At 61.1% G+C, this 54,625-nt stretch carries 59 protein-coding genes, 1 tRNA gene and 3 pseudogenes (1 of these 63 cut by a window edge); 23 read left to right on the top strand and 40 right to left on the bottom strand.

Translation table 11 applies throughout. From position 1 onward, the window contains the following. Positions 1–960, top strand: partial view of an alpha-L-rhamnosidase gene (locus tag A0U87_RS12200; protein ID WP_048938937.1) — the 3' portion only. The gene continues 609 nt to the left of window position 1, outside the view; only the last 960 of its 1,569 coding nucleotides appear in the window; the start codon falls outside the window, past its left edge; it ends in the stop codon at positions 958–960. Continuing rightward, on the top strand, positions 957–2,078 hold the full coding sequence (locus A0U87_RS12195; RefSeq protein ID WP_048938938.1) for an endo-1,4-beta-xylanase: 1,122 nt from the start codon (positions 957–959) through the stop codon (positions 2,076–2,078). Before A0U87_RS12200 ends, A0U87_RS12195 begins: the two co-directional genes overlap by 4 nt. Here A0U87_RS12195 and A0U87_RS12190 read toward each other — a convergent pair. Both A0U87_RS12190 and A0U87_RS12185 read right to left on the bottom strand, forming a co-directional pair. Next, entirely contained in the window at positions 2,075–3,664 is a 1,590-nt protein-coding gene (locus A0U87_RS12190; protein ID WP_048938971.1) for a glycoside hydrolase family 28 protein, read from the bottom strand. The two genes, A0U87_RS12195 and A0U87_RS12190, sit on opposite strands and share 4 nt — an antisense overlap. 65 nt (positions 3,665–3,729) lie before the next feature. Further along, on the bottom strand, positions 3,730–6,828 hold the full coding sequence (locus tag A0U87_RS12185) for a TonB-dependent receptor (RefSeq protein ID WP_206366601.1): 3,099 nt from the start codon (positions 6,826–6,828) through the stop codon (positions 3,730–3,732). A gap of 193 nt (positions 6,829–7,021) precedes the next feature. Here A0U87_RS12185 and A0U87_RS12180 point away from each other — a divergent pair, with 193 nt between their 5' ends. Beyond that, entirely contained in the window at positions 7,022–8,086 is a 1,065-nt protein-coding gene (locus A0U87_RS12180) for a LacI family DNA-binding transcriptional regulator (RefSeq protein ID WP_048938940.1), read from the top strand. A gap of 33 nt (positions 8,087–8,119) precedes the next feature. Here the strand turns inward: A0U87_RS12180 and arsH are convergent, their stop codons facing one another. From arsH to A0U87_RS12155, 5 genes are read right to left on the bottom strand one after another with little or no spacing between them, the layout of a single operon-like run. Continuing rightward, positions 8,120–8,869 (bottom strand): arsenical resistance protein ArsH, encoded by a 750-nt coding sequence (gene arsH / locus A0U87_RS12175; protein WP_048938941.1) that lies wholly within the window; start codon positions 8,867–8,869, stop codon positions 8,120–8,122. After that, complete coding sequence (gene arsB / locus A0U87_RS12170; protein WP_048938942.1) at positions 8,866–9,894, bottom strand: ACR3 family arsenite efflux transporter; 1,029 nt, start codon at positions 9,892–9,894, stop codon at positions 8,866–8,868. Before arsB ends, arsH begins: the two co-directional genes overlap by 4 nt. 5 nt (positions 9,895–9,899) lie before the next feature. Then, positions 9,900–10,436, bottom strand: a complete 537-nt coding sequence (locus tag A0U87_RS12165) for a GNAT family N-acetyltransferase (RefSeq protein ID WP_048938943.1) — start codon at positions 10,434–10,436, stop codon at positions 9,900–9,902. Next, on the bottom strand, positions 10,433–10,846 hold the full coding sequence (gene arsC, locus A0U87_RS12160; RefSeq protein ID WP_048938944.1) for an arsenate reductase (glutaredoxin): 414 nt from the start codon (positions 10,844–10,846) through the stop codon (positions 10,433–10,435). Before arsC ends, A0U87_RS12165 begins: the two co-directional genes overlap by 4 nt. A gap of 10 nt (positions 10,847–10,856) precedes the next feature. Continuing rightward, positions 10,857–11,186 (bottom strand): metalloregulator ArsR/SmtB family transcription factor, encoded by a 330-nt coding sequence (locus A0U87_RS12155; RefSeq protein WP_048938945.1) that lies wholly within the window; start codon positions 11,184–11,186, stop codon positions 10,857–10,859. 474 nt (positions 11,187–11,660) lie between these two features. On the opposite strand from A0U87_RS12155, the gene A0U87_RS12150 reads away from it, so the two are divergent. Then, complete coding sequence (locus A0U87_RS12150; RefSeq protein ID WP_137405598.1) at positions 11,661–13,841, top strand: hypothetical protein; 2,181 nt, start codon at positions 11,661–11,663, stop codon at positions 13,839–13,841. A gap of 475 nt (positions 13,842–14,316) precedes the next feature. On the opposite strand, the gene A0U87_RS12145 is transcribed toward A0U87_RS12150, so the two are convergent. Next, positions 14,317–14,766 (bottom strand): DoxX family protein, encoded by a 450-nt coding sequence (locus tag A0U87_RS12145; protein ID WP_048938959.1) that lies wholly within the window; start codon positions 14,764–14,766, stop codon positions 14,317–14,319. A 53-nt stretch (positions 14,767–14,819) separates the two neighbouring features. Continuing rightward, positions 14,820–15,095, bottom strand: coding sequence for a DUF2282 domain-containing protein (locus A0U87_RS12140; protein ID WP_048938960.1), 276 nt, complete (start codon positions 15,093–15,095; stop codon positions 14,820–14,822). Between the two features lie 208 nt (positions 15,096–15,303). Between A0U87_RS12140 and A0U87_RS12135 the strand changes: the two genes are divergently transcribed. The 10 genes and pseudogenes from A0U87_RS12135 (at position 15,304) to A0U87_RS12095 (ending at position 23,698) form a co-directional block, all read left to right on the top strand. Continuing rightward, positions 15,304–15,843, top strand: coding sequence for a sigma-70 family RNA polymerase sigma factor (locus tag A0U87_RS12135; RefSeq protein ID WP_048938961.1), 540 nt, complete (start codon positions 15,304–15,306; stop codon positions 15,841–15,843). After that, entirely contained in the window at positions 15,840–16,481 is a 642-nt protein-coding gene (locus A0U87_RS12130; protein ID WP_048938962.1) for a DUF1109 domain-containing protein, read from the top strand. Before A0U87_RS12135 ends, A0U87_RS12130 begins: the two co-directional genes overlap by 4 nt. 129 nt (positions 16,482–16,610) lie before the next feature. Beyond that, a complete protein-coding gene (locus A0U87_RS12125) occupies positions 16,611–16,880 on the top strand; it encodes a hypothetical protein (protein WP_004208798.1) in 270 nt (89 codons plus the stop codon). A 61-nt stretch (positions 16,881–16,941) separates the two neighbouring features. Continuing rightward, positions 16,942–17,772 carry a DUF692 domain-containing protein gene (locus A0U87_RS12120; protein ID WP_048938963.1) on the top strand — a complete coding sequence of 277 codons (831 nt, stop codon included), beginning with the start codon at positions 16,942–16,944 and terminating at the stop codon, positions 17,770–17,772. Next, the gene (locus A0U87_RS12115; RefSeq protein WP_048938964.1) at positions 17,769–18,545 is read left to right on the top strand and encodes a DNA-binding domain-containing protein; all 777 of its coding nucleotides are present in this window, start codon (positions 17,769–17,771) and stop codon (positions 18,543–18,545) included. Before A0U87_RS12120 ends, A0U87_RS12115 begins: the two co-directional genes overlap by 4 nt. A gap of 206 nt (positions 18,546–18,751) precedes the next feature. After that, positions 18,752–19,055, top strand: a pseudogene (locus A0U87_RS12110) (IS110 family transposase); the annotation flags it as partial. A gap of 144 nt (positions 19,056–19,199) precedes the next feature. Then, entirely contained in the window at positions 19,200–20,087 is an 888-nt protein-coding gene (locus tag A0U87_RS12105; protein WP_004208795.1) for an iron-containing redox enzyme family protein, read from the top strand. Positions 20,088–20,090: 3 nt separating this feature from the next. Beyond that, a complete protein-coding gene (locus A0U87_RS12100) occupies positions 20,091–20,438 on the top strand; it encodes a response regulator transcription factor (protein WP_004208794.1) in 348 nt (115 codons plus the stop codon). 113 nt (positions 20,439–20,551) lie between these two features. After that, positions 20,552–20,778 (top strand): annotated as a pseudogene (locus A0U87_RS26730) (IS630 family transposase); the annotation flags it as partial. Between the two features lie 319 nt (positions 20,779–21,097). Then, positions 21,098–23,698, top strand: a complete 2,601-nt coding sequence (locus A0U87_RS12095) for a PAS domain-containing protein (protein ID WP_048938966.1) — start codon at positions 21,098–21,100, stop codon at positions 23,696–23,698. 66 nt (positions 23,699–23,764) lie between these two features. Here A0U87_RS12095 and A0U87_RS26450 read toward each other — a convergent pair whose 3' ends face one another. After that, the gene (locus A0U87_RS26450) at positions 23,765–24,121 is read right to left on the bottom strand and encodes a hypothetical protein (RefSeq protein ID WP_199909694.1); all 357 of its coding nucleotides are present in this window, start codon (positions 24,119–24,121) and stop codon (positions 23,765–23,767) included. Between the two features lie 76 nt (positions 24,122–24,197). Further along, on the bottom strand, positions 24,198–24,614 hold the full coding sequence (locus A0U87_RS12085; protein WP_080993684.1) for a hemerythrin domain-containing protein: 417 nt from the start codon (positions 24,612–24,614) through the stop codon (positions 24,198–24,200). A gap of 150 nt (positions 24,615–24,764) precedes the next feature. Here A0U87_RS12085 and A0U87_RS12080 point away from each other — a divergent pair, with 150 nt between their 5' ends. The 3 genes from A0U87_RS12080 to A0U87_RS27115 are packed head-to-tail and all read left to right on the top strand — an operon-like array spanning position 24,765 to position 25,446. Then, on the top strand, positions 24,765–25,046 hold the full coding sequence (locus A0U87_RS12080; RefSeq protein ID WP_080993687.1) for a DUF2171 domain-containing protein: 282 nt from the start codon (positions 24,765–24,767) through the stop codon (positions 25,044–25,046). Next, positions 25,021–25,242 carry a hypothetical protein gene (locus A0U87_RS12075; protein WP_235654594.1) on the top strand — a complete coding sequence of 74 codons (222 nt, stop codon included), beginning with the start codon at positions 25,021–25,023 and terminating at the stop codon, positions 25,240–25,242. The genes A0U87_RS12080 and A0U87_RS12075 overlap by 26 nt, the downstream gene beginning before the upstream one ends. A gap of 33 nt (positions 25,243–25,275) precedes the next feature. Next, a complete protein-coding gene (locus A0U87_RS27115; protein WP_080993685.1) occupies positions 25,276–25,446 on the top strand; it encodes an HVA1 family protein in 171 nt (56 codons plus the stop codon). 336 nt (positions 25,447–25,782) lie between these two features. Here A0U87_RS27115 and A0U87_RS12065 read toward each other — a convergent pair whose 3' ends face one another. Then, positions 25,783–25,968, bottom strand: coding sequence for a hypothetical protein (locus A0U87_RS12065; protein ID WP_048938969.1), 186 nt, complete (start codon positions 25,966–25,968; stop codon positions 25,783–25,785). Between the two features lie 225 nt (positions 25,969–26,193). Here A0U87_RS12065 and A0U87_RS12060 point away from each other — a divergent pair, with 225 nt between their 5' ends. After that, positions 26,194–26,490: a plasmid stabilization protein gene (locus tag A0U87_RS12060; protein WP_107917549.1), complete on the top strand. Its 297-nt coding sequence runs from the start codon at positions 26,194–26,196 to the stop codon at positions 26,488–26,490. 557 nt (positions 26,491–27,047) lie between these two features. Here A0U87_RS12060 and A0U87_RS12050 read toward each other — a convergent pair. From A0U87_RS12050 to A0U87_RS12035, 4 genes and pseudogenes are all read right to left on the bottom strand, one after another. Next, entirely contained in the window at positions 27,048–27,569 is a 522-nt protein-coding gene (locus A0U87_RS12050; RefSeq protein WP_122928838.1) for an Hsp20/alpha crystallin family protein, read from the bottom strand. Positions 27,570–27,650: 81 nt separating this feature from the next. Then, a complete protein-coding gene (locus A0U87_RS12045; RefSeq protein ID WP_063141738.1) occupies positions 27,651–28,127 on the bottom strand; it encodes an Hsp20 family protein in 477 nt (158 codons plus the stop codon). 683 nt (positions 28,128–28,810) lie between these two features. Then, positions 28,811–29,377: a hypothetical protein gene (locus tag A0U87_RS12040; protein ID WP_122928373.1), complete on the bottom strand. Its 567-nt coding sequence runs from the start codon at positions 29,375–29,377 to the stop codon at positions 28,811–28,813. 160 nt (positions 29,378–29,537) lie between these two features. Further along, positions 29,538–30,298: pseudogene (locus tag A0U87_RS12035) on the bottom strand (IS5 family transposase). A gap of 286 nt (positions 30,299–30,584) precedes the next feature. Between A0U87_RS12035 and A0U87_RS12030 the strand changes: the two are divergent. Next, positions 30,585–31,214: a methyltransferase gene (locus tag A0U87_RS12030; RefSeq protein WP_240626741.1), complete on the top strand. Its 630-nt coding sequence runs from the start codon at positions 30,585–30,587 to the stop codon at positions 31,212–31,214. Between the two features lie 45 nt (positions 31,215–31,259). On the opposite strand, the gene A0U87_RS12025 is transcribed toward A0U87_RS12030, so the two are convergent. The 19 genes from A0U87_RS12025 to A0U87_RS11935 all read right to left on the bottom strand — a co-directional run bounded on the left by A0U87_RS12025 (position 31,260) and on the right by A0U87_RS11935 (position 48,481). Next, the gene (locus A0U87_RS12025; RefSeq protein ID WP_004208783.1) at positions 31,260–31,457 is read right to left on the bottom strand and encodes a hypothetical protein; all 198 of its coding nucleotides are present in this window, start codon (positions 31,455–31,457) and stop codon (positions 31,260–31,262) included. Further along, on the bottom strand, positions 31,457–31,900 hold the full coding sequence (locus tag A0U87_RS12020; RefSeq protein ID WP_122928371.1) for a pyridoxamine 5'-phosphate oxidase family protein: 444 nt from the start codon (positions 31,898–31,900) through the stop codon (positions 31,457–31,459). The genes A0U87_RS12025 and A0U87_RS12020 overlap by 1 nt, the downstream gene beginning before the upstream one ends. Positions 31,901–31,962: 62 nt before the next feature. Further along, positions 31,963–32,760 carry an alpha/beta fold hydrolase gene (locus A0U87_RS12015; RefSeq protein ID WP_048939675.1) on the bottom strand — a complete coding sequence of 266 codons (798 nt, stop codon included), beginning with the start codon at positions 32,758–32,760 and terminating at the stop codon, positions 31,963–31,965. Next, positions 32,757–33,875, bottom strand: a complete 1,119-nt coding sequence (locus tag A0U87_RS12010) for a DUF3182 family protein (protein ID WP_048939677.1) — start codon at positions 33,873–33,875, stop codon at positions 32,757–32,759. Before A0U87_RS12010 ends, A0U87_RS12015 begins: the two co-directional genes overlap by 4 nt. A 231-nt stretch (positions 33,876–34,106) precedes the next feature. Beyond that, positions 34,107–35,081 carry a TIGR03557 family F420-dependent LLM class oxidoreductase gene (locus tag A0U87_RS12005; RefSeq protein ID WP_137405596.1) on the bottom strand — a complete coding sequence of 325 codons (975 nt, stop codon included), beginning with the start codon at positions 35,079–35,081 and terminating at the stop codon, positions 34,107–34,109. A gap of 107 nt (positions 35,082–35,188) precedes the next feature. Continuing rightward, positions 35,189–35,701: a hemerythrin domain-containing protein gene (locus A0U87_RS12000; protein WP_004208777.1), complete on the bottom strand. Its 513-nt coding sequence runs from the start codon at positions 35,699–35,701 to the stop codon at positions 35,189–35,191. A gap of 699 nt (positions 35,702–36,400) precedes the next feature. Next, positions 36,401–37,684, bottom strand: coding sequence for an integrase arm-type DNA-binding domain-containing protein (locus A0U87_RS11995; RefSeq protein WP_048939424.1), 1,284 nt, complete (start codon positions 37,682–37,684; stop codon positions 36,401–36,403). Positions 37,685–37,850: 166 nt separating this feature from the next. Then, positions 37,851–37,926: transfer RNA gene (locus tag A0U87_RS11990), tRNA-Phe, on the bottom strand. A 49-nt stretch (positions 37,927–37,975) separates the two neighbouring features. After that, positions 37,976–38,170 carry a DNA gyrase inhibitor YacG gene (gene yacG, locus A0U87_RS11985; protein WP_010339540.1) on the bottom strand — a complete coding sequence of 65 codons (195 nt, stop codon included), beginning with the start codon at positions 38,168–38,170 and terminating at the stop codon, positions 37,976–37,978. After that, positions 38,160–39,149: a hypothetical protein gene (locus tag A0U87_RS11980; protein ID WP_048939423.1), complete on the bottom strand. Its 990-nt coding sequence runs from the start codon at positions 39,147–39,149 to the stop codon at positions 38,160–38,162. The genes yacG and A0U87_RS11980 overlap by 11 nt, the downstream gene beginning before the upstream one ends. Before the next feature lie 49 nt (positions 39,150–39,198). Next, complete coding sequence (locus A0U87_RS11975; protein ID WP_029547990.1) at positions 39,199–39,786, bottom strand: nucleoside triphosphate pyrophosphatase; 588 nt, start codon at positions 39,784–39,786, stop codon at positions 39,199–39,201. A gap of 12 nt (positions 39,787–39,798) precedes the next feature. After that, a complete protein-coding gene (gene infA, locus A0U87_RS11970) occupies positions 39,799–40,017 on the bottom strand; it encodes a translation initiation factor IF-1 (protein WP_003049127.1) in 219 nt (72 codons plus the stop codon). Positions 40,018–40,074: 57 nt separating this feature from the next. After that, positions 40,075–41,364 (bottom strand): adenosylmethionine--8-amino-7-oxononanoate transaminase, encoded by a 1,290-nt coding sequence (locus A0U87_RS11965; protein ID WP_010339537.1) that lies wholly within the window; start codon positions 41,362–41,364, stop codon positions 40,075–40,077. A 32-nt stretch (positions 41,365–41,396) separates the two neighbouring features. Beyond that, positions 41,397–42,020, bottom strand: coding sequence for an OmpA family protein (locus A0U87_RS11960; RefSeq protein WP_010339536.1), 624 nt, complete (start codon positions 42,018–42,020; stop codon positions 41,397–41,399). Beyond that, entirely contained in the window at positions 42,017–43,849 is a 1,833-nt protein-coding gene (locus A0U87_RS11955; RefSeq protein ID WP_010339535.1) for a sodium:proton antiporter, read from the bottom strand. Before A0U87_RS11955 ends, A0U87_RS11960 begins: the two co-directional genes overlap by 4 nt. A gap of 113 nt (positions 43,850–43,962) precedes the next feature. Next, positions 43,963–44,373: a DUF4168 domain-containing protein gene (locus A0U87_RS11950; protein WP_004208769.1), complete on the bottom strand. Its 411-nt coding sequence runs from the start codon at positions 44,371–44,373 to the stop codon at positions 43,963–43,965. Between the two features lie 204 nt (positions 44,374–44,577). Further along, entirely contained in the window at positions 44,578–46,620 is a 2,043-nt protein-coding gene (locus A0U87_RS11945; RefSeq protein ID WP_048939422.1) for a M13-type metalloendopeptidase, read from the bottom strand. Between the two features lie 107 nt (positions 46,621–46,727). Then, the gene (gene bioD, locus A0U87_RS11940; RefSeq protein WP_010339533.1) at positions 46,728–47,360 is read right to left on the bottom strand and encodes a dethiobiotin synthase; all 633 of its coding nucleotides are present in this window, start codon (positions 47,358–47,360) and stop codon (positions 46,728–46,730) included. Further along, positions 47,357–48,481, bottom strand: coding sequence for an 8-amino-7-oxononanoate synthase (locus A0U87_RS11935; RefSeq protein ID WP_017499660.1), 1,125 nt, complete (start codon positions 48,479–48,481; stop codon positions 47,357–47,359). The genes bioD and A0U87_RS11935 overlap by 4 nt, the downstream gene beginning before the upstream one ends. Before the next feature lie 271 nt (positions 48,482–48,752). Here A0U87_RS11935 and A0U87_RS11930 point away from each other — a divergent pair, with 271 nt between their 5' ends. Further along, complete coding sequence (locus tag A0U87_RS11930) at positions 48,753–49,427, top strand: peptidylprolyl isomerase (RefSeq protein ID WP_048939421.1); 675 nt, start codon at positions 48,753–48,755, stop codon at positions 49,425–49,427. A gap of 4 nt (positions 49,428–49,431) precedes the next feature. On the opposite strand, the gene A0U87_RS11925 is transcribed toward A0U87_RS11930, so the two are convergent. Then, positions 49,432–49,668: a DUF2061 domain-containing protein gene (locus A0U87_RS11925; RefSeq protein WP_017499658.1), complete on the bottom strand. Its 237-nt coding sequence runs from the start codon at positions 49,666–49,668 to the stop codon at positions 49,432–49,434. 120 nt (positions 49,669–49,788) lie between these two features. On the opposite strand from A0U87_RS11925, the gene A0U87_RS11920 reads away from it, so the two are divergent. Beyond that, a complete protein-coding gene (locus A0U87_RS11920; RefSeq protein ID WP_048939420.1) occupies positions 49,789–50,538 on the top strand; it encodes a DUF72 domain-containing protein in 750 nt (249 codons plus the stop codon). Positions 50,539–50,856: 318 nt separating this feature from the next. On the opposite strand, the gene A0U87_RS11915 is transcribed toward A0U87_RS11920, so the two are convergent. Next, positions 50,857–51,042 (bottom strand): PspC domain-containing protein, encoded by a 186-nt coding sequence (locus A0U87_RS11915; RefSeq protein ID WP_004208760.1) that lies wholly within the window; start codon positions 51,040–51,042, stop codon positions 50,857–50,859. On the opposite strand from A0U87_RS11915, the gene A0U87_RS26195 reads away from it, so the two are divergent. Together A0U87_RS26195 and A0U87_RS11910 are read left to right on the top strand one after the other, a co-directional pair. After that, positions 51,035–51,385, top strand: coding sequence for a hypothetical protein (locus tag A0U87_RS26195; RefSeq protein WP_170978393.1), 351 nt, complete (start codon positions 51,035–51,037; stop codon positions 51,383–51,385). The genes A0U87_RS11915 and A0U87_RS26195 overlap by 8 nt on opposite strands. Positions 51,386–51,388: 3 nt before the next feature. Beyond that, complete coding sequence (locus A0U87_RS11910) at positions 51,389–51,781, top strand: gamma-glutamylcyclotransferase family protein (RefSeq protein WP_048939419.1); 393 nt, start codon at positions 51,389–51,391, stop codon at positions 51,779–51,781. A gap of 102 nt (positions 51,782–51,883) precedes the next feature. On the opposite strand, the gene A0U87_RS11905 is transcribed toward A0U87_RS11910, so the two are convergent. The 3 genes from A0U87_RS11905 to A0U87_RS11895 form a co-directional block, all read right to left on the bottom strand. After that, positions 51,884–52,447, bottom strand: a complete 564-nt coding sequence (locus tag A0U87_RS11905) for a porin family protein (RefSeq protein ID WP_048939418.1) — start codon at positions 52,445–52,447, stop codon at positions 51,884–51,886. A gap of 138 nt (positions 52,448–52,585) precedes the next feature. Then, entirely contained in the window at positions 52,586–54,301 is a 1,716-nt protein-coding gene (locus A0U87_RS11900; protein ID WP_048939417.1) for a flotillin domain-containing protein, read from the bottom strand. Between the two features lie 9 nt (positions 54,302–54,310). Beyond that, positions 54,311–54,625: OB-fold-containig protein (locus A0U87_RS11895; protein WP_137405595.1), on the bottom strand; the 315-nt coding region annotated here is incomplete at its 5' end.

Genomic DNA, 54,625 nt, shown 5'->3' with positions numbered 1-54,625 from the left:
GCCCGCACCCATCACCCCATCGCTACCCTGCCCCGCCTGTGCCCGGACCTGTCCGCAACCGTTTATGGCGGGCGCAGGGCCTTGGTCGAAATGGCATCGGCTCTTGGCAAGACCAGCGAGGCCGACCGCTGGGCCGCGCAGGCCGATCATATTCGCGGCCTGATCCTCTCCAAACTCTATGTGCCGGAAGATGCGGCCTTCTACGATCTCGACGCGAAGGGCGATTTCGTGCGCGTTCGTTCCGATATTCTTTCGCGCGTCTGCGGCGAACATGTGCCCGATCAGGCGCTGTTCGACACGCTCTGGACCCGGCAACTGCATAATCCGGCCGCCTTCTGGGCGCCCTATCCGCTGACGTCGGTGGCGATGGATGACCCTGCCTTTGTCGGATCGATACCGGCCAATAGCTGGGGCGGCGCCACCCAGGCGCTGACGGCGCTGCGCGCAGGCCGCTGGTTCGACCATTATGGCCGCACCGCCGAGTTCAGCCAGATGATGACACCCTGGTGCGCAGCGCTGATCCGCGACATGACCTTCCGCCAGCAGATGGACCCGCGCACCGGTGCCTTCACCCATGCCGAGGCCGCCGGCTATTCCCCCGCCGCGCTGGTGATGGTCGATTATAGCTGGCGGCTCGTCGGCGTCTGCGAGGAAGCTGATGACCTGCACTGGAATGTCCGCCCTGGCCATGAGGCTGCGCAGGCCACCCATCTGTCGATGCCGACCGATGCGGGACGCAGCGCCACCATGGTCTATCTCGCCGGGGGCGCCGACCTCAGCCTTGCGGGCGCACCAATCGGCCGGATCGAGGGTGGGGCCGCGCGCCTCGTCACCGACAAGCAGGGCAAGCCACGCCATCTGATCGGTATCGAGCCGCAGGCCCAGACGGTCCGCCTGCGCCTGACGGGACAGCCCGTCCGCCAACTGACCCTGCACGCCAATGAACGGGTGACGCTGTGAACCGGGTGATCGACCGCCGCAGCCTGATCGCGGGCGCCGCGACCCTGGCCCTGCCGGTTCCTGCCTGGGCAAGATCAGTAAACTCCCTCGCCACGCTGGGCTCCGCCAAGGGCATCCGCTTCGGCAGCACGGTCGGCAAGGATAATTTCGCCGATCCCCGCTATCGCGCGCTCAATGCCGCACAATGCGCACTGGTCGTGCCGGAAAATGAAATGAAATGGTCGATCACGCGTCCCGATCCGCAGCACTTCGACTTTCGCGCGGCCGACCGGATCGTGGATTGGGCAGGAGCCAACGGCCTTGGCGTGCGCGGTCACACCTTGTTGTGGCACAGCGAGCGATGGGTGCCGCAATGGGTGGCGGAGCATGATTATGGGCCCAATCCCAGGGCGGAGGCGGAACGGCTGCTGACCGATCATGTCGCCACGGTCGCCGGCCGCTATGCCGACCGGATCGACAGTTTCGATGTCGTCAACGAAGCGATCGATTCCGAAACCGGGGCGCTGCGCGACACCGCTTTGTCCCGGCATATCGGGGCGTTCGAGACAATCGACATCGCCTTTCGCACCGCGCGCGCGGCAGCGCCAAAGGCCCAGTTGGTCTATAATGACTATATGGGCTGGCGCGCCGACGAGGGCGTGCATCGGGATGCGGTGCTGCGCCTGCTGGAACAGATGCGCAAGCGTGGCACGCCCATCGATGCCCTTGGCATACAGAGTCACCTCGGCAGCAAGTTCAGCGATACGCCGACAGGGCTGGGATCATTGGATGAACCCGCCTTCCGCCGCTTCCTGGATCAGGTCACCGGCATGGGCCTTGACCTGCTGGTCACGGAAATGGACGTGCATGACAATCCGCTACCCGGCGCCATCGGTCCGCGCGACGCGCAGGTCGCCGCCCATGCCAAGGCCTATCTCGACCTGATGCTATCCTATCCCCAAACGAAGACGGTGATGTGCTGGGGCCTGTCCGACCGCTATAGCTGGCTCAGCGGCATGCGGCTGCGGCCTGACGGCATGGCCAAGCGGCCCTGCCCCTTCGATGCCGATTTTCGCCCCAAACCCTTTCGCGATGCGATCGCGGCGGCCTTCGCCGCCGCACCAGACCGCAGGGGCTAAAAGTCACCGGACAGCGGGCCGTCGCTCCGGCGGTCCGCGATCCAGCGCGCCCCACTGCTGCGAAAGCCGGTGACCCGGTCAAGCGACCAGGTCGTGCCGCGTGGCGCGCGCAGGCCGACAAAGTCGGCGTCCTGCACATCCTCCAGCCGGAAGGCTGCACGCGGATCGGGCGCGGCCACCGCCACCTCGACATTGCTGAAGCGGATATTGCGCGCGTGGCGGACGAAGAAACCGGTGGCGGGCAGATCGCCAAACATCGTCGCCTCGGGATAAGCCAGTTCGGCCTCGGGCGGACGCACCTTGGCCATCGCCGTCGGCGCACCACCGACATGCTGGAAATGACAGTCGGCAATGGAGACATCCTCGATCGGATGATCGACCAGCCCCGCAATCACCGATGGCAGCATATTGGCGCCCGAACTCACCACATTCTGGATCAGGATGCGCTTCATCGTGCCGATCGGTACGCCCGCAGGCCCGCGCATCCGCTTGCCCAGCCGCAGGAACAGCGGCGCGTCGATAATGCCCCGCATGGTGATATTGCTGACCGTCACATCCTCGACCACTGCGCCATCGACCGTCTCGAACGCCAGCCCCCGGCTATCCTCGAAGATGCAGTTGCTGATGGTGATGTTGCGGAAGCCACCATTGGATTCGGTGCCGAACTTGATGCGTCCGTGGATCTTGGGCGCAAAGGACGGCGGCATCTTGCGCCAGCTACCATCCAGCACCGACCCGACTTCATAATTGCCGGTGACGAAACAGTCGGAAATAGTGAGATTTTCGGTGATGCGAGGATGGCCCAGCGCATAGCTGCTCTTGGGGCAGATGCCGTCGTCCCAGGGCGAATTGACGGTGCAATTGCTGATCCGCACATTGCGGCAGCAGTCAATGTCGAAGCCGTCGCGATTGGTGTCCACCAGCACATTGTCGATGGTAAGATTATCGACCCCGGTGGCGAGCAGTGCGAACCAGCCGCCCTCCAATATCCTGATGTCGCGCAACAGGACGTTGCGGCAATTTTTGAGCGCGATCGCCTTGTTGCCGGTGCCGGGACCGGTCGGATCCTTGAGCCAATTATCCTTGCCGTCGCCCCGGCCCAGCCCCTTGCCCCAGATCAGCCCCGGACCAAGGATGGCGATGTCGTTCAGCCCCTCGCCCCAGATCAGGCTGTTGCGCCAATGGCTATGCCCGAAATCTTGATAAGCACCCCACTCCCCGATCGGTTCGGCATGGTCATAGCCATGCGCGCCGGTTGGCGCGGCGGCCAGCAGGACAGCGCCATCCGCCAGGAACAGCGTGACCCGGCTCTTCATCCGGATCGTGTAGCTGGCATAGGAACCGGCCGGGAAATAGACGGTGCCGCCGCCCAGCCCGGCGACATGATCGATCGCCTTGTTGATCGCGCCGCTATCGATCGCCGTGCCGTCGCCCTTGGCGCCGAACCGGCGGACATCGACGATCCCGCCAACGGCCCCGGCAGCCGATCCCAGGCTCGCACCGGAGGCCGCAAAAGCCGGTTGCGCGATCCCGGCCATGCCTGCCCATGCACCGCCTTGCAGGAAGCTTCGCCGGTCAAAACCCATCATCCATCCCCTTGTCATGATGAAGGCGGGAACAGCCTAGCTGCCCCCGCCCTCCTGTCTCGTCCTCAGAATTTCAGCGATGCGCCGATGAAGAACTCGGTCCCCAGCACGTCATAGGTCGCCGAGAAGGTGTTGGCATTCGGCCCCTGGGTGGTGACCGGTGGCTTGTTGTTGAACATGTTGTTCGCACCGCCGAAAATCTCCATCCCCTCGCGCAGCTTGTAGTTGAACGACAGGTCGAAATAATTCTGATCGTTCAGCACCGGGTAGGCGAAGCTGTCGAGGCTGGGCGCGTTCGCCGCCCCCTGACGATGCGGCACGACATAGCGGTCGGTCGTGACCTTGCCGATATAGCGATGACGCAGGCTGAGGCTCAGATCCTCGACATTCCAGGTGATGCGCGACGTCGCCCGCCAGCGCGGCAGCGGCTGGCCGCAGGTCGGGCCATAGGCTCCGGCACATTCATTCTTGATGTCGGGCAACGCCGCGACCGGCGTGGACGTGAATTCGTCCAGATAGGTCAGGTTGCTGCTGATATCGAACGAGCTGGTGCTGCCCAGCCCTGGGAAGCCGAAACCGACGTCGAAGGAATAGCGCATCGCAAAGTCGATGCCCGAGGTCTTGAGCTTGCCGGTATTGGCGTTGCGGATCTGCGCCACATAGGGATCGTTGATCTCACCCGTATTGGGATTGCGCACGATCGCCCGGCAGAACTCGCTATTGGCGTCCTGAATGACGGTATAGCAGAGATTGAGCGTGTTCTGCAGGCCACCGCCCAGCGACGAGATCGCGCCGTCCAGCGAGATGTTGAAATAATCGACGCTGAAATAGAGCTTGGGCGCGAAGCTGGGCGTGAACACGGCGCCGACGGTGAACGTGTCGGACTTTTCCGCACCCAGATTGACGTTGCCGCCAAAGTCCGCCGGCATGATGTTGTTGGGCTGGACCGCATCGGTGAAGACCGCGCCGGCTGGAACGCCCGTCGCGATGCAGACCGCGCGGACGGAATCGGTCCGCTGCGCCGCCGAAGCGCGCGAGGAGCAAGGATCGGTCGCGACACCGACGACACGGGTCACACCGCCGTAAAGGTCGTTCACATTGGGTGCGCGAATCGCCCGCTGATACTGTCCACGGAAGGCAAGATCGCGGTTCACCCGCCAGTCGAGCCCGCCCAGATAGGTCCACTGGCCGCCAATGCCGGACAGGCTATAGTCGGAATAGCGGAAGCCGCCATTGGCAACCAGGCTCTCCATGAACGGTGTGTCGTGGATCAACGGCACGCGCAATTCGCCGAAAATCTCGTTGACCGAAACGTCGCCCTTGGTCGGCAGGCCGGGATTGAAACCGGCGACGTCGCCCGAGGCCAGGAAGGAGTCCGGCGTGAAGGTTGCGCTGGTCTTGCGCCACTCATAGCCGCTGGAGAAACCCACCGGACCGGCAGGCAGCTGGAACAGGGTGCCGGTGACGCTCGCCTGTGCGACCTGCTGGGTGGCGATGGTCGAGTTGGTGGCGTTGATGCGGATCGCGCTGGCGCAGGCTTCGGAGATATTCTGGCCAAAGATGTTGCAGACCGGTGCCGCGCCATTGACCGACAACAAGGCCGCCTGCAGCCGGCTACGCGAAATCGCGTTCTGCAGCAGCAACGTGTCTTCACTGCGGGCATAGGTGTAATAGGCGTCGAACTTGAGATCGGTCAGGACATTGTCCGACACGCTGCCCAGATTGCCTTTGAAGCCCCAGGCGCCACGGAAGACATTACGCCGTTCGCTGGCCAATCGCGGCCCCACTTCCCGATAGCGGCGTCCCGCGGTCAGAACCGCCAGCCCGTCCCCTGCGGTCGTCGTCCGCGTCGCGGTACCGCTGGTGACGGTGGTCGTCCCGGTTTCGGCCAGATCAAGCTGGCGGAGCACTTCCTGCAACTGCGGCGTCAGATAGGGATTATTGACATCGAACAAGGTGGGCGACCCGACATTGGTCGGCGCCAGTCGGGCATTCACCACATTGCTGCTATAGTGAAGCTCCATATAGCCGGTGATGTCATCGGTGAAATCATAATGGCCAAAGCTGTTGATCATCCAGCGCTTCTGCGGCTGGATCAGATAGTTGTCGGGGCCCAGATTAAAATCATCCTGCGGCGTGATCTGTGGCCGGGCAACCGTGCCTTCATCGTTGAAGGTGAAGCCGCGCGACGTCATCGCCGACAGGCCGGCATTGGCATAGGCGGCATTGAGCGCCGCGTTGGAGCCGCCCGCCGCCGGAATACCGGAAAAGCGTCCATTGGGAATGTCACCGCTGCCACCGGCAACGAAGCCAAGCTCACCGCCACCCGCGACGCAGCCCAGGCCAGAGGCCGGCGTGAAGGGCGTGCCGGCCCGGTCATGGCCGCCGCTGCCCGGCACGATGCATCCGTCGTTGAGCGAGTCATAGGCAAAGCTGCCGCGCTGCCCGCGCGTGATCGAGTTGCGCTTGAGATAATTGCCCGACACGACCAGATTGCCACGACCGTCGGCAAAATTACCGCCCATCGTCAGGTCGACGGTATAGACGGGCGTCCCGGTGGGACGATCCATATTGAGCTGGGCGCGCGCTTCCACGCCTTCGAAATCGTCGCGCATGATGAAGTTGACGACGCCGGTGATGGCATCGGACCCGTAGACGGCCGACGAACCACCCGTCACGATTTCCGTGCGCGCAATCAGGCTCGACGGAATCGTGTTGAGATCGGTAACCTGCTCCGGACCATAAATGGCATAGCGCCGCCCATTGACCAGCACCAGGTTGCGGGTCGAACCAAAGCCGCGCAGGTTGACGTCGGCAAAGCCGCCGGGAACAGTATTCGAGGTCGCGCTACCCAATTGTGAACCGACCACCTGCGGCAGCTGCGCCAGCGTCTTTTCGACGTTCACATTGCCCGAGAGCTTGATGTCCTCGGAGCCGACCACGCTGACCGGGGTCGAGGCGTCGAAGCCATTGCGCGCGATGCGCGATCCGGTGACGACGATGTCTGCGGTTGCGCTATCCGAGCCGCCCTGCGCCTGCTCGGCAGCAGTGACAGCTGGCGTTTCGGTGGAAGTTTGGGCCTGTGCCAGCGCTGGCACGACCGGACAAAAAATAAGCGCGGCTCCCGTCAGGAAATGCACGCGCAACGATTGCATCTGCTTCATTCGATCCTCCCCTTCTTTCTTGCAATGACCAGTTGGAGCCTTGACCTGCTCCGCCGTAAATTGCTCGACACGCCTTAGTTAGCGCTATCATTGATGGCCGTGAATTATGCTTCTCCAACCCGCGCGTCAAGTCAAATAGATAGGCATGATGGTAGCGCGTGACAGAAGCGATCTGGCAGCATAGCGTCCGACCATGAATAGCAATGCTTCGTTCAACAATGGCCATGAGCCGACCATTTCTGACGTGGCGGATCGCGCCGGCGTTTCGATCCGCACGGTTTCGCGCGTCCTCAACAATTCGCCGCGCGTCAGCGACGACACCCGCGAGCGCATCGAGCAGGCTATTTCCGCCTTGAATTTCAGGCCAAGCCTGCGCGCAAGGGCGTTGGCCAAGGGTCGATCCTTCCTGATCGGCATCGTCCATAATGATCGCAACGCTCTGGTTCTCGACACCGTGCAACGGGGCGTTGGACGAGAAGCGACACGGCGCGGCTATGAGGTCATCTGCCATTCGACGCCACTGGAAGAAGAAGGCGCGATCGAGGATGTGCTTGCCTTTGCCCGCAGGTCTCGCATCGATGGCCTGATCGTGCTGCCCCCCGTGTCCGGGATCATCGGCTTGCCTCAGGCCCTGCAAGCCGAACAGGTTGCCGCCGTGGCGCTCTCGGCCGTGCCGATCGATGGCTATGGCAGCGTCATATTGTCCCGCGAAGCCGATGCGGCCGGTGCGGTCGCGGATTATCTGGTTGCACTCGGCCACCAGCGAATCGCGATGGTCACCGGCCCCCAGTCGATGATATCCGCCATCGAACGACGTCGTGGTTTTATCGAAGCGCTCGACCGGAACAGAGTTGCCTTGCTTCATGAAATCGAGGGGAATTACAGCCTCGCCTCCGGCGTCGCAGCCGCCGAGCAGCTTCTATCCCTTTCGCCGCTGCCCACAGCCATTTTTGCCGCCAACGACATCATGGCAGCGGGCGTGCTGAAGGTCGCTTCGGAACTTCGCATCGCCGTACCAAGCCCGCTTTCCGTCGTCGGGTTTGACGGCAGTCTGGTTGCCGAATTGCTAACCCCCGCGCTGACCACCGTAGCGCGACCATTTGGCGAAATGGCCGAGATCGCAACCCACCAACTGATCGATCTTGTCGAAGGTCTACCTTTGCCGCAGGTAGCACCGCCCCCACTCCGATTAGTGATCGCTCAGTCAACTACTGCCGCTCTAATAGGAGACCGTCAGCAGTTCGGAATGACAAATTAGAAGCAGAGCGTCCACAAAGGGTCGACCGCGGAATCAGGGCTGGCCCGCTATCGCTATAGCTGAAAGGTCCGCAGTGGTGGCGTCGATAGGCACACCAGCCTCCTTCCGTTCGGAGTATCGGTCAACGAGCTGCGACGCATGCGGCCGCATCAGCACGGTGAAGCGGACCAGTTCCTCCATCACATCGACGATGCGCTCGTAGTAGCTCGATGCCCGCATCCGGCCGTCTTCGTCGAACTCCTTGTAGGCCATCGCCACTGACGACTGATTAGGAATCGTGAACATCCGCATCCAGCGGCCCAGCAAGCGCAGCGAATTGACGGCATTGAACGATTGCGAACCGCCGGACATCTGCATGACCGCAAGCGTTCTTCCCTGCGTCGGCCGCATCCCGCGGATCTGGAGCGGCAGATGATCGATCTGGGTTTTCATGATGCCGCTGATCTGACCGTGCCGCTCCGGGCTGCACCAGACCATGCCTTCCGACCACAGCGCATGCTCACGCAGCTCGTGCACCGCCGGGTGATCGTCTCCCGCCACCTGATCGGGCAGCGGCAGATCGCTGGGATCGAAGATCCGCGTCTCGGCGCCAAAGAACTCTAGCAGGCGCGCCGCCTCTTCCACCGCGAGGCGCGAAAACGAGCGTTCCCGCAGAGAGCCGTAGAGCAGCAGAATACGCGGAGGCGGTTGATCCGGGCCAAGGCCAGCGGCAGGACGAGCCAACGCGAAGGCCTTGTCCAGAGCAGGAAGATGATCGGGGGCTGCGAGTTCGCGCAGTCTCATGCGGAAATACCTTTCTCGTACCAGGGACGGGTCCGCTTCACCAAGGCGACGATCGATAGCATCACCGGCACTTCGACCAGCACGCCCACGACCGTTGCCAGCGCGGCGCCGGAACTGAGGCCAAAGAGGCTAATCGCGGCGGCCACAGCCAGTTCAAAGAAATTGGAGGCGCCGATCAGCGCCGACGGGCCGGCGACGCACCATGCCACACCGAAGCGGCGGCTGAGCCAATAGGCGATGCCGGCGTTGAGATAGACCTGAAACAGGATCGGCACGGCAATCAGCGCAATCACCAGCGGTTGCCGGAAGATCTGCTCGCCCTGAAAGCCGAACAGTAGCACCAGTGTCAGCAGCAGGCTGGCAAGGCTGATCGGGCCGGTGGCGGACAAGAAATGCTGGAGCCGCTTCTCGCCCCCGCGAAGTAGGACTCGGCGGAGCAGTTGCGAGATGACCACTGGGACGACGATGTAGAGTCCCACCGACAGCGCCAACGTGCTCCACGGCACGGTAATCGATGCCACGCCCAGCAGCAGTCCTACGAGCGGCGCGAACGCAAAGGCCATGATCAGGTCGTTCAGTGCCACCTGGCTCAAGGTGTAGTTCGGCTCACCATCGACGAGGCTGGACCAGACGAAGACCATCGCCGTGCAAGGCGCTGCAGCCAGCAGGATTAGCCCGGCAATGTAGGACGACGATACGCCTTCAGGCAGCATCGGCGCGAACAGGTGGCCCAGGAAGAAGGTGCCGAGCAATGCCATGGAGAATGGCTTGATCGCCCAGTTCACTACGATGGTAATGCCGATACCACGCCAGTGCTGCCGAAGGCTATGGAAGGCGCCGAAATCGACCCGTAGCAGCATCGGGATGATCATGAGCCAGATCAGGCCCGCCACCACGAGGTTGACGTTGGCGATCTCCAGCGCTGCGATCGCCTCGAAGGCGCCGGGAAGCAAATGGCCGAGACCGATCCCGACTACGATGCACAGGGCCACCCACAGCGAGAGATAGCGTTCGAACAGCGACATGATCGTCAGTCCTTCCCGGAAGCGATAGGCGCGGTCGCCGTGCCGCCGCCCAAGGCGATCTGCATGTAAACTGTGTCGAGCCAGCGGCCGGCCTTCCAGCCCATGCCGGTCAGGCAGCCGACCTGCTCAAAGCCGCAAGAGCCGTGTAGTGCGACCGAGGCCGGTTCGCCGCCACCGATGACAGCGACCATCTGCCGGAAGCCATAGGCATCGGCGGCCTCCAGCAAGGCCTTGAGCAACAGCTTGCCGATGCCGCCACCGCGCCGGTCGTGCGCTACGTAGATGCTGTTCTCGCAAGCATAGGCGTAGGCCGGTCTGTCCCGGAACTGCGTGGCGTAGGCATAGCCCACCACCTCAGATCCATCGCAGGCAACCAGGAATGGCCAACTACGTCCGGTCACCGTCAAGATCTTCTCGACGGTCTCGTCCCCGGTCGGTGGCACAACTTCGTAGGTCGCGGTGCCATTCAGGACGTGATGCGCATAGATTGCGGCGATAGCTTCCGCGTCGTCGACATTCACCCTACGAACCGAAAGGCTCATCGCCGGGTCGCTTCCACGACTTCCCCGTTTTCCTTGACGAATGTGCTGCGCTGGTGAGCTGGCAGCAGGTCCAGCACTGCTTCGGAAGGCCGGCAGAGCTTCACGCCCAGTGGCGACACGACCAGAGGCCGGTTGATGAGGATAGGATGCTCCATCATCGCGTCGACGAGGGCCTCGTCCGTCAAGGTCTCGTCGCGGAGGCCCAGTTCGGCATAAGGCGTCCCCTTCTCGCGCAGCAGAGCGCGCGGGGTGATGCCGGCGCGGTCGATGAGTTCCAGGAGCAGCGCGCGGCTCGGCGGCGTCTTCAGGTACTCGATAACATGAGGTTCGATGCCGGCATTGCGGATCATGGCCAGGGCATTTCGAGAGGTCCCGCAAAGCGGATTATGGTAGATCACGATATCGGTCATTGTTGCCTCTTCAGCAGCAGGTAAGTTCGGCCAGAAGCGGCTCACACAGTTCGGCGCGCCCTTGGCAGCAATCCTTTGCCAGATAGATCATCAGTCCGCGTAGCGCATCGAGGTTGGCTCGCTGGATCTGTTGGCGACCTCGCTTCTCGGACAGGACCAGCCCTGCCTTCGCCATCACGGCCAGATGGGTCGAAAACGTGCTCTGGGTCAGCCCCGATGCCTCTACCAGTTCGCCGGTCGACAGCCCTTCGGGCTCATGCCGGATTAGCAGGCGGAACGCATCGAGCCGCGTCGGATGGCCGAGAGCGGAAAGGATCGAGAGTGCCTCATCGGTTGCCATGCATCGGAATTATCCGATGCGATATGGCCCGTCAACCAGATATCGGATATTCCCGATGCTTTATTCGTCAGTCAGGCTTGAGGGCAGCTTGGGACCAATTGCTAGATGGAAGCTGGCATTCCGAGATCGGCTCGACGCGCGGTTGGAACGGAAAACCTGACCGTCTGCTCCTGGGGCTCAAAAATCGCCCCTCGAACGGCAAATTTGGGTCGAGATCGGCGGGATCTGGGACATTCCCGCCGTTCCAGAGCGGCCCTTGGAACCACCGGGCTTATCACAAGCTGACTTACAGCGTTCGCCGGGCGGGTTTCCCCATTCAGACAGAACAAGGGTTGGTAGCCGTCAGCGACACGTGCAGATCGATCGAAGCGAATTAGGTTTTGGACGGATGCTCCCTTTGTCGTGCGCCAGCTCACATCAGGAGATAACAGGTTTCATCCACCAACTTAGACCGGGTGGGGAAGGCAGAGATTGATGGCGGCGATTACGAGAAAAAGTCCCGATGCGAGCGCAGTGCTCAATGCGGTATCGAGTGAGGTGCTGCAGGCGTTTTTCGACGCCAAAGAGCAGTTTTTCTACTATCGGCAGTTCAACAACCCATCGCGGCGGCGGGACTTCGCGCCATCGTTCATCAGCACGATCGAGCGGTTTTTAGTAGAGTCCGCAGGGGCGCTCGACGCAGTTTACGAACTCTATGTCCGGCCGCGTACGAAACCTGCACGCGGTTCATCGCCGCTCGCGCTCCTGAAAAGCGACTGGCCCCGGTTTTCTGAGTTTTTTGATGCAAAGGCGATTGCGGATTTGGCTGCGGCAAAAGCCGCTTACCGCAGGGCTGCGATACTTCTGCACCCAGATACCGGCGGCAATGCCGCTGACATGGTCGCCCTGAATGCTGCATTTGCGGACGTCCTCGATATTCTAATGCTTAGCGAGACAGAAGCAACGCTCCAGCCCGACGGGTGCACCGACCGCTCAGACCAGGACGGAACTCGCGGGGGATCGAGCTTCGCCTGCGGTCCGGTGAGCCCAGGATTCTGGCCTGGATCGGTTCTTCAATATCCACGTTCTGCGCACGAATTTGGAATCCTTCTACGAACTGAGGCGCTTCTCGCTGCGGCCGACATTTTCGATGAGGATCGACACGCGGGCCTTGCACTGGGGCTGAGGTTCAATCCCGCCTGGGCGGTCGATGCGGACGCGATCTGGGAAGCTTTCGACAAAGCGAACGCCTGCGAGCGTCTTGCCGATATCATTCGTATCGCGGTCGAGGCGACGAAGGACGCGGCGCTTCCCCATGGGCTGCAAGGGTTGGCGGCGTTGGGGCATGTCTGGATTGAGGCGGCGATAAAAGCTTGGATTGAGCATGGGCGACTTGCGGCGCGAGACAGTGCATCGGCCAAGAAGGTGCAGGCCCTTGAAGAGCAAGCGATTGCGGAGGGCCGCTACCCCTTCATAGATGAATGGCGAGAAACGCGGCTGCGTGCCCTGTCAGACAAGCTCGACCAGCCAGGAAGCCGGGCCGATGACAGGTTCCAGCTCAACCATACCCTCCAGGCGGAGAACGCCTTCAGACGGCAATTGATCACCGCTACCCGCTACAAGACGGCGGTGGAGAGGCTGGATGGAAAACGCAACGCGCTGGCAGTTGCCGCTGCGGGCATTGTAGATCTCGCGGCCAGTTCTGGCTTCATGCCGCTCGAGCATGATCCCGCTGAAGCCAAAAAGGCGGTCTCTGTGCGTTTTGTACCCGAGAGCATAGCCGGATCTGCGTTTGGAAATTGGATGCTCGACTCCAAGCAAGCCTGCCGTGCTTATGGCGAGGCCTATTATCGATCCGATACGGTCGACGGAAAACTCAAGTTCGTCCGCCAACGCCTGTGGATCATGCTCAGTTCGCTCGTCGCCAATCCTGATCGTTGGGACGCCGACCGGATCGGTGCTGCAGCGCGCGAAGTTGCGCTGCTGGAAAAGGCGGCGCGCGCTGGACGCGAGGGGCAAGCGGGCAACCACGCGGCAGACCTCCATAGCTTCCTGACCGCGTTGATCGGCGAAACGGAGATAGATCGCGGTGCTAGGTTGCGGTTGCTCGGCCGTTTTGCGCGGGAGGACTTCCGCGACGCCTTGCCTGTTGGCGTCGATCCTGCTCACGAAAGCATTCGGGCGCGCGGTCGCAGCAGTGATGGCTCGCCGTTGAGCCGCGTCATTCCGGCACCCGAATATTATCGCGCGGCGATGCGTCCGATCGGTGACCTCAAGACATTCAGTGCGGGAAAAGCATGGTCTGACCCTGATGCGGATGCTCGGCGGGACGGGGTCAGCTATTATTATGACCATATGCAGAAGTTATCGAACCGCATGTTCAAAGCGGTGGAAGCCGAGCCGGCCGTCAAGAAGATCGCCAAGCTTGGACCTCTTATTCGACAGGCTATCGACCAAGACGTGCCCCTGAACGCAGCCGGCGAATGGCAACTTGGCTATTATATGAACAAGCTAACCGGCGCGATGGTTCGTTCGCGGCAGTTCGCCGAGGCGGCGACTGCTCTGGCCGAGTATTTCGCGTTGCCAGATGCCTACCGCACACGGTCCGCCGCATCGGACGAAAAGGTGTTGCGCGCACGCCTGGTTCGCTGTCAGCGCGACGCGGTCGATCGCTGATCGGTCGGACGCCGACGAGTTGCTATTTGCAGACTCTATCAAACGCGGCGAAGCTGAGGGCAATGACATGGCAGTAGTTCGGGGGATTTTCATTCGCTGGCGCTGATGAAGGTGCCGCCAAAAGGTGGGCTGCTGCGAGTCGGCAGCCCGTGAGGCTGGGACGGCGGCTCTTGCCAGTTCCGGACGTTCGCGTCGGAACCAGCGAACGGCGGCATCTGGTCGACACTTGCCGGATTAGCGTACGGTCTGCACGTGGGAAGCGAAATTTGGACGCTGAGCGGCTGGAAAGGGTCGGTTGTGATGCATCCGACCACCCGGCCGTGGGATCATTCCGCCGTCCCAACTGGCTTGGCCCAACGACAGCTTTTCATATCATCTGGCGTTCGCAGTCCGCCCTGCGAAGCCGGCCTCCCGTAAACGCGGCGCGGGGAAATATCGGTCGCGGCAAGGCAAAATTCCTGGCGCTAGCTAGGTCTCACATCCTTGATCGGGGAAAAATGAGCGCATCCATGGAGAAGATGCCGCCGCCACGGGCGACAAGGGGAAGCAGGATCGCGGCCCAGCTGAGATGGGTCGGCCATGCTTCGGGATAGACAAATGTCTGGATAACCAGGGTCATGCCCAGCAGGGCGAGCGCCGAAAGCCGCGTGAACAGGCCTAGCAACAGCAATATCGGGAAGAGATGCTCCGCCCAGGTCGCCACTGTTGCAGCAAGGTCGGGGGGGACGATCGGCAGGGCATATTCGGTGCGGAACAGCTCATATGTGCTGTCGGTGATAGTGATGATGCCATTCACCTTCGTGCGTCCCGACAGGAAAAATATCGCGGCAATGCCCAAACGGGCGACCAGCAGTAGCAGCGCATCAGGCAGCAGCGCCTCGATCCGCCGAACGAAGACATCGCGCATTTTCAGGGACAGACTCATCGTTCGTCTCCAGGAAGTGTGGCCGGGACGGAATGGCGCCCCGGCCGCCATGGTCAGGCCTTGGGGGAAAGCGCGCCGTTGCCCTTGGGCGTCTTGATCGACGTACAGGTGCCGGCTTTCACCAGTTTCCAGGCATTGCCTTGATAATCGACCTTCGACGTGCCCGCGCAGCTGGTGCCGGCACCGGCCGCGCAGTCATTCTTGCCGGCGAGCGAAACGCCGTAGCATTTCTCCATCTTGGGCTTCGTCTCCGCATGGGCGGAAGCGGCGAGCGTGGTCGCCGAAGCGATGGCGATGCTGGCGGCGAGCGCCGCATGAGTTGTACGCATAATGATGTCCTCTACGATCCAGCGCCTCTGCGCGCGGCCCGGACAGAGGGCCGGGCCGCGCGGTGATCGGGGAGGAGGCGGGAAGCCCGTGTCACATACGCGGGTTCGGGGAAGAACAAGCTGCGGTTACAATCGAACGGCGCAGAAATTTTCGTCGATGCTGTAACTGATGGCCGGTTCGGCCCGAACATGTGGGCGAGGAGATTGAATGCAGACCACAGAGGAGCATCTGCGCGCATTGATGATTGATGGGCTGGACGGTGATCCCGCCGCCCATGCGGCATTGCTGCGCCTGCTTGTTCCGCTGCTGCGGGGTTTCTATCGGCGCCGTGTTCGCGGCGCCGACGACGATGTCGAGGATATGGTGCAGGACACCCTTATTGCCGTTCACACCCGCCGCGCGACCTATGATCGCGGCCGTGCCTTCACCGCCTGGCTCTATGCAGTCGCTCGTTACAAGATGATCGACCATTTCCGCCGTGTCGGCAGGTTGCGGCCGATCGACGATCTAGAAGACTTGCTGGTCTCCGAAGAATTCGAGGCAAGCAGCATGGCGAAGCTCGACATAGACGATCTGCTGGAGCAATTGCCGCCCAAGCAGGCGCGGATGATCCGCGCAACCCGGCTGGAGGGATTGAGCGTCGCCGAAGCGGCAAGTGCGGAGGGCATAGGCGAATCCGACGTGAAGATTTCGGTGCATCGCGGGCTGAAGGCGCTGATGGTGCGGGTGCAGGGGGCAATGCGATGAACACGGACGATCTGATCCGGCATCTTGCCAGCGATACTCGCCCGGTGGCCCGAAACAGCGTCGCGCGGCGGCTGGCCATCGGTATCATCGTTGGCGGGATCGCATCAGCGCTTCTCATTCTGGCTTCGATCGGCATCCGCCCGGATCTGGGCACGGCCATGCAGGGTGCGTCCTTCTGGATGAAATGGGGATATACTTTCTCCCTGTCGATCGCCGCACTGGTGACGACGGCCCAACTCGCGCGCCCCAACAGCGGTCGATTGCGCGGATTGTGGGCGCTTGCGATACCCGTCCTGCTTCTTGCGGCGGTCGGCCTGCTCGAACTGGCGCGCACGCCCTCGTCGCAATGGCTGGCAATGTGGCTCGGCCATAGCTGGAAGAGTTGCCCCTGGCTGGTCCTGTCGCTGTCAGCCCCCATCTTCGCCGGTTTGCTATGGTCCTTCCGCAGGCTCGCCCCGACCCGGTTGCGCGCGGCCGGAGCGGCCGCTGGCCTGTCAGCGGGGGCCTTCGCGGCAACAGTTTACTGTATCCACTGCCCCGAAGTGTCGGCGATTTTCGTCCTGACCTGGTATTCGCTGGGAATATTGCTCGCGACCTTGCTCGGCATGCTGGTCGGGCCGCGGCTGCTGCGCTGGTGAAGCAGAAGCCGCCATTGCGCAGCATGTTGCCATCGGTTCGGTAAATTTCTGGCGCCTCTGTAACCGGGGGCCGCTGCAGGCCGAAAGACAGGGGCCAGATTGGCTCAACATTCTTTCGGAGAAATCATCATGCTCACCCATAACAGCGGTATCGGCATGGCTGCTTCGGCCGCCGCCATCGCGATCGTTTCAGCAGCAGCGGCACCGGCCGTGGCGCAAGACAGCGGGGATACGAAAGTCGTTCACTGCTACGGCATCAACAGCTGCAAGGGCACGTCGGACTGCAAGACCGCCAGCAACGAATGCAAGGGGCAGAATGTCTGCAAGGGGCATGGTTTCAAGGCCATGACCGTCAAGGCGTGCAAGGCCGCCGGGGGCAGCCTGACCGAGCCGAAATGACGTTTCAATGCCCGGCGTGCACAGGCGCGCCGGGCAGCCTTTATCAGCAGGAAGTTTACCCATGATCCCCTCCTTCTCCGGTTTCGGACTTGGCCTGCGCAAACAGCATTATGCCGACCTCCTGGACCATCGCATCGCGGTCGATTTTCTTGAGGTGATCTCGGAGAATTTCATGATCGACGGCGGTCGGCCGCGACATATTCTGCGCGATGTTCGCGCCCGCTACCCCGTCGCCCTGCACGGCGTATCCATGTCCATCGGCTCGGCCGACGGTCTTGATCGGGCCTATCTCACCCGGCTTCGCGCGCTGGTGGATGACGTCGATCCGCTGTTCGTGTCAGATCACCTGAGCTGGTCGCGGATCGAAGGCTTCAACTCGCACGATCTGTTGCCATTGCCCTACACGGAGGAGGCGCTCGATATCGTCTGCACCAATATCGACCAGGCGCAGGATGCGCTGGGCCGTGCGATGCTGATAGAGAACCCGTCGACCTATATTGATTTCGCTCCGGCAGACATGACCGAATGGCAGTTCATCGACGCCCTGTGCGCGCGAACCGGCTGCGGACTGCTGCTCGATATCAACAATGTGTTCGTCAGCGCTAGCAATCACGACTTCGATCCTGTCGCCTACCTCGACGGCGTGCCGCATGACCACGTGCGCCAGATTCATCTCGCCGGGCACAGCCATGGCGACCACCTGCTGATCGACACGCACGACCAGGCGGTGCCGCCGTCCGTGTGGCAGCTCTATGCGCATGTCCTGACAAAACTTGGGCCGGTCGCGACGATGATCGAACGCGACGATGCCATCCCGCCGCTGGCCGACCTGCTGGTGGAGCTTTCCACCGCGCGCGGGATTTCCGCCGGGAAGATGGAGGAAGCGGCATGAGCCTGCTGGCGCTTCAGCGCGACATGCGAGACTGGCTGCTACGGGAAGACATGGCTGCTGCCGATCGCATCGGTGCGGAGGCTGGGCCTGGCCTTGCCGTCTATCAGAATAATTACCGCACCCAGCTTGTCACCTGTCTGGAACTCAGCTTTCCGCGCTCCCGTGCGTGGATCGGTGAGGATTTGTTTCTTCATGCCGCCGTGCATCATATCGACAGCGTCCCGCCGAGCAGTTGGACATTGGACGCATATGGACGCGATTTTCCGACGACACTTGCACGGCTTCACGCTGACGATCCTGAGATAGCGGAAATCGCTGGTATCGAGCTTGCACTGGAAGAACTGTTCGTCGCAGCCGATAGTCCCGCCGTTGGGCTGGACGGTTTGGGCAATGTCGACTGGGATCGCGCGGTGTTGACGTTTTCATCGTCGATCGAACTTATGCACCTTCAAACCAATGGTTTTGTCATATGGTCGGCTCTGGTTGATCGGAAAGAACCACCCGCGCCGCAATATCTGGATATGCCCGATATGGTCATTTTGTGGCGTCAGGGCGAGCAGTGCCGCATCCGGACTATCGACGACGGCGAATTGCAGGCGCTGCTCAAATTGCGTCGTGGCATGACATTCGGCGCACTGTGCCGCGACGTCGCTTTGTCGCTCGGGGAAGAGGCAGGAATGATGCTTGTTGGACGGTGGCTGGGTCTTTGGCTTTCCGACCAAATGGTCGTTGCCATAAACGATCGCGGGCAAGCTGAGCCGCCGTGCTTATAGTCCGGTGTTAAGACCGCGTTTTGCAGATACGGCTAGCGCGGCTCTCTTTGCAGAACGACGAAAATCGGTCGCCAGTTTGCCGACAAAGCGGAAGGTTTGCATCTGGTGACCCGTATCCCGGCTCTGAGCGTCTCATAATGATGACGTGGACGGCTCTCCAACTTTCCCGCAGTCTGACCTGCGTATGAGTCGGAAGGAGAGCTCCAATGGGAACGGTCACGACGATTGGTTCAGACCTGGCGAAGAACATGTTCCAGGTGCACGGTGTGGATGCATGCCAATGGTGCAGCGGTATTGCGCCAGCGATTGACGCGCGATCGTTTGCTGAAGTTCTTCGCGAAATTGCCGTCTTGCTTGATCGGAATCGAAGCCTGGGCCTCATCACATTTCTGGGCGCGTTAGCCCATCGCTCTGGGTCATGATGTCAAGCTGATGCCCGCTTATTATGTGAAGCCGTACGTCAAACGCGGAAAGAACGATGCAGCGGACGCTGAGGCGATCTGCGAAGCAGCCGTGGAAATAATCGGTTTCACATTTTTAGATTGACCAGGCTTAGCACTGCGCCTGGTTTCATTGATCCTGATCAATATGATTTTCAGGAACGAGAGTCAGCCCTCCAGGATTATTCCGCCATATCATATGAAAGGACTGGATGTGGCTACGCAGCTCAAGGCTGACGGATCTCAATTTCTGCAACAGGAATTTCAGGAGGTGCTGAGCCGCTGGAATCGCGAACGGCTATCGCCCACTTTTCCAGAGGACATGTCAGCTAGTCGCTTCGACAATGATCGCCATATGCTTCGTCTGGAGATGGGATTTCTTGAGGAGTTGCGGCGGGAAGTCATGGTTGAGGCGCGCGAGGCGCCAACGGACCCTGATCGCTTCATCGCCTGGTTCGAGAATCTCAAGGCGAGTGGGCCTGGACAGCATGATCGTCTTTTCCCGTGGCTCGCTGAACAGGCGGACCGAGATGAGCTTCGATGGTTCCTGTCGCAGGAAGCTGCGGGCGAAGCAGGTTTCGACGATCTGGTCGCAATGACGCAAGTCAAGCTGCCGGCGCGCGCCAAGCTCGAACTGGCGCGCAATTACTGGGACGAGATGGGCCGGGGTAACGCGAAGGGCATGCATGGGCCGATGCTGGGCCAGCTGGTCGATACTCTGGACCTCGATACGCGTATCGAAAATACTGCCTGGGAAAGTCTGGCGCTCGCCAATGCCATGACGGCCATGGCCTCTTTACGTTGCTATGCTTGGCACAGCGTCGGCGCCCTGGGAGTGATCGAGCTTACCGCGCCCGATCGGTCCGCGTATACTGCCAGGGGGTTGAAGCGCGTCGGCCTGTCTGGGTCCGAACGACGCTATTTCGATCTCCATGCCGTACTCGATATCAAGCACAGCCGTGAATGGAATGATGAGGCAATCTACCCACTGGTCGCGGAAGATCCCCGCCGTGCAACCGCCATGGCGGAAGGAGCGCTGATCCGCCTGCGCTGCGGGGAGCGTTGTTTCGAGCGATATCGTGCTCATTTCGGATTGGCCTAAAAGATGAGTAACCGCATCCTGCTGGTCGAGGACGACCCTGCCGTCGCCGCCGTCATCGCTAACATATTGGAGGACGCCAACTATGCGGTAGACGGGCCTTACCAAACGCTCGCCGACGGTATCGCTGCCGTGGCTGAAGATATGCCGTCCGCTGCTGTCCTGGATATTCGGTTGAAAGATGGCGACGTCGGCCTTTTGGCAGGTGATCTTGATCTGTACGGCATCCCCTATGTCTTTTGTTCAGGCGCTCCGGACTTCGCGTTAATGCGCAAACATCCCACTGCCCCTTTGATCCTTAAACCGCTGCTTCCGACCGAACTTGAGCGCATGCTTCAAACTATGCTGCACTGAGCGCCGGCAGGCCGAACGCGAGGGATCGCCCACGGCGGCGACCGGCAGATTTTTGCCCTGGGAACTGGGCTGCAACCGGAGCGTCGAACTGAACAGATATGCTTGGCGATCGTCGCGCCTATTGGACCAGGCATCCGCGTTGTACCTTCCATTTCGTCTCGACGACGTGCCCATGGCTCAATGCCATCGACCGCTTTTCGCTAAGCTCACAGGTCGCGGTCGAAAAGACGGCATATTTCATTCCGTCGTCGATCTGCAGGCCGCCATCAACCTCTTTATCAAGGAGAATAACGAGGCCCCCCGCCCTTTCATCTGGAAGGTCGATCTGGACGAAATTATGCACGGGCACCAAATGTCGGATTCAACCCACTGGCCCAGACAGCTGGCGCTCTTCGCATCCCCTTCTTTGGTAGCCTCTCGGGGCGCTACGCCCACCCAGCTATTGACCAGCGTACCAGCCTGCCAGCGCCTTTGACCAAAATGGCCACTCCACCCCAATCCATCTCGATGGAAAAAAGCCAAAGTCGCTGCCTTCAGCGATTTCGAGCGCGCCTCGATCTGTAACGCCTTCCAGCTTTCCCGTGCCAGGGAGATGGAACCGCACTCTACGTGCCTCGGTTCTAACAAAGGGGAAAAGCGTAGGCGGGATCGGCATAGGAATGAGCGAAACAGTGACGAGCGGAAACGGCACCGCCGATGCTCAAAGGATTGAAGCGGAAGTTTTAGGCCTCGACGCAGGGACGGATCCCTTCGTAGCTGCGGTGCGCGCCACGCGCATGCCGATGATCATAACCAATCCACGTTTGCACGATAATCCGGTGGTGTTTGCGAATGACTCCTTCTGTCGGCTGACGGGTTACGAGCGCGACGAGATACTGGGTCGCAACTGCCGATTTCTGCAGGGGTCCGAAACGGATCCGACGGATGTCCAGGCGATTCATGATGCGGTGGAGGCGGTGCGCCCGATCGAGATCGACATTCGCAATTATCGCAAGTGCGGGGAGCCATTCTGGAACCGGCTCCTCCTTGCCCCCGTATTCGACGGGGCGGGAAAGCTCGCATATTTCTTCGCCAGCCAGGTCGATGTGACGCTGGAGCGCGAACGTCTTGAGGGACTCGAAAATTCGAACGCCGTCCTCATGGCCGAAATTACCAGCCGGCTCCAACGCCAGAACGAGCAGGAGCGCGAGCTCGATTTCGCCCTTCGCGCCGGAAAGTTCGGGACATGGAGTATCAATTTCGAGACCGGAGAGCTCGCCTCCTCTCCGGCGTGCCGGGCACTGTTTGGCGTAGATACGGAAAATCCGTTTACATATGATGACCGCCTGGCGGCTATTCATCCCGCCGATCGTGCGGCTAACATCGATGCGATCGACCTGACACGGCGTACGGGTGTGGACTTCGATGTGACCTACCGGATCGTCACGCCGGGGGGGGAAATCCGGTGGTTGACCTCTCGCGGTCAGCCGTTTCTCAATGCCGACGGCAAACCTGTTCGGCTTGCAGGCATATCTTCGGACGTTACGGAGCTGAGGCGCGCCGAGCGGATGCGCAATGCGCTGGTCGAACTCAGCAATGTCGTGCGCGACGTGCAGGACCCTGCAGACATCTCCTTTGCTGCATCCCGGATATTGGGCGAGGCGCTGGAGGTCAGCAGGGCGGGCTATGGCGTCATTGATCCGGCTCTTGAGACGATCACGATCGAGCGCGACTGGAATGCCGAAGGGATATCGTCCTTGGCCGGGGTGCTGCAGTTTCGGGATTATGGATCCTACATCGAGGATCTCAAGCGCGGGAAAGACGTCATTATTGCCGATGCCGACCTTGATCCGCGGTCGGTGGAGGGAGCCGATGCGCTCAAGGCCATAAGCGCGCAGGCTGTGGTCAATATGCCGCTCACTGAACAGGGCGGCCTTGTCGCATTGCTCTATCTCAATCATGCCACCGCACGCGACTGGCTCGACGACGAGATCGCTTTCGTCCGTGAAGTTGCGGAACGAACCCGAGTTGCTACCGAACGGCGACGGGCGGAAATCGAACTTCGCGAGCTGGCGGCCTCTCTGGAGCAACAGGTCGAGGAGAGAACGCGAGACCTGATAGCCGCCGAAGAGGCGCTGCGCCAATCGCAGAAAATGGAGGCTGTTGGGCAGTTGACCGGTGGACTGGCGCATGACTTCAACAACCTGCTCACCGGGATCACTGGTGGGCTTGAGATGATCCAGATTCGTCGGGCGCAGGGTCGGCATGAGGATGTGGACCGCTATGTACACGCTGCGCAAGGTGCTGCGCGGCGCGCGGCAGCGCTGACACACAGGCTGTTGGCTTTTTCCCGTCGTCAGACTCTTGCTCCAAAACCAACCTGCGTTGTCGACCTCGTGAATGGCATGGTCGACCTCGTCATGCGCACTGTGGGGCCGGCTATTGAGGTGGAGGCGGTCAACGGGGTAGGGCTTTGGCCAGTCCTTGTGGATCCGAGCCAGCTGGAAAACGCTCTTCTCAATCTGTGTATCAATGCGCGAGACGCAATGCCCGATGGCGGCAAGATAACGATCGAGACAGGAAACCGATGGCTGGATCGCCGGACTGCTGTTGAGCGAGACATGGAACCAGGGCAATATGTCTCCCTGTGTGTTTCGGATACCGGCACAGGGATGAGCAAGGAGACAATCTCCAAGGCATTTGATCCATTCTTTACGACCAAACCCATAGGGATGGGGACGGGGCTCGGCCTCTCTATGATCTATGGATTCACACGTCAGTCCGGTGGGCAGACCCGGATCTATTCGGAGCTCGGTCGCGGCTCAACGATATGTCTCTATCTTCCACGCCATCTGGGGGAAGCGGGCACTCCCGCAACACCGGAAGCCGAGCCGGCGCTGGCGCCTCAAGCACGCGAAGGCGAAACCGTTCTGGTGATTGATGACGAGCCCACTGTGCGGATGCTGGTCGTAGAGATTCTAGAAGGGCTTGGCTATGGTGCGCTCGAAGCCATAGACGGCGCGGCAGGGCTAAAAATTCTGGAGAGCGATACACGAGTGGACCTGCTTATCACTGATGTCGGCTTGCCTGGTGGAATGAACGGCAGGCAGGTGGCAGATGCAGCCCGTGTGAACAGGCCAGATCTCAAGATTCTCTTCATCACCGGTTATGCGGAAAACGCGGTATTGAGCCACGGGCATCTTGATCCCGGTATGCACGTCCTCACCAAGCCTTTTTCGATGGAGGCCATGAAGCAGCGCATCACCGATCTGCTTCACTGAGAAATTGGATGCGGAGAAAAGGGCCGATCGCACGTTTTCCGCGCTTTTCCACGCGATCGCCGCCGTTTACATTGAACTTATTCCGGCCAGATGACACTTACTCCCAGCTCGACCTCTGTGCGCAGCCGCTGAATTGCATGACGCTTGATGCACCCGCTTACTTCGCGCCGTGGGTCTTGTCGCTTGCGTCGCGATCCCCTCGAGCTTGGCCACCCACCACCCAAAGAAAGCGCCCGCGGTTGTGCCGACCGTGCCGGAAAGGATGACGAAAATGATATTGAGTTCGCCGTCAGCCGCCGAATATTCCGCAAGCGGCATGATAGCCTCGGACGGTATCGGCGGGAAAATATTCTCCAGCATCATCAAAACAGCGATCGCCCAATAAGCAAGCTGTCCAACAAGCTCGGTAATCCACTGCGTCATCGCCACGTCCTCGAATTTTGCCCTTCCCTGTGCAGGGATAGCAGGTATTGCACCATTGAGAGGGGTTGCGCCCGGGTCAGGCCAGCTTGAGCCCTTCCTGATTCATCCGACGCGCAAGATAATCGCCATCTGCCTTTTCCAAGGCCAACTTAAGCCGAGGAAAGAGATCATGCTCTTCGTCGCGCATATGAGTTTCGATGTCGCGGCGAAAATTTGCCAATTTAAGTTGGAAAGCGTCGTTATCCTTCACAAGGTCTGTAAGTTTATAAAGATATTGCTTCACATAACCATGCTCGGCATGGAGCGTGTAGGATTCCGCCAGAAGACCATGCTGGCGCATAGCGGGGTAAATTGCATTCTCCTCTTCCAGCGCATGTTTGCCCAATGCGTGCTTGAGCTGCGCTAGAAGGATGAGCCGTTTGGTGGACGTCGTACATAAGGCTCCCCCAATCTGGATGCTCGAACAGAATGAGAGGGGGAATCCAACCAACACAAGTTAGGCGGGCGGGAGCTGAACCGATTTTATCGGAACAGTCGCGTCGTTATCAGGTTGCTTACCGAGGGTTTAAGCGAACGCGCAGCGGTGGTTGACCACCTCCGGCAGGAACGCTTTGGACATCACAAAAGAATGCAGGAGACGATCATGGCAGACCTGACCGCTATTGTTGAACATATGGAAATGATCGGAGCGGATGGCGTCCACATCGGGACCGTGGACCGGCTTGAAGGTGACAGGATCAAAATGGTGAAGGCCGATAGCGGTTCTCATGGTGACCATCACCACTTCATCTCGACCGGTCTGGTTGCTGCGGTGGAAGACGATCAGGTTCGCCTTTCGGCTAATGCCGATTCCGCCATCCTGCTCGAAGAGGAACAGGATGGCGGTGCTATCATGGACGATGGCCGACAGCCTGGCGAAGGCTAAGGATTGGAGCATGACGCACACGGTAAGAAAAAGGCATGAGGACGATGTCGGGCTCATGACCGACAAGGAACTGATCGACAATTGGGAGGCAGCCTCCAGGGAGGAGATCGAAAACCCTTCTTCCTTCCTGCGAGCTGTCATCGATGCGATGGCCAAGCGGGACATCTCATCTTCATCGGATCCGCGGGTAGCGTGATGAAAAAGCCCCTGAGGCGCTGATGATGCGGTTTTGTGGAAAAGCCATGGTACCAAAGCGCATGGTACTGTGGTGAATAAAGTTATGGCACCAAACCATATCAAAATTCACAAATTATCACCCTCCCGGCACAACTGGGAATACATACTGAAAAGCAATAAAAGCAGGCGTAATGATCGTTTCGCCACAAATATTACAAATTGACGGTTTTAAACACAAATAAAACTTCTCAACTATGTTCGCTAGATGATATATCTCCGTCCCCACGCAATTGGCAATGGAGCATCCTGCCGATGGCGGGAATTTGGCTTTCTTGTATTATTCATTTTTTTGGCGGCTATTTCTGACACACATGGGCGTTGCCTGAAGACAAGATAGTCGTCAACAATAACGCTACTGTGCGTACCGACCCATCCTGCGATCAAAAGCCCTGATATGATCGAGTGTTCCGAAATTGACGTCGAAATGGGTATCCATGTCTCAATATTACGGTAGGAAACTCTCGTCCAATTAATCGGCTAATCAGTTAGCAATTGTTTCCTATTCTTTTTGTAATAATGCCCCCCGAGCACCCGGCGTGTCCTCCGACCAACGCGCACGCATCGCATATTGCTGCGCCATCTCCCAATGCAGCCGCTTGGCGAGAGGATTTGCAATTTTCTCGGCAGTGGCAAGCTCCTGAATCTCACGCCGGCGAAAGTAGGCCGCATCGTCCTGATGGTGCATCGTCGTCTCTCCTCATCTCGCCATGGAATGACTCCTGGTCACCCAGCCTTCCATTACATGGATCAATTTAAAGCTATCGCCAATTGAAGGCGTCTCGAGCCATGCATTTGATCAGAAAGCAAATTCTCGCTCTTCCTAACTTAAGTGGGAAAGTTTCTTGCGATCACAGCCGGACACGAACCCCTGTTGCCGTGTTGGGAAAAACAAAATGGAAGGAGAGCCAACATGCCACGTGGAGACAAGTCGAGCTATACGGACAAGCAAAAGCGCAAAGCGGAGCACATCGAAGAAGGCTATGAAGATCGGGGCGTAAGCCATGAGGAAGCCGAGCGCCGTGCGTGGGCAACAGTCAACAAGGAAACCGGTGGCGGCAAGAAATCCGGATCAGGACGTGGCAAGGCAGAAAACCACGATTCACCCAGAAAAGGCGGCCGCATTGGCGGATCAGATCAAAGTCATGCGAAGCGATCGCAAGCAGCGAAAAAAGGTTGGGAGACCCGACGCAAGCAGGCGAATGGCTGATGTCCATCCACAAGATGATATCGCTCCATCCAGACGTAGGGCAGGATTTTAATCCGCTTTTGGCCACCGCGGCACGCCACGCGATGTTCTGCGCTGAAATGTGTACCTCATGCGCAGACGCTTGCATGGCAGAGAAAATGGAGATGACGCAGTGCATCCGGTCATGCCTTGATTGCGCGGACGTCTGTACAGCGATGGGCCGGATCGCCGTGCGGCGCTCGGGCTTCAATATCGAAGTTGTCGGAGTGATGCTAGACAGTTGCGCCCGCATTTGTGATCTGTGCGCGGCCCAATGCGGTCGATATGAGCATGCGCATTGCAAACTTTGCGCTGACATGTGCCGCGAATGCGCGGCAGATTGCCGCGCAGCGCTTCCTACCGTCCAATGACGCCGAGCCACATGGTCCGGTAGTCGGAAAGTGACGGGACTTGCCAAGGATATCATCGACGGCTCATGCGGCTCAGTTGCTGACTTTGATCAGTAGGACCCGATAAGGCAGAGGCTGCCCCCACAATTATAATTGGCAAGACAGGAACCGAAGTTCTGAGCCAGGCCGTCAGGCGGCCTTGCCATTGACCGGATTTGGGCGGACATTTTCGTTTGCCGCCTCCATCTTGGGCAGAGTGACCGTCAAGCCGCCGTTCTTGAAAGCTGCGTTAGCGTTGTCACGGTCGATGTCCTCGGGCAGCCGGATACGGCGTTCAAAGCAGCTATCGCTGCGCTCGGGATAACCAAAGTCCTTGTTTTCAACTTTGGACCGCCTCACTCCCCGGAGCGTGAGCGCACCGTCTTCAACGGTAATATCCACGTCCTTTTCGTCGAGACCCGGCAGTTTGGCCGTAGCGCGGATTTCCTTGTCGGTCTCGCCGAGCTCGACATGCGGCCAGCCGGCCGCGCGGTACAATCCAGCCAATGCGGGTACGCCGAAGGCGCGGAAGAGGCCATCGAACTGCCGGTCCACCTCGCGGTGGAGCGAGAGCATCGGGTGGGTATCGCTGTCTCGGCCGCCCTCGGCACTGACCGGGACGGGGAGCCGGTTTTCCTGCCGCCTCCAGGGAATGAGATCACGAAAAGCCATGATAGTCATCTCCTTTTGTGGCTGGAAGGGGTAGGCCTACCGGGCCGCTGGATGCGGCCCGGCAAACCCTTTGGTCGGGGATCAGGCTGCTTCGCGGACCTCATCCCTAGGTGCTTCGATCTGATCCTGGGCGGCCTTGCCCCCAGCGATCTCAATTCGGCGCGGTTTCATCGCCTCGGGCACCACGCGCCTGAGCGTGATGCTCAGCAAGCCGTTCTCGAAACGGGCATCGCCAGCTTCCACGAAATCGGCAAGCTGGAAGCGCCGCTCGAACGTACGCGTGGCGATGCCCCGGTGCAGATACTCGCCCTGGCCGTTGTCCTCGGCACCCTTGCCGGTCACGGTGAGCAGATTCTGCTGGGCCACCACTTCAATGTCCTCGGGGCGGAAACCTGCGACAGCGAGCGTGATGCGATAGCTGTCTTCGCCTTCTCTCAGAATATCAAAGGGTGGATAGCCATCGTCTTCGCGCGCGCCTGCCTCGAGCAGGTTGAACAGCCGATCAAAACCCACGGTTGAGCGTCGATACGGCGAAAAGTCAAAAGCAGTGGTTCTCATTTCCAAATCCTCCTGATTGAGCAATTCGGGCATGAGAAGCGCCGGAGAGAGCCGGCGCTCTCAATGTCCACCGGACCCAGGTTTCGGCGTCCGGCGAGGAAAAATTAGGAAGCAATAAACCGGTTTCAAGAGGCATTTTTAGCTAGCGCTGGCGTGCGTTCTTCATCCGCTCAGGGCGCCGATGGTCAAGACTAAAGCTGCGCTTGTCCCTGGAGCTGCTACAGGGCTTATGGAGCGTCCGTACTGGGAACCATATACGTCGTAGGAACGGAGCAATGTCGAGAGAAGCCCCGTCTGCGTTGACGTCGCCGCTCGCGAGGAGAAGTTCCTTGTCAGTCAACATTGGTCAAGTGCATGAGCAACTCGCCGGGTGACCACGTGTAATCGACGTTACCGGCACTTGGCGCCCCCATATGCATATCCCAGGCCCAAACTCAAATTCCGGCCAATTGGTCAGCTTCTGCGAAGCGATCTTGAAAGCCGTCGAGTCTGGCCGATGAGTGAGCTTTAGTTTATGAGGCGATCCCCGCAAGGGATAAGCCATCACGATGGGCAATCCCCAGCTATCGTCAATGTCCAGTCCTTACCGCTGGATAGTCTATGCAAAAGCCGCCCTCGGCACGAAGCCGTAGCCCTATTAAAGGGCAGAAGGCGGCCTACGGCAAAGCGCCAGTCTTGATAAGTCAGCGTCTAGCCCATTTCTCCAGCCGGGCCTGATACTTTTTGCGCGCTCTGTCGCGGGCGGTCTCCAGCTTCGTCATACGCTTATCGCCTTCCGCCTGCAAAGCGCGGCGCTCCGCGTCGAGAGCACGCCGCCTTGCTTCGATGTCTGCCAGGCTCTGCTTGAGATTAGCAGCCGCTTGTTCGAGCGCTATTTGGGCTGCATCGAGTTTTGCGCGGCTGGGGCGCGGAACCTTCTTCCTTGGCGTCGGCGCGATGGGCGGCGCGTCGGCTTTCGCCACATTCTCCGTAGATATTCGTCTGCTTTTCGGGCGACTGCGATGTGGTGGCGACTTTGGCTCGGCAGCCTCGAAATGGTCAGCCGCACTGCCCCGGCTGACCTTAATTACGACTCCGGGCTTCGCGAGCGGCTCACCCATCAGCTTGGGGTCGGTGACCTTTTCTGCAATCCCGCGCGCAAAGAGGTCGGCGTCGGATCCCCACGCGGCCAGTGCAGCTTTCTGACTTGGCGCCGCTACATAGGCGTCGTGGAAGCCGGCGGGCGTACGGAAGACCTTGAGTTTCGCCATAGAGGGGAAACAGCTGTCCTGGCGCCCCCGTTCCGATCCTGGCCTTTGATGCAGATTATCGGTGCAACCCGTCTAACCCATCCGTCAACCGCCCATCGCCTCGTGATGATCCATAGTTGCTTGCTTGAACGACTGGTGACCAGATTAGCGCGTAGACTCATTACGCGTTGCACCAGAGGCGAACGCATATGAGTTTGATGGCGGCGAGGAAGTTGTCGGGATCCTTGTCGTAGCGGGTGGCGATGCCGCGGAACTGCTTGATGCGGTTGAAGAAGCGCTCGACAAGATTGCGCTGCTTGTAGAGCCATGGCGAGAAGGCGAAGCGCTGCTTGCGGTTGGATCGATTGGGAATATTGGCCCAGACGTTCCTGGCCGCAGCGGCTTCACGGATGGCGTTGCTGTCATACCCTTTGTCGCCCAGCAGGATTGCGCCCTCGGGAATGGCTTCGATCAGCGCCTCCGCCTCGCAGGCATCGTGAATCTGCCCGCCTGTCAGTCTCAGGCTGACAGGACGCCCGACAGCATCGACAAGAGCGTGGAGTTTGCTGGTGAGGCCGCCCCGGGAACGTCCCATGCCACGATCGCAGCTTCCCCCTTTTTGCCCGTCGCACCATTTTGGTGGACGCGCATGCAGGTGGAATCGATCATCACCAGTTCGCCATTATATCCGGCGGAAACCTCAGCCAGAAGCCGGTCCCACACCCCGGCTTTGCGCCAGCGCACGAACCGGTTGTAGCAGGTCGTCGATGGGCCATAGCGCTCGGGAATTTCCGCCCATGTCGCACCGGACCGGAAACGCCACATGATCCCGTTCAGCACTCGCCGGTCATCAACCCGCGCCACGCCACGCGGCTTGTTGGGCAACAACGGCTCGATGATGGCCCATTCCCGATCTGTCAGTTCATACCGCCGCCGTGCCATCAAGTCCTCCAAATCTGGAGGCTCCTGAATCACGCAAACGGTCAACCCTCAAGCCATTTTATGAGTTTACGGCCTAATTCCGTCGATCCATGAAAGAGGCCGCTTGAAAGCAGGACGGTCGCCCTCTTTCATCGCGCCTCCGTCGAGACTGACATCAGCAATTGTCCCAAAAGCGTGAGAAATCATGTCAGAGATTGATTTGGTTAAGCGTGATTTTTGCGGCGGGAATCGAAACTTCAAATGCGTCGGGAGGATTTTAGAGCGGAGAATAAGTCGAGGAGCAGATATGGCCGACGTGCAAAATGCCGCTTCTTACCCCACTTCCGTGGCTTCGGGGGGAACGAGCGATTTGAAGGCCCGGCTCATTGCCGCCGCCGAATTTCTCAAAAGCCCGAACACGGTCGGCTCTTCATTTCCAGCATCGCACTGGCTGATCGACCGAATGCTGCACGGCGTTGATTGGTCTCAGGTAACGACGATGCTCGAATATGGGCCAGGTACCGGCGCGTTCACTAGCGCCATTCTCGCTCACCTCCGACCGCATGCCAGGCTGATTGCCATCGACACCAGCCCGTCATTCACCGACCATTTGGCCTCGGCAATTCCGGACAGGCGTTTGCACGTCATCACTGGATCGGCCACAGATGCTCAGCAGTATATGGCGGATCTCGGCCTTTCGCAGGCCGATTGCATAATTTCGGGCTTACCATTTTCGACACTTGAGCCTGCAATCGCAACGCAGATCATTGATCGCAGCGTGCAGCTCTTGTCCCCTGATGGGCTCTTCATGGCTTATCAAATGCGGAAGGCTGTACGCCCACTTCTCGAGCAGCGATTTTCGTCAGTGCACGCCGCATATGAATGGCGCAACATTCCACCATGCTATCTGTTCTGGGCGTCGAAACCTAATAAATGATGGTTTAAAGAGCGACGGATCTTCCGGTCTGAGGCGTGGCGTGCCTCACGGTCGCTGATTATAGGAGGGGCCGGTATGCTCAGTCGCAACATTGTTGCCAACGGCTTGATCCTGCTCGAGCTCTTCTCCGTGCCACAGGTTTCTGCCGACAAATATGATGATGAAAATGGCGATGATAGTGCCGACAACAAAAGCACCGGCTTTCCCGAGCCGGTGTGCAGAAGGCTTTTCGTTGGGCGACATCACTTAATGCCTTCAAGAAGGATTTCGCCTTCATTCTCGCCGTCCCAATAATGGGCGCGTTCGCCAATCACCTGGATCAGAACCAGACCGGGAGTTTGAATGCCCTGCGGCCACCACCGTTCGAGCCCCTTCGTCCAATGGGCTTCAAACTGAGTCCGGTCTCTGATCAAGGCGGCTCGCCCTTCGACCGCGACGAAAAAAGGACGGTGGCCCAGCAGACCGGATTTGCCCTGATAGCTAAGATTGACAGCTGAATCGGCTTCCATGTCCGAAACCATGGAGGCGGTTTCGTCTGTGAAGAACCACGCCGTGCCGTCATAATCGACTTCGCGATTATTGCTCATCGGACGCGAACCAATGGCACCGCCTTTGGCATGAGTTGCAAGCATCGCGAAATCGATGTCCTTTATCTTCCGGGACAGGTCCACGAGCGACAATGACATGACTCTCTCCTTCCCTCCCTCAACGCATGACGCGGCTTGTCGGGCCAATGCGTTGGAAAAGACTATCGATCCGCAAGTCTATAAGCCTGAGATGGCATTTCTCCGGCAGCTTGCTGTTGGGGGGTAGACGATCTGCGACCTCCCCGAACCATTTCCTCGATCCAGGTGAGCAGCAACTGGTTGTATGCGCGCCGGCAGCCCTCGTTCCGCAACGAATGATCGGCTCCTTTGAGGATACGGTAGCTCAAGGAATTACTGTTGTGAAACGCCGACATATAGGAGCTGATTGTCTCATGCGGGACATAGTCATCATGTTCTGACTCCACGATGAGCACATCGCCTGCAAATCGCTCGCATGCTGCCAGCGCCTTGTCCTCTCGCCCCGTCCGAAAGCGTGCCCGATAGGCATTGATGAGGTCGCGATCCAGCATCGCCTTGGGGACATCCCAATGTTCGTCCGGATAGAGAGCGGGCACACGTAAGGCCAGCCAGTTGACCGGACGGACTGCGGTGAGAAGGGTGGCAAGATAGCCGCCATAACTTGTACCCACGACTGCAATCGCAGATGGGTCGACCTGGTCCTGGCCGACAAGATAGTCGTAAGCGGCTACGACATCGGCAAGACCATGGGATCGTGTCACTCTGTTGCGTTCTTCGGCGTGCCGGGCATGGCCTCGCAGATCAAAGGTGAAGCAGATACAGCCCAGCTGCGCGATCTCTTCGGCGCGCACCATGTCCTGATCGCGCGAACCGCCCCAGCCGTGAATGAAGAGTATGCCAGGAACAAGCTTGTCCGGAGACAGGATTGTCGCCTCAAGACTTTCCCCTTCGACATCGAAGCATATCTGGCTGCCTGTCATTCCAGCTCCATTGCATATTTTGTCATCGGTCCCGCGACCGCATCGATACCGCTATAATAGACGATGCTACCGATCGGTGCGGCGTCGATCTCACCATAAATCTCCATCGTGGCGCATGTAACCGCCGACAATTCGGGATCACGCGCAAAGGCTTTGAAAGCCGCTATTTCGGCGCCACTCGCGCCGCCCGCCCGCCAACTTTGTTCAAGGACGCCAATGCGTATTTCCCCGGAAGAATTAATCCCGGCAGCGACATCATAGTTGCGGCGAGAGGCAATCAGATCCGGGTAGAATTTCGAGACGATCGCATCATATGCGATCGCCTTTTTGATACCCTGCTTCAGATCGTCTGCAAGATCGAGTCCGGCCAGTCGTTCAAAGCCACCCCTCACAACATGCAGGGTCGAGCCGCCATAGACGGTGGCTCCGTCATTGTTGGTGGCGAGACGCTGCGTGCCCCAATAGGAGATCAAGTCTCCAAAAAGGCATGTCATGCCGACGCTGTAGGTGATGACATTGTCGAGATTCTCTTCAATCACGACGCCATGACGGGCAACAGCCTCCGTATCAAGTTGGGCTATCGCTTCTTCCAGTTTCCGAGGCGAGGTAACGACAAATTGTCCGAGCCCTGCCGTCGCTTCAACTTCCTTCAGGCGGATTGCACCCTGTTTAAGCAAGTCGAGGCCGGCGGCGCGCACAGCATCTACACTGAAAGCTGACCAGCCGGAGAGAACATGAGGCGCGAGCGCAGCGCCCAGTTCCGAGTGCCATCCCACGGGCACTGCATCACTGCTTTGGAAAAGCGGATGAGTGATGACCTTGCTTCCCACGAAGGCATGGGGAACCACACCGCCGTAAATCTGGCTCTCATCGCTTATGCCCAGTTGCCGCGCCATGGCTAGGTCGATCGTGCTTGCCGGAATGAAGAGCGTCTTCTGCGCACTATCATCTAACGCCGAAAATCCTGGCGGGTCATGTTCGACGAATGTCGCTTCGCCAAGGCGGGCAATCCTTCGGGCAAGTTCGGCTCTGGCGACCCTGTCATGCTCGTTGTTCATCGCGCCGGACTGGGCGGGACAGATCTTCACGAAACGGGTCTGATGCGAACTGGCCATTAAACCTCTCAGATCCTTGAGGCTCTGCCGCTAGGCCGTTTTCAAACAACCAGGTGACACAGCTTATTATCCATATGACTGGCGTGGCGACTCGGCGGGCCTTGCCCTAAATAGCGTTGACTGGCAGCATGAGCGGAAGATGGTGCATGCAATCGCTTTTGGGATGCCTAGCCAGTTCACCTCGTTCACACCCATGGAGCGCCCCTCCAACGTCCCGATCCTGGGGCGACCTCATTCGGACGGCTCGAAGCGCGGCAGGGACGGTTTTAGCTCGCGCTCGAAAAATTCGATGAAGCCCGCCTGATCGTCTCCAGGGCACGTCAGCACAATATGATCGAAGCCAGCGTCCACATACTGTGAGATCAACTGAATATGGGTCTGAACGTCCGGACCGGCTGACACCTTCGCTGCCAGATCTTCAGGTCGGACATACTGGCTAGCAGCCTCAAAGCCCTTGACCGAGGGAATCTCGCTGTTGACCGACCAATCGAAGGCAGAGAAGCGAAATCTGTCGCGTGTGATCTCCAACCCTCTTTCAGCGCTGGATGCATATGCGATGACGGCCTCCGCATAGCAGGCCCCACGATTGCCGGCCCTGGCTTCATAGCCTTTTACCAGATCGCTTTCCGGCGCGGTTGTCATGATCCCGTCACCTTTTTCCGCGGCAAGAGCGACAGACGCTGGACCGCTAACGCCAACGATGACAGGAATCGGTTTGGTCGGAAGATCGTAGAGCTGGGCATGGTCGATAAGGAAATGCTTCCCTTTCCAGCTATGGACGCCGCCCTCCCAGAGAAGGCGAAGAATTTCGACCGCTTCGCCGAGCATGTCGTGCCTCTCCGGCACTGAGGGCCACCGCACCCCTGTAACATGTTCATTCAGTCGTTCACCCGCTCCCACCGCCAGGGTGAAGCGATTGTCACTCATGATAGCGACAGTGGCGGCGGCCTGCGCAACGATGACAGGATGATAGCGCAGGATCGGGCAGGTGAGGCCGGTCGCGATGCCGATCCGATCGGTCGCATGGGCGATGGCCCCTAGGACGCTCCAGGCAAAGGGGGCATGCCCCTGGGATTCGAGCCAAGGATGGAAATGATCTGAGATAGAGACGAAGTCAAACCCCGCATTCTCTGCACGGATCGCGTTTTCCGCGAGCGCTTTTGGCCCATGCTCCTCCGTCATCAGCTTATATCCGAACTTCGGCATGGTCTTTTCCTCGATATGTTCGGGATGTTGGCGAAAAACGTCGGATGCGAGCTCTCTTTCGGCACTGGAGCGCTCGAGTTCGGCCGCGCGCCCTTCGCAGTGCCGGCTCAGGTGGGGATCAGATTGACAGCTGTCGGTTTGGCCGCCGGCAAGCCTGCGGCCTTGGCCTGAACAACTAGCTCTTCCTTGCGTGCAAGCATCTGATCCCGCAGGACAATCAGGTCGACATCGGTCGCGCGACATTGCGCGAACATGCCTTCTCCACGCATTTCCTCTTCGTGGACATGGTGCTTAATCTCCTCAGACAACACCTTGACCTTGGCCTCGTAGAATTTGTCGTCCCAAGAGCCAGCCTCGATGTCGTTGATCAGCACCTTGGCGCCGTCATGCTCGACATAGGCTTCCTCTAGCGTATCGGCCTCGATCTTGCCCTCGAACGCGGGATAGAAAATCTCTTCCTCTATCAGCGTATGGATCTTGAGTTCGGTGCAGATCTGGTGGGCGATGTCGCCCTTTTTCTTGCCAGTCGCAGCTTTCTCGAACTGCTCGAAAAGCTCTTCAACCTTGCGATGATCGGCCTTTAGGAGGGCGATGGCATCGGAATATTCGGCCTTGGCCATGTGGGATCTCCTTAGTGGTTCTATCCGCTAAGGAAGCCGTAAATTGCCGAAGGGTTCCGAGCGCCAATTTCACCTAATCCACCTCAATAATCTGGATCAGGCGGAACACATTTTTTCGCATGGTCTGCGGCGTGTGCATTGACGATCGCTCAAAAGCGACTTCATCGCATTTCGCGCACAGAGATGCTCATTGTGACCTTTCCAGGTGGTCGCTGAACCTGCCTCGCTGCCCTGTCCATCGCGCAACGCCTGGCACGCAGCTTTACGGAGCCGCTTATTGGTCATTCTGAGCATAGAGTCCTGGCACAGCGTTTCTTGCGTCTCGCGACGGCATTTCGATGCCTCTTCGCACATCATTTGAGCCAAACCCGCACTGCTCTAAGATCATGCATCCAAGTCAAATTTGCCTTTCGATCGCCTACCAAAATAACGGACAGAAAAAATCTTAGCTAATCGTCGGAACATGACCGATAATTTTCTAGTCGTGATCGCATATCCAAATATACTGGTACATCATCATGACTTATGCGCTTGCAGCGCTTGCAAGTTTTGGCGACCGCAATCGCTGCGTGCCAAGCAAACGATACAATTCCCCCAATCAGTATCTGCGATTTAATAGGAGGGCGACTTCCATCGCTGAAAGTCGCCCTCTTTAGCCTCACTCATCAGAATAGATTGATAAGGCCTGGGCCATCACTCCTAGCGCCAGTCAGGCGATATGCTTTCGTCATCCCCGTCACGTGACGGAGCCGCCTGCTCGCCTGCAGAAGCTTGAGAAAATTTACGCCTTACGCCGGCTTCTGTCGAACGCAGCTGATCAAGGCGATCAGACCAATATTGCATCATCTGCACGCGTTCGCCCCAATGCTCGCCGCGCACATAGGCACGCCGGACATCATTGCCTTCGATGTGGCCCAGCTGTCGTTCAATGGCATCCGGATGCCATTTGCCGCATTCGTTGAGCAAGGTCGCCGCCATAGCTCGGAAGCCATGCGCCGTCATTTCGTCCTGCTTGAAGCCCATCCGGCGAAGCGCTGCATTCAGCGTATTGTCGGATATCGCGCGTTTGTCGGATCGCGGGCTGGGAAACAGGAGCTGACCGCCCCCGGTCATACCCTCCAGCTTCTCCAACAGGCCAAGAACCTGACGGGAGAGCGGGACCTTATGAAGACGACGCATCTTCGTCCGGCTCGCCGGGATGAGCCAGATACAACTGTCCGGATCAAACTCCTCCCATTGCGCCAGCCGTAGCTCGCCTGGTCGAACGAACAGGTGGGCCGACAGCTGAAGGGCGATTCGGACCGCCCCATCGCCGTCATAGCCGTCGATGGCACGAAGCAGCGGACCCACCTTGGCCGGATCCGTGATAGCCGGCCTGTGCTTGACCTTAGGCGTCAGCAACGCCCCACGCAATTCGCTCGCCGGATCCTTGTTCGCCCTGCCGGTGGCAATGGCGTAGCGAAAGATGGTGCTCAGTGTCCCTCGAAGCCGAATCGCGGTTTCGTGATGCCCTCGCGCTTCGATCTTGCGCAGGATCTCCAGCACCTCCGGCGTCGAGATATCCCGCACCAGCTGGTTTCCGAGCGCGGGCCGTGCGTATTCGAGGATCCAGATATTCTTGCTGACCGTCTTCTCGGCTCGACCCCGAGCCTTCAAACGCGCGACATACTCGTCGGCAAGCTGATCGAACGTCCCGGTTTCAAGCAGCCGCGCCTGAGCGGCATCAGCCTTCCGTCGGCTCGACGGGTCTTCGCCTGACGCAAGAATGCGGCGCAGCTCTTCCCGCCGTTCTCGCGCCAGTGCGAGCGAGACATCGGGATACACCCCGACCGACAGCGTCTTCTGCTTCTTGAGGAAGGTGTAATAGAAACGCCAGTAGCGCGCCCCATTGGGCATCACCATCAGATACAGGCCCCGGCCGTCCGATAATTTATATGGACGGTGGATGGGCTTCGCGTTGCTCACGGCCATGGCGCTCAGCATGGGGTATCTCCTTCAGGGTACCCGCGAGAATAGCTACCAACTTTGGCCAGAAAAGGTTGCGAGATGCAACTGGACGCCCTGAGAGCAAAAGGCTCAAAAGGTCGCAGAAATCCGCCATTTCCGAGAGGCGGCTTGGGCATTTCCGAGATGTTCTGAGGGGAACAAATGGTGCCCGGGGACGGATTCGAACCGCCGACACTGCGATTTTCAATCGCATGCTCTACCAACTGAGCTACCCGGGCATCGGGTCTCGGCGGAGGTGACCGCCGGATGGAGGCGTGCCTATAGGCGTCAATCCGGCTCGCTGTCCAGCCCATAATTATCATTTTTTTGCAGGGCTTCGTCGCCCGGCATGCCGGGCACGCGATAGCCCTCGCCCAGCCATTGCAGCAGGTCGCGATCGCGGCATCCCTTGCCGCAGAAGGGGCGGGTTTCCGGCTGTGCCGGCTGGCCGCAAACCGGGCAGGCGCCGGCCTTAAGCGACATGACCGGCCGCCAGCGACAGCGCGGAATCGGCGCGCAGCGTGACCTCGCCACCCCGACGGCGGGCGAGCTGTTCGATCCAGTCGGCACGCTTGTGCAGCAGGTCGATGATCGCCGGCGCGGCGGTGATCGTCGCTGCGCCGCCCGTACCATGCCGTTCGGCACGGCGCAGCAGCGCCAGCGCGGCGGTCAGCACCGGATCCTCGCGCAGCAGTTCCATCAGATTGGCGCGTTCGCGACGGCGGATGATCTGGACGAAGCCGAAGCCGTTGACCGCCGTCCGCTCGAACGGCAGCGGCAGATATTTGTCGATCTGCGCGGCCGCGACGATGCGCTCGTCCTTGTTGTTCATGGTCGGCAGGTCGATGCCGATCGAGCCAGCCAGCCCCATGCGGCGGATCGCCTGGGCCGACAGCTTCGCGCCCTTGGGGCCGAGCTGGGCCGGCGGCAGGCTGCCGTCGATGTCGATCAGGATCATCGCGGGGGTCAGGAAGATGCGCAGCGCCGCATCCTCGGCGCCGACTTCGCCGCTGACCGCCTCTTCCATCAGTTCGCTCCAGCCAAGGGCTTCGAGCCGGTCCTCCTCATGGGCGGGACAGGGGCGGATGGCGACATCGGTGGCGCGCAGCCGCTGCAGCAGGCTGGGCCCCGGATGCACCTTGGAACCGGGCTGGGCGATGCGGCCCTTGGCGCGCTTGCCCCGCCCTTCCTCGGCGATCGCCTCGCGGAAGATTTCGACCAGCACATTGGCGCCCTCGGCCACCTTGGGCGGGATCGGCTCGATCAGCACTTCCTCGCCCGAGATCAGGCGCACCACGCCGCGCTTGCGCGGAATGATGGTCTGGACCAGACGGCCCTGAAGGATGGCACCTGCACGGGCGACCTCGCCCTCGCGCTCGATCAGCGCCTCGACGATGCGCCCTTTTTCGATCAGCGCGGCACGGGCCTCGCCAATGCCTTCTTCATAGAGCCATTCGGCCATCGTTCAGTTACCTACTTGTCGTGATTTCCGAGCCGTGAAATGTACCATTTCACTCGAAATCCCGACGGTCCAGTGGATAGCCCGCTGCCTCAAGCAGCGTGCGGGTTTCGTAAAGCGGCAGGCCCATGATCGCGCTATGGCTGCCCTGGATGCTGCGGATGAGGCCCGCGGCACGGCCCTGAATGGCGTAGCCACCCGCCTTGCCCAGCCCTTCGCCGCTGGCAATATAGCGGTCGATCTCGCTGCGCTCCAGCCGCTTGAAGATGACGATGCTGGTCGACAGGCGATGCCGTGCCACGCCCGCAGCGTCAATCAGGGTGATGGCGCTGTAGACGCGGTGCCGGCGCCCCGACAGCAGGTCGAGACAGGCGCGGACCTCCGCCTCGCTTTCCGCCTTGGGCAGAATGCGGCGGCCGGCGGCCACCACCGTGTCGCCCGACAGGATCAGCGCGCCGGGATGACGGGCAGCGACCAGCGCGCCCTTTTCGGCGGCGACACGCGCAGCATAGGCGGCCGGCAATTCGGTCTTGCGCGGGGTTTCGTCAATGTCCGCAGGATCGACGGCATCAGGAAGCACGCCAATCTGCCCCAGAAGGTCACGCCGTCTGGGGGAAGCCGAAGCTAGAATGAGTCGCATCGAAAATGCGGCTTATTTGAAGCGGTAGGTGATCCGACCCTTGGTCAGGTCGTAGGGGGTCAGTTCGACCAGCACTTCGTCACCGACCAGCACGCGGATGCGGTTCTTGCGCATCTTGCCAGCGGTGTGGCCGAGAATTTCATGATCATTCTCAAGGCGCACGCGGAACATGGCGTTGGGGAGAAGCTCCACAACCTGTCCGCGCATTTCAAGCAGTTCTTCTTTGGCCATAATATCCCAGAATCGAAAAATCGCGCCGCCATAGCGCCAAAACGTGGAAAATGGAAGTCAGGACGCAGAACCGAAATAATCACCGGCTGCGACGAGGGCCGCGAAGACGGCATCGAGCTGCTGCGTATCGATGCAATAGGGCGGCATGAGGTAGATGGTGTTGCCGAGCGGCCTTAGCAAGAGGCCGCGTTCCAGGAAGAAGGCACGCAGGCGCGGCGCGAGATCTGACAGATAGCCAGCGTCGGCCGCAACCAGGTCGATCGCCATGATCGTGCCGATCTGGCGCGGGTTGGCGAAGGCGGGGTGGCCGGCCAGCAAGGCCAGCCGATCGGCGATGCCCTGCGCCAGCGCCGCAATCCGTCCACGCACATCCTCTTCGGCCCAGATGGCGAGATTTTCGGCAGCAGCAGCGCAGGCGATCGCGTTCGCGGTGTAACTGGACGAATGGTAGAAGAGGCGCGCCCGGTCGGTCGAGCGATGCGCCTCGAAGATGCGCGGGGTCGCCAGCGTCGCGGCAAGCGGAATGGCGCCGCCGGTAATCCCCTTGGCCACAGCCATGATGTCGGGCACCACGCCCGCTTGCTCGCAGGCGAACAGCGTGCCGGTGCGGCCCCAGCCGGTCATCACCTCGTCCGCGATGAACAGCACATCGTGGCGCGCGCAGATATCGGCCATCGCCCGCAGCACATGCGGCGGATAGATCAGCATCCCACCGGCTCCCAGGATCAGGGGTTCGACGATGAAGGCGGCCGGGTGATCGGCGCAGGCCGTCTCCAGTGCGGCAAGCGTCTCCTGCTCGCGACCGGGATGCGGGAAAGGGACAGTGCCGACATCGAACAGCAGGGGCGTCCAGGCGGCATTATAGACACCGCGCTCACCGATCGACATCGCCCCGATCGTATCGCCATGATAGCTATGTTCCAGCACCAGGATGCGGCTGCGCGCCTCGCCCAGCCCGTCGAGCGCGCGATTATGCCAATAGCCAAGCGCCATCTTGAGCGCCACTTCCACCGCGGTCGATCCGCTGTCGGAAAAGAAGACATGGGCGAGGGGATCGCGGCCCGGCGTCTGTGGCATGAGATCGACCAGGCCGCGCGCCACTGCCTCGGCCGGTTCATGGGTATAGCCCGCGAAGATCAGCTGATCGAGCTGCCCAGCCTGGCGCGCGATGGCCGCGGCGATGCGCGGATGGCAATGGCCATGGGTCGTCACCCACCAACTGGAAATGCCATCGATCAGACTGCTGCCATCGGCCAGATGCAGGATCGCGCCCTCTGCCCGGATGACATGGGGAATAGGCTCGTTGAGGCCGTGCTGGGTGAAGGGGTGCCAGACAGGAGAGGTCATCGGCGTCCCCTACGCCCGATCGGCGGCCAAGGCTATGGCTTGTCCTTGCGATCCACCGGCGAGATGCTGGGTAGCACGGCTGCCGTCGGCACCACGACCGTGGGCACCGCGACATGGATGTCGACCCGGCGATTCTTCGCGCGACCTTCAGGATCGTCGCTGCCATCCTCCTTGGCATTGGGCGCGACCGGCCTGGTTTCGCCCAGCGCGATCAGGCTGATGCGATCCTTGGCGATGCCCTTTTCGACCAGATAGGCCTCTACCGCCTCGGCCCGGATGCGGGAGGCTACGCGATTGTCGCCGTCATTGCCCTTGCTGTCGCTATGGCCGCGCAACGTGATCGCCCCGCCGGTCTTGATCGCCGGGGTTTCGACCAGCGTATCGAGCGCGGCGCGGGCGGCATCGTCCAGCTTCAGCCCGGACGTGCCAAAGGCGATGGTAGCGTCGAGCGGTTCGATCTTCGGCGCTTCGGGTTCGGCCACTTCGGGGCGCAGGATCGAGCGGACCGGCTCGGCGACGTTATCGGCCTCGTTCGCGGCTATATCATTGCCCAACGCATTGGCTGCGTTGGCTACGTTATCAACAGCATTGCCTGCGGGCCGATCACAGGCCGCCAGCATGACGCACAGGGCCAGCGCGGGGGCGAGCCTCCTCATTCCTCCTCTCCTTCCGGTTTCTTGCGGGTCTTTGATGCGGGCGGCACATAGGACAGGATCGTGTCGCCCGGCTGTGGCGTCGGTCGCGACGCATGGGTGAAGAAGCGCATCGTGCCGTTCTTGCGGAGCAGCAGGAGCATGTCGGCATCGGCCGGCAGGTCGGCCTTGGCCGCCTCGAAATCAAACTGGTCGCTGATCCGCGTCTTGCGGAAGGTCCAGCCGGCATCCTCGCGGATCATGATTTCCTCGACGCCGAGGCCTGAATCGAACAGGGCGCGGCCACGCAGCGATTCCGGCAGCGCGCGCGGATCATGATCGTCGCTGGCGTCGCCCAGCTGATAGACATTGTCGCGGCCGACTTCAGGCGCAAACTCGTTGCAGACGAGCGCGTTATAGGCCTCATTCTCCGACGTGGCGGCGAGCACCTGGAACTGGGTCAGGTCCAGCCGCTCCTCGGTCGCCTCCGCCAATATCTCGCCATGATAGGTCGGGATGCCGCCATGGCGGGCGGGGGCCAGACGCTGCCAGCTATTGTCGGCGATCATCACCGGCACCTCCAACTGGCGCAGCTGGGCGGCAAGGCTGAGGCTGAAGGGCGTGGCGCCGACCAGCAGCAGGCCCTTGTCCTGCGCGCCCGTGACCTTGAGCAGCCGGGCGACCGGCTTGATCGAGAAGCCATGGAACAGGATGGTCGCAACCACAATCGAGAAGGACAGGGTGACGAGGATCGCGCCATCGCCATAGCCCAGCCGATCGAGCCGCAGCGCGAACAGGCCGGAAATGGCGACCGCGACGATACCGCGTGGCGCAATCCAGGCGACCAGCAGCCGTTCGTTCCAGGGCACCGGCGAGAAAGCGAGGCTGAGCAGCACCGTCGCCGGGCGGACGACGAACAGCAGCACCAGCAGATAGGCGAGGAAGCGCCATTCGAACTGGCGCAGCACATCAAGGTCGAGCGAGGCCGACAGGATCACGAACACGCCCGAGATCAACAGGACGGTGACATTTTCCTTGAACGGTTGGATGTCGCGCAGGGAATCGAATTTCATGTTGGCGAGCGCCACGCCCATCACCGTGACGGTGACGAGGCCGGTTTCCGCCTGGATGAGGTTGGAGAGAACGAACACGCCGATCACGGCGACCAGCAGGATTGGCGCTTTCAGATATTCCGGCACATGGCCGCGCTGGAACGCCCAGCCGATCGCGCGGGCGGCGAGCCAGCCGATCAGGCCGGCGATGATCGCGGCAGCGACCAGCGACAGAATGACGGCCGCCAGCGTGCTGCCCTCGCTCGACCGACGCAGATATTCGTATGTGGCAAGGCCGAGCAGCGCGCCGACCGGATCGTTGACGATCGCTTCCCATTTGAGGATCGCGCGCGGCCGGGCGGCGACGTTGGACTGGCGCAGCAGCGGCAGCACCACGGTTGGCCCGGTCACCACAAGAATGCCCGCAAACAGGATCGCCACCGGCCAGACGAGGCCCGCGACATAATAAAGGGCGAGCGCGCCCAATATCCATCCGATCGGCGCGCCCAGCACCACCAGCCGGGTGACGGCGCCGTCGGTCTTGCGCAGTTCGCGGAAATTGAGGCTGAGCCCGCCTTCGAACAGGATCAGGGCGACCGCCACCGACACCATGGGTTCGAGCAGTTCGCCAAAAGTGAGTTTGGGATCGATAAGGCCGGTCACCGGGCCACCGATGACGCCGGCGGCGAGCATCAGGGCGATGGCGGGCCAGCCGGTGCGCCAGGCAATCCATTGGGCGCCGATGCCCAATATGCCGATCAGCGCGATTACAAGGGCCTGTTCATGCATGGCCGGGACCATAGACAGGCGAAGCCGCCATGGTCACCCCCTTTATTTTCAACGATCTGGGGAACCGGATCGCAGAGCGGGAATGGCGGGCAAGGGAGAACCCGCCATTCCCGTGGCAAATATGCTTATTGCTGCGGCGGGGTTGCCGGATCAGCCGGGGTCGCCGGGCTGGCGGGCGCGGCCGGTGCCGGCGTGCCGGCGGCAGCCTGAATCCGCTGCTGCAGGGCCGGGTCGGCGGCCGCAGCCTGGCCGATGGCGTTGAACTTTTCGGGCGGAATGCCCTTCGACTGCAGCGCGGCCAGCATCTTGGGCTGCTTTTCCGCGGCGGCAATCGCATTGTCCGACTGGATCTTGGTCACTTCGACGGCGGCGGCCGCGAACTGCTTGATGTCGGCATCGCTGAAGTTGCTGGCGCCGGCGGCGGGGGCCGATGCTGCGGGGGCAGCGGGCGTCTGGGCCGACACGGAATAGGCTGCCAGCAGCGCGACCGACGCGACACCGGTCTTGATGATGTTCGAAAGGTTGAGACCCGTCATGTGCTTCTCCTTGGCTTTGCTACCGCCCAAAGCTGTGGACAAAGCAGGCCGGGGAAAAGTCCGGACAGGATGAAGCGTGGCATTAGAAAGATGGCGGAAAAGTTCCGGTCAGCCTGCCGCGAAGGGGAAACGATCGGTCGTGGGCCTCATTTCCATGCCGCAACGAAAAAGGGCCGCCCGATGAGCGGCCCTTCCCGATTCTGCTTACCAGATCTTCACCCGATCCTTGGGATCGAGATAGATCTTGCCGCCCGGCGCGGGCTTGAACGCATCATACCAGGCGTCGAAATTGCGCACGATGTCGGCGCGATATTGCGACGGCGCATGCGGATCGGTGACCAGGCGCTGGCGCAGATTGGCCTCGCGATAATTACGGCGCCACACCTGTGCCCAGCCCAGGAAGAAGCGCTGGTCGCCGGTCATGCCGTCGATCACCGGCGCGGCCTTGCCGCCCAGCGAGGCATGATAGGCGTCGAGCGCGACGGCCAGGCCGCCCAGATCGCCGATATTCTCGCCCATGGTGAAGGCGCCCTTCACATGCGCGCCGGGGAAGGGCTCATAGGCGTCATATTGAGCGCCGAGCTTGGCGGTCAGCGCCGTGAAATTGGCGACGTCCTGATCGGTCCACCACTGGTTGAGCTTGCCGGTCTCGTCATATTTCGCGCCCTGGTCGTCGAAATGATGGCTGAGTTCATGGCCGATCACCGCGCCGATGCCGCCATAATTGACCGCCGGATCGGCATTCGGGTCAAAGAAGGGCGGCTGTAGGATGGCGGCCGGGAAGACGATCTCGACCATGCCGAAATTGGCATAGGCGTTGATCTCCATCGGGGTCATGCCCCATTCCCAGCGATAGATGGGCTTGCCCAGCTTGCCGATATTATAGTCGAAGTCGAACTGGTTCGCGCGCATCGCATTGCCGAACAGGTCGCCCGATTTGATGGTCAGGCCGCTATAGTCGCGCCAGCGATCGGGATAGCCGATCTTGGGCGTGAAGGCGGCCAGTTTCTTGTGGGCGCGGGCCTTGGCCTCGTCGCTCATCCACGGCAGGCCGTCGATGCGGCGGCCCATAGCGGACAGGACATTCTTGACCAGCTGGTCCATCGCCGCCTTGGTTTCGGGCGGGAAATATTTGGCGACATAGACCTTGCCGACTTCCTCACCCAGCGATTCCTTGAGGAAGGTGACGCCGCGCTTCCAACGTTCCTCGCGCTCGGGCGTGCCCGACAGGGTGGTACCGAAAAAGGCGAAATCGGCGCTGGCGATGTTGTCGGGCAGATAGTCGGCATAGCTGTGGACGCTACGCAGCAGCAGGCTGTCCTTCAGCACGCCGATCGGCGCCTTGGCAATCAGCGCGGCTTCGCCGGTGACGGCGGAGGGCTGGGCGACCAGCAGGTCGGTGGGCTTGAGACCAACGGCGCCGAAATAGGCGGCGAAGTCGAAACCGGGCGCGGCCTTCTGCAGCGCGGCGAGGGTCATCTTGTTATAGGTCTTGTCCGCGTCGCGGCTGTCGACCTGGGTCCAGTGGACCTTGGCGATCTCGGTCTCGAACGCCATCAGCGCGGCGGCGCGCGCCTTGGCATTGGGTTCGCCCAGCAGGGTCAGCATCTGTTCGAGATGGGCGACATAGGCGGTGCGGACCGCCGCCATCTTCTCGCCCTGATCGAGATAATAGTCGCGGTCGGGCAGGCCCAGGCCACCCTGCATCATCGAGAGGATGTAGGTTTCGGGATCCTTGTCGTCCTGGCCGACATAGAAGCGGAACGGGCCGCGCACGCCGGCACGGGCCGCCTTGCCGGACAGGGCTGCATAGGCCTTCAGATCCTTGACCGCGCCGATTTCGGCGAGCCAGGGCTTGATCGGGGCAAGGCCCTTCGCCTCGACGGCCGCCGAGTCCAGATAGGTCGCATAGGCGACGCCGATCTTGCTGTTCGGATCGGTCTTGGCGCCGTCCAATATCTCGCGGGTGCGCTTCTGCGACAGTTCATCCAGCACGGTGAAGGCGCCATAGTTGGACTTGTCCGCCGGGATCGGCGTGTTCTTCAGCCAGGTGCCATTGGCATATTCATAGAAATCGTCGCCGGGCTTGACCGAGCTGTCCATGCCGGCGGTGTCGAAGCCGTAAGTGCCATAGGTCGGCTTGGCGGCCGGGGCAGTGGCGGTCGTGGTGGCGGGCTGGTCGGCATAGGCCACGGTCGCGGCGAGCGCGAGGCCGGTGGCGGCAGCGCCCATCAGGAGGAACTTCATGAAGGCTATTCCCTTGCTTCGTCTGGATCGGACGTCATTCACTCTGTCCGTTCTGGCGGGCAGTTCAACGCCCGTCAAAGCGGCATGTCCATGTCGTTGGTCGAAAATTATCGGCCGTTGAAATTATCGGGAAGGTGTATGTGCGCCCTGAAGGCGGCCGCCAGACTGTCCCGGTCGAGCGGATCGAGCAGCGGCAGGCGCCCCAGGCTGGGGACGCCGGCGATGTGCGGGATGATCCGCTCATTCTCCTCATGCGCATCCCCGATGAAGGCGATGCCGACGACATGGACACCGCGCGCGCGCAGCGCCTCTATGCTGAGCAGGCTGTGGTTGATCGTGCCAAGGCCGGTGCGAGCGCACAGGATTGCGGGCTGGCCCCAATAGGCGAACAGGTCCGCCATCAGCAGGCTTTCGCTGACCGGCACCAGCACGCCGCCGGCCCCTTCCACCACCAGCGGCCCGTCGACCCTGGGCAGGGCCAGGCGATCGAGCGAGATGTCGACGCCATCGATCCGCGCGGCAAGATGCGGCGAGGCCGGCGTGGCGAGGCGATAGGCTTCGGGCAGGATGCGTTCGGGCGGCAGGCCCGACAGGGTGGCAACCCGCTCCTTGTCGCCCTGCGGATCGACGCCGGCCTGGATCGGCTTCCAATAATAGGCACCCAGCGCCGCGGCGAGGCCGGCGGCGAAGACGGTCTTGCCAATGTCGGTATCGGTGCCGGTGACGATCAGGCGGGTCATCGGGCGACCCGGCGCAGCACGTCGCCCAGCGCGATCACATCAGCCCGCCCGACATTGAGCGAGAGCGAGATGCGCAGGCGGCTGGTGCCGGCGGGCACGGTCGGCGGCCGGATGCCACGCACGTCAAAGCCGGCCTCCTGCAAGGCGGCGGCGGCGGCCATGGTGCGCGCATCCTCGCCCAGGATCAGCGGGATGATCTGGCTGCGCGGACGGGGCAGGCCGAGCGGCGCGCAGATCGCCTCGACCGCGTCCTGGCGCAGCGTCGCCAGCCGGTCGCGGCGATTGTCGGCGGTCTCGATCCGGTCGATCGCGGCGGAGGCGGCGACCGCCATCAGCGGTGACGGCGCGGTCGAGAAGATGAAGGGGCGGGCGCGGTTGATGAGATAGTCGATATGGATGCGCGGGCCGCAGATCAGCGCGCCCTCCACGCCCATCGCCTTGCCACAGGTGTGGAGGGTGATGACATTGTGCAGCCCGTCGAGGCCGGCCGACAGGCCGCGCCCGCCGGGACCGAAGACGCCGGTGCCATGGGCTTCGTCCAGCAGCAGCATCGCATCATGGGTGGCGGCCAGCTTGGCGAGATCGCCGAGCGGCGCCATGTCGCCGTCCATCGAATAGAGCGTTTCGACCGCGATCCAGATCCGGCCCTTGCCCCCTTCGGCGCGGAAGGCGGTGATGAGGTCGGCGAAGCTCTGCAGGTCATTGTGACGGGCGAAGACCGCGGTCGCCTTCGACAGGCGGATGCCGTCATGGACACTGGCATGGATCAGTTCGTCCGCGACGATCAGGTCGCCGCGCTGTGGCAGGGTCGCGAACAGCGCCATGTTGGCGAGGAAGCCATTGGCCAGGAACAGCGACGCCTGGGTGCGGAAGAATTCCGCGGCCTTGGCCTCCAGCCCTTCATGTTCGGGGGCATTGCCGCGCAGCAGGCGCGAGCCGCCCGAACCGACCGGCACGCCGCGCGCGACGGCATCGGCAACGGCCTGGCCGATCATCGGATCGGACGCGAGGCCAAGATAGTCGTTGGAGGCAAAATCACGCCCGGCGCGAGGGATCAGGTGGCGCAGGCGCCCCCGCGATTCAAGCGCTGCGAGTTGCGTGCGGAAGGGTTCGCTGCTCATGGCCGCGGGCTATAGGCCCCCACCCCGAGCCGGGCAAGCAAGCGCTTAACTTCGCACATTTCCCGCACATTTTGTCATCTTCATTCAAATGTGGGAAATTTCGTTACAATGCTGTTCGATCGCCGAGGCCGGGCAATATAGGGCGGTGACATGCTGTAGGACAGCATAAGCGGCATATCGGCAAAGGGCAGGCGCCCTGTTGCTTGGTTGCGTCCGCGCTGCGCGGTCGATAGCCTCGGCATCCTCCCTCCCCGACGAGTACCCCGTGTCGATGCGTTCCGTTGCCTGCCGTCTTGCCGTCTTCCTGTTCGCCCTGTTACCCGGTCTGGCCCATGCCCAACCCGCCAATCGGCCGACCCCCGGCTATACGCGGGTGGCGATTGATACGTCGGTCGGGACCATCATCGTGGCGCTCGACCAGCGCCGGGCGCCGCTGACCAGCGCCAATTTCCTGGCCTATGCCGACGACCAGCGGCTCGACGGCACGGTCTTCTACCGGGCGGCGCGGCGCAAGAGCGATCCCAGATATGGGCTGATCCAGGGCGGGATCGATACCGACCTGCGCCGGGCCTTGCCGCCGGTCCGGCATGAGCCGACCAGCCAGACCGGGATCAGGCATCTCGACGCGACATTGTCGATGGCCCGGCCCGACCGGCCCAATTCGGCATCGGGCAATTTCTTCATCACGGTAGGCCCGACGCCGAGGATGGACGCGCAGGGCAGTTCGATCGGCTATGCCGCCTTTGGCCATGTGGTGGCCGGCATGGACGTGGTGCGTCGCATCCTGGCGGTGCCGACCTGTTGCGGCACGGGGCCGATGCGCGGGCAGATGATCGTCAAGCCGATCATCATCCGGCATGTGCGACGGCTGGACGGAAAGGCGCGGCCGACCGGCAAGGTGAAGCCCTGGCTGATCCCGCGGGCCAAGCCGCGCCCGAAGAAGTGAGGGATCAGGCGATCGCCGCCTGACCGCGCATCCAGTCGCGTCCGGCATTGCGCGGCGGCCGGGCGGTGAAGCGCTTCCAGGCCTGTTCGTGGAAGAAGAAGGCGACCGCATTGACCATCGGTTCGACCAGCGCGATGCCGCCGGCCAGCGCGACCGATCCGGTCATCAGATAGGCGACGGTGAAGCCCACGGTCAGGTGGATCGACAAATAGGTGGCGGTCTTGATGAGATCGAGCGACATGGCGGAACCCCTTTGAAAGCTGTTGCCCGATAATTAAGAATTGTTCGCAATAATCGCCAATGGCTTTTCCCGCTGGCTCTGATCGTTCCGGGCGATCAATATGGCGCAGGGAGGATCTTCATGACGGGACGGATCAGGGTCGGCATCGGCGGATGGGTCTATGAACCCTGGCGCGGCAGCTTCTATCCCGTCGGCATGCGCCAGAAGGATGAACTGGCCTATGTCGGCGTGCAACTGACCGCGACGGAGATCAACGCCACCTATTATAGCAGCCAGAAGCCGGCGACCTTTGCCGGCTGGGCGCAGGCGGTGCCCGACGGCTTCCAGTTCGCGGTCAAGGCGTCGCGATTCTGCACCAATCGCCGCGTGCTGGCGGAGGCGGGCGAGTCGATCCAGAAATTCGTCCAGCAGGGGATCGTCGAACTGGGCGACCGGCTGGGGCCGATCCTGTGGCAGTTCATGCCGACCAAGAAGTTTGACCCCGATGATTTCGGCGCCTTCCTGCAATTGTTGCCGGCCAGCGTCGATGGCGTGGCGCTGCGCCATGCGCTGGAGGTGCGGCACGAAAGCTTCGATGATCCGGCCTGCCTGGCGCTGGCACGCGACGCGGGCGTGGCGGTGGTGCTGGCCGATCATGACGATTATCCGGCAATCACCGGCCATGATGTCGGTTTTTCCTACAGCCGGCTGATGCGCAGCCGGGAGGAAGAGGAGACCGGCTATACCGCGACGGACATCGCCGGCTGGGCCGATCGGGCAAAGGCGCAGACGGCGCAGGGCGACGCCTATCTCTTCTACATCAGCGGCGCCAAGGTCCGGAACCCGGCAGCGGCGCGCGCGACCATCATGGCTCTGGAGCAACAGCTGTGACATAATTGCGTTTGATGCAATTGGTATGTCAGGCTTTGCGATTGTTACAATTATGTGAAATCATCATATGGCGCTGCATCCCGATCCGGGATGTCGTTCCAATGATGGAGTCCAATATGCGTCAGGCCTTTCAGGCGACTGCGCTGGTGGTTGCAGTCAGCGTCCAGATGCTGACCTTCTACTCGGTGCTGTACGCTTAAGCGCAGATCGCGCTCATCCTTGTCCCGCCAATGCGGGGCATAAAAAGGCCGCCCAGGGCATATGCCGGGGCGGCGCTTTTGTATCCGGAAACCCTGCCTTCCGGTGGCGGCGAGGGGATCAACCCTCGGCCAGCCAGCCAGCGAGCAGATAGGCCACGACGCCGATCGGGCCCAGGGCGCACAGGGTCAGCAGCACCAAGGCAACCCGGATCAGCGTGACATCCAGCCCGGTGCGGTTGGCGATGCCGGCGCACACGCCCATGATCTTCGCGTTGCGGCGGTCGAGGGTGAAGCTGTTGTTCATGGATCTGGCCTTCAATATTATTTGGGGTGGGAAAGGGGCGGTTGCCCGATCAGGCGATCGGGGCAACCGGAACCGCCGCGCCGACGAACAGGCTGGCGAAGATGACAGCGCCGACAAAGGCAAGGGCGACGCTCTGGAACTTGGCGATGGACATGATACTCACTCCCTAGATATTTGCTGGCCGGACCGTCCGGCCTTGATGCCAGACGATATAGCAGGCGGCGTGCCAGTTTCGATTTTTGGCGGAAATCCGTGGATTCTCTTCAATTTCCCATTTTTCCGTAATGCGAAAAAATCCGATGATTGGGAAAAATTACCGCCAATCGGTGAAAGTTACAGGTAGGCAATGAATAGGCCGTTGCTTTTCGTTTACGGCACGCTGCGGCCGGGCTTTGACGGGCCGATGGCGCATTGGCTGGCCGATCGCGCCGAGTGGGTCGGGGCAGGCTGGATCGACGGGAAACTGTATCAGGTGGCGGATTATCCCGGTTTCGTGCCGGGGGAGGTGGGGCGCGTGCGTGGCGACCTGTTCGCGCTACCCGATGCGGAGGGGATGCTGGCGCGGCTCGACGCCTATGAGGAATGCACGTCCGACGATCCGCAGCCGCATGAATATCGGCGCGAACGCTGTCTGGTGGAAACGCCCGATGGCCCGGTCACGGCCTGGGTCTATCTGTACGCCCTGTCCGTTACCGGACATCGGGTGATCGCCAGCGGCGATTATCTGGCGGAACGCTAATCCGCTGGAACGGATGACTCTGGCCTCTGGACGGGCAGGGGGGGGCTTGCGCCTGCCCGTCCCGGCTGACGATCAGAAATGATAGGCGAGGCCGACCAGGGTCTAGTGCCGATCGAACTTTCCGCCGTCGCCAAGGTCACTATATCGATATTCGATACGCGCGGTGACCTTGTCGGCGACGAAACGCTCGACGCCGGCACCCACGCCCCAGCCGTCGAAACTGTCATGGCCCGACAGGGTGCCATTGGCTTCGCTGAGCGCGATACGGGCGCGCATATTCTCGTAGCTGCCCCGGACATAGAGCAGGGTGTTGCCGCCGACGACATAGCCGGCGCGCGCGCCGATATCGAAGCTGTAATTGGGATCGAGCAGCGATCCGCCGACGCGGGATGCGTCATCGGCGGCGATGTCGAAACCGGCCTCCACGCCGACCACGATCTTGTCGGTAAGCTGATGATCATAACCGGCAAATCCGCCACCGAAGAAGGCATCGCGCGCTTCATGCATGTCGAGGCGACCGACATCGCTGTTGGCGCTGCCGATGCTGTCGCGGTTCCAGCCGGCCTGGACGCCGACATAGGGGCCCTGGAAGCTTTCGGCATGGGCGGTGCCGCAGGCTAGGGCAAGGCCGATGGCTGCCGCGGTGCCGATCATGTTTCTCATCATGTCTATCCCTTTTCCCATTTGTTCGAGATGGGCTCGAAATAGGGAAATGGGCGGGCATGATAAGCCGGCGGCGGCGCACCAGACTGTCTCGTGTTGCGAGACAGTCTGGTGCGCCGCCGATGTGGCAATGCGGGAGGATCAGTCCTGGGGCTGGTCCTTCTTCGGCAAAATCTTCTCGACGATGACGGGCGCCACCGGTGCGGGATCGACCGCGCTCTTGACCAGGCTGTCGAGGTTGGAGCCGTCGAGGCCCAGTTCCTTCATCAGCCCGTCGATCACCGGCGCCTGGGCACGGTAGCGCAGCGCGGCGGACACCGCGGCGCTGGCGAGATTCTGGTCGCCACCGGCGCTCACCAGGCCGTCCGCGCCCGCGCCGCCGCCCTGGCCGGTAAGGCCATCGACCTGCACGATCTTGATCGAGTCGATCGATTCCATCGGCTTGGCCGCTTCGCGCACCAGATCGGGCAACACCTTGAGCAAGGCCAGCTTGGTCTGCAGCGACATCTGGTCGGACGAGAGGAGGTTGGCGGCTTCGTTGACCGCGCGTTGGCCGGCGGCTTCCACCTCGAAGCGGACGCGATCGGCCTCGGCGCGCAGCTTGGCGGCTTCGGCTTCGCCTTCGGCCGCCACGCGTAGCGCTTCGGCCCGATCCGCAGCCGCCTGTTTCTCGGCTTCGGCCTCGACCCGGATCTGGATGGCGGCGCGCTCCGCCTCGCGCGCGGCATCGATCAGTTCGATCCGCTTGGTGCGTTCGGCGATCTCGGTCGCGCGGCTGGTCTGCACCTGTTCCTCGGCGGCGACCGCCTTGGCGCGGGCCTCGTCGGCTTCGGCCTTGGCCTGGCTTTCCTCGCGGCTCTTGTTCTGGACCGCGATCTGCTGTTCTTGGCGCGCCAGTTCGAGCGCCTGGGCCTGGGCGATCTTGGCCTGCTGCACGGCACGGTCGGCCTCGATCTGCTGGCTGTCGACCAGCTTCTTCGCCTCGATCCGCGCCTGGTCGGCTTCCTGGCTGCGCAGCGACTGTTCGCGGGCGACTTCGGCGATCTGGGCGGCGCGGCGCATCTCGACCTCGCGCTCCTGTTCCAGCCGGGCAAATTCGGCGTCGCGGGCGATCAGCAGGGACTGGCGCTCGGCCTCCAGATTCTTGGTTTCGATCTGGATGCGGGTTTCCTGCTCGATGTCGTTGCGGGACTTCTTGCGCAGTTCGATCTGTTCGGTGAGCTTGGTCAGGCCCTCGGCATCGAAGGCGTTGTTGGCGTTGAAATGCTCGATCGAGGTCTGGTCGAGGCCGGTGAGCGAAACGCTCTCCAGTTCGAGGCCGTTCATCGCAAGGTCGACCGAGGAGACCTGCTGCACCTTCTGCACGAAATCGCCGCGCTGTTCGTGCAGCTGATTCATCGTCATGCCGGCCGCGACCGAACGCAGCGCGTCGACAAACTTGCCTTCGACCAGTTCCTTCAGGGCTTCGGGATTCATGGTGCGCATGCCCAGCGTCTGCGCGGCGGTGGCGATCGACTGGGCATCGGGCTTCACGCGGACATAGAATTCCGCCTTCACGTCGATGCGCAGGCGATCGAGCGTGATCAACGCGTCGCTATTCTTGCGCTCGACGGCCAGGCGGACAGTGTTCATGTTGACCGGCATGGTTTCGTGGAAGATCGGCAGCACCAGCGCGCCGCCGTTCATCACCACCTTTTCCCCGCCGAAGCCGGTGCGGACAAAGCCGATTTCCTTGGATGCGCGCTTGTAGAGGCGGGCGATGACGATGCCCAGCACGATCAGGACGAGCAGGCCGCTGCCGGCGATCATCGCATAGGGCAGGATGGAGAAACTCTCCTGCACGGCGGGAAGATTCATGACTCTCTCCTAGAGACGGGGCAGATAATGGTCGCCATGCGAGATGGCGCGGAACAGATGCTCTTCGCGGCGCACGAGCAGGATGGTCTCGCCTTCCTCCAGCACCTGGCCATCATTGTCGGGCTCCACCATGACATAATGGGCCTGGCCATGATGATCCTCGACCCGCGCGCGGGCAGGGGAATTGCTGGTCGCGCGGCCGGTGACGATGCGGGCGCGACTGCCGACCAGATGGTCGAGCGGAATGGCCGTGCTGTGGTCGCGGGGCAGCAGCGGCGCGAGCAGGCGGGCGGCAAGGCCGGTGGCGGGCAGGGCGGCGGCGCC

Origin of the sequence: Sphingobium sp. MP9-4, from assembly GCF_005281675.1 — a bacterium.
GTDB classification, from domain to species: Bacteria; Pseudomonadota; Alphaproteobacteria; order Sphingomonadales; family Sphingomonadaceae; genus Sphingobium; species Sphingobium yanoikuyae.
The sequence above is the reverse complement of the archived record's forward strand: the minus strand, read 5'-3'. Positions and strand labels throughout refer to the sequence as shown.

Excerpts from the sequence above, each read along its gene's own strand:
- A0U87_RS12190 (WP_048938971.1), bottom strand. The coding sequence starts at position 3,664 with ATGGGTTTTGACCGGCGAAGCTTCCTGCAAGGCGGTGCATGGGCAGGC.
- A0U87_RS12185 (WP_206366601.1), bottom strand. The coding sequence starts at position 6,828 with ATGAAGCAGATGCAATCGTTGCGCGTGCATTTCCTGACGGGAGCCGCG.
- A0U87_RS12180 (WP_048938940.1), top strand. The coding sequence starts at position 7,022 with ATGAATAGCAATGCTTCGTTCAACAATGGCCATGAGCCGACCATTTCT.
- arsH (WP_048938941.1), bottom strand. The coding sequence starts at position 8,869 with ATGAGACTGCGCGAACTCGCAGCCCCCGATCATCTTCCTGCTCTGGAC.
- arsB (WP_048938942.1), bottom strand. The coding sequence starts at position 9,894 with ATGTCGCTGTTCGAACGCTATCTCTCGCTGTGGGTGGCCCTGTGCATC.
- A0U87_RS12165 (WP_048938943.1), bottom strand. The coding sequence starts at position 10,436 with ATGAGCCTTTCGGTTCGTAGGGTGAATGTCGACGACGCGGAAGCTATC.
- arsC (WP_048938944.1), bottom strand. The coding sequence starts at position 10,846 with ATGACCGATATCGTGATCTACCATAATCCGCTTTGCGGGACCTCTCGA.
- A0U87_RS12155 (WP_048938945.1), bottom strand. The coding sequence starts at position 11,186 with ATGGCAACCGATGAGGCACTCTCGATCCTTTCCGCTCTCGGCCATCCG.
- A0U87_RS12150 (WP_137405598.1), top strand. The coding sequence starts at position 11,661 with ATGGCGGCGATTACGAGAAAAAGTCCCGATGCGAGCGCAGTGCTCAAT.
- A0U87_RS12145 (WP_048938959.1), bottom strand. The coding sequence starts at position 14,766 with ATGAGTCTGTCCCTGAAAATGCGCGATGTCTTCGTTCGGCGGATCGAG.
- A0U87_RS12140 (WP_048938960.1), bottom strand. The coding sequence starts at position 15,095 with ATGCGTACAACTCATGCGGCGCTCGCCGCCAGCATCGCCATCGCTTCG.
- A0U87_RS12135 (WP_048938961.1), top strand. The coding sequence starts at position 15,304 with ATGCAGACCACAGAGGAGCATCTGCGCGCATTGATGATTGATGGGCTG.
- A0U87_RS12130 (WP_048938962.1), top strand. The coding sequence starts at position 15,840 with ATGAACACGGACGATCTGATCCGGCATCTTGCCAGCGATACTCGCCCG.
- A0U87_RS12125 (WP_004208798.1), top strand. The coding sequence starts at position 16,611 with ATGCTCACCCATAACAGCGGTATCGGCATGGCTGCTTCGGCCGCCGCC.
- A0U87_RS12120 (WP_048938963.1), top strand. The coding sequence starts at position 16,942 with ATGATCCCCTCCTTCTCCGGTTTCGGACTTGGCCTGCGCAAACAGCAT.
- A0U87_RS12115 (WP_048938964.1), top strand. The coding sequence starts at position 17,769 with ATGAGCCTGCTGGCGCTTCAGCGCGACATGCGAGACTGGCTGCTACGG.
- A0U87_RS12100 (WP_004208794.1), top strand. The coding sequence starts at position 20,091 with ATGAGTAACCGCATCCTGCTGGTCGAGGACGACCCTGCCGTCGCCGCC.
- A0U87_RS12095 (WP_048938966.1), top strand. The coding sequence starts at position 21,098 with ATGAGCGAAACAGTGACGAGCGGAAACGGCACCGCCGATGCTCAAAGG.
- A0U87_RS26450 (WP_199909694.1), bottom strand. The coding sequence starts at position 24,121 with ATGACGCAGTGGATTACCGAGCTTGTTGGACAGCTTGCTTATTGGGCG.
- A0U87_RS12080 (WP_080993687.1), top strand. The coding sequence starts at position 24,765 with ATGGCAGACCTGACCGCTATTGTTGAACATATGGAAATGATCGGAGCG.
- A0U87_RS12075 (WP_235654594.1), top strand. The coding sequence starts at position 25,021 with ATGGCCGACAGCCTGGCGAAGGCTAAGGATTGGAGCATGACGCACACG.
- A0U87_RS12065 (WP_048938969.1), bottom strand. The coding sequence starts at position 25,968 with ATGCACCATCAGGACGATGCGGCCTACTTTCGCCGGCGTGAGATTCAG.
- A0U87_RS12060 (WP_107917549.1), top strand. The coding sequence starts at position 26,194 with ATGCCACGTGGAGACAAGTCGAGCTATACGGACAAGCAAAAGCGCAAA.
- A0U87_RS12050 (WP_122928838.1), bottom strand. The coding sequence starts at position 27,569 with ATGGCTTTTCGTGATCTCATTCCCTGGAGGCGGCAGGAAAACCGGCTC.
- A0U87_RS12045 (WP_063141738.1), bottom strand. The coding sequence starts at position 28,127 with ATGAGAACCACTGCTTTTGACTTTTCGCCGTATCGACGCTCAACCGTG.
- A0U87_RS12040 (WP_122928373.1), bottom strand. The coding sequence starts at position 29,377 with ATGGCGAAACTCAAGGTCTTCCGTACGCCCGCCGGCTTCCACGACGCC.
- A0U87_RS12030 (WP_240626741.1), top strand. The coding sequence starts at position 30,585 with ATGGCCGACGTGCAAAATGCCGCTTCTTACCCCACTTCCGTGGCTTCG.
- A0U87_RS12025 (WP_004208783.1), bottom strand. The coding sequence starts at position 31,457 with ATGTCGCCCAACGAAAAGCCTTCTGCACACCGGCTCGGGAAAGCCGGT.
- A0U87_RS12020 (WP_122928371.1), bottom strand. The coding sequence starts at position 31,900 with ATGTCATTGTCGCTCGTGGACCTGTCCCGGAAGATAAAGGACATCGAT.
- A0U87_RS12015 (WP_048939675.1), bottom strand. The coding sequence starts at position 32,760 with ATGACAGGCAGCCAGATATGCTTCGATGTCGAAGGGGAAAGTCTTGAG.
- A0U87_RS12010 (WP_048939677.1), bottom strand. The coding sequence starts at position 33,875 with ATGGCCAGTTCGCATCAGACCCGTTTCGTGAAGATCTGTCCCGCCCAG.
- A0U87_RS12005 (WP_137405596.1), bottom strand. The coding sequence starts at position 35,081 with ATGCCGAAGTTCGGATATAAGCTGATGACGGAGGAGCATGGGCCAAAA.
- A0U87_RS12000 (WP_004208777.1), bottom strand. The coding sequence starts at position 35,701 with ATGGCCAAGGCCGAATATTCCGATGCCATCGCCCTCCTAAAGGCCGAT.
- A0U87_RS11995 (WP_048939424.1), bottom strand. The coding sequence starts at position 37,684 with ATGCTGAGCGCCATGGCCGTGAGCAACGCGAAGCCCATCCACCGTCCA.
- yacG (WP_010339540.1), bottom strand. The coding sequence starts at position 38,170 with ATGTCGCTTAAGGCCGGCGCCTGCCCGGTTTGCGGCCAGCCGGCACAG.
- A0U87_RS11980 (WP_048939423.1), bottom strand. The coding sequence starts at position 39,149 with ATGGCCGAATGGCTCTATGAAGAAGGCATTGGCGAGGCCCGTGCCGCG.
- A0U87_RS11975 (WP_029547990.1), bottom strand. The coding sequence starts at position 39,786 with ATGCGACTCATTCTAGCTTCGGCTTCCCCCAGACGGCGTGACCTTCTG.
- infA (WP_003049127.1), bottom strand. The coding sequence starts at position 40,017 with ATGGCCAAAGAAGAACTGCTTGAAATGCGCGGACAGGTTGTGGAGCTT.
- A0U87_RS11965 (WP_010339537.1), bottom strand. The coding sequence starts at position 41,364 with ATGACCTCTCCTGTCTGGCACCCCTTCACCCAGCACGGCCTCAACGAG.
- A0U87_RS11960 (WP_010339536.1), bottom strand. The coding sequence starts at position 42,020 with ATGAGGAGGCTCGCCCCCGCGCTGGCCCTGTGCGTCATGCTGGCGGCC.
- A0U87_RS11955 (WP_010339535.1), bottom strand. The coding sequence starts at position 43,849 with ATGGTCCCGGCCATGCATGAACAGGCCCTTGTAATCGCGCTGATCGGC.
- A0U87_RS11950 (WP_004208769.1), bottom strand. The coding sequence starts at position 44,373 with ATGACGGGTCTCAACCTTTCGAACATCATCAAGACCGGTGTCGCGTCG.
- A0U87_RS11945 (WP_048939422.1), bottom strand. The coding sequence starts at position 46,620 with ATGAAGTTCCTCCTGATGGGCGCTGCCGCCACCGGCCTCGCGCTCGCC.
- bioD (WP_010339533.1), bottom strand. The coding sequence starts at position 47,360 with ATGACCCGCCTGATCGTCACCGGCACCGATACCGACATTGGCAAGACC.
- A0U87_RS11935 (WP_017499660.1), bottom strand. The coding sequence starts at position 48,481 with ATGAGCAGCGAACCCTTCCGCACGCAACTCGCAGCGCTTGAATCGCGG.
- A0U87_RS11930 (WP_048939421.1), top strand. The coding sequence starts at position 48,753 with ATGCGTTCCGTTGCCTGCCGTCTTGCCGTCTTCCTGTTCGCCCTGTTA.
- A0U87_RS11925 (WP_017499658.1), bottom strand. The coding sequence starts at position 49,668 with ATGTCGCTCGATCTCATCAAGACCGCCACCTATTTGTCGATCCACCTG.
- A0U87_RS11920 (WP_048939420.1), top strand. The coding sequence starts at position 49,789 with ATGACGGGACGGATCAGGGTCGGCATCGGCGGATGGGTCTATGAACCC.
- A0U87_RS11915 (WP_004208760.1), bottom strand. The coding sequence starts at position 51,042 with ATGAACAACAGCTTCACCCTCGACCGCCGCAACGCGAAGATCATGGGC.
- A0U87_RS11910 (WP_048939419.1), top strand. The coding sequence starts at position 51,389 with ATGAATAGGCCGTTGCTTTTCGTTTACGGCACGCTGCGGCCGGGCTTT.
- A0U87_RS11905 (WP_048939418.1), bottom strand. The coding sequence starts at position 52,447 with ATGATGAGAAACATGATCGGCACCGCGGCAGCCATCGGCCTTGCCCTA.
- A0U87_RS11900 (WP_048939417.1), bottom strand. The coding sequence starts at position 54,301 with ATGAATCTTCCCGCCGTGCAGGAGAGTTTCTCCATCCTGCCCTATGCG.